Annotated in this window: 55 protein-coding genes and 1 pseudogene (1 of these 56 only partly in view); 35 read left to right on the plus strand and 21 right to left on the minus strand. The window is 66.2% G+C overall.

Annotation, left to right across the window (positions count from 1 at the left end; genetic code table 11):
- The 8 genes from ACVBEQ_RS07520 to ACVBEQ_RS07555 all read left to right on the plus strand — a co-directional run.
- Window positions 1-582, plus strand: a 582-nt coding sequence (locus ACVBEQ_RS07520) for a dihydrofolate reductase family protein (RefSeq protein ID WP_447152704.1), incomplete at its 5' end; no start/stop codon positions are given.
- A 646-nt stretch (window positions 583-1,228) separates the two neighbouring features.
- The gene (locus ACVBEQ_RS07525; RefSeq protein ID WP_447152705.1) at window positions 1,229-2,137 is read left to right on the plus strand and encodes a CapA family protein; all 909 of its coding nucleotides are present in this window, start codon (window positions 1,229-1,231) and stop codon (window positions 2,135-2,137) included.
- Window positions 2,138-2,847: 710 nt separating this feature from the next.
- Window positions 2,848-3,414, plus strand: coding sequence for a hypothetical protein (locus ACVBEQ_RS07530; RefSeq protein ID WP_447152706.1), 567 nt, complete (start codon window positions 2,848-2,850; stop codon window positions 3,412-3,414).
- Window positions 3,415-3,738: 324 nt separating this feature from the next.
- A complete protein-coding gene (locus ACVBEQ_RS07535; RefSeq protein WP_447152875.1) occupies window positions 3,739-4,119 on the plus strand; it encodes a transposase family protein in 381 nt (126 codons plus the stop codon).
- Window positions 4,116-4,547 (plus strand): transposase, encoded by a 432-nt coding sequence (locus ACVBEQ_RS07540; protein ID WP_447152707.1) that lies wholly within the window; start codon window positions 4,116-4,118, stop codon window positions 4,545-4,547. The genes ACVBEQ_RS07535 and ACVBEQ_RS07540 overlap by 4 nt, the downstream gene beginning before the upstream one ends.
- Before the next feature lie 301 nt (window positions 4,548-4,848).
- On the plus strand, window positions 4,849-5,985 hold the full coding sequence (locus ACVBEQ_RS07545; RefSeq protein ID WP_447152708.1) for a patatin-like phospholipase family protein: 1,137 nt from the start codon (window positions 4,849-4,851) through the stop codon (window positions 5,983-5,985).
- A gap of 93 nt (window positions 5,986-6,078) precedes the next feature.
- Complete coding sequence (locus ACVBEQ_RS07550; protein ID WP_447152709.1) at window positions 6,079-8,877, plus strand: M6 family metalloprotease domain-containing protein; 2,799 nt, start codon at window positions 6,079-6,081, stop codon at window positions 8,875-8,877.
- A 72-nt stretch (window positions 8,878-8,949) separates the two neighbouring features.
- The gene (locus ACVBEQ_RS07555) at window positions 8,950-9,453 is read left to right on the plus strand and encodes a hypothetical protein (RefSeq protein ID WP_447152710.1); all 504 of its coding nucleotides are present in this window, start codon (window positions 8,950-8,952) and stop codon (window positions 9,451-9,453) included.
- A 273-nt stretch (window positions 9,454-9,726) separates the two neighbouring features.
- Here ACVBEQ_RS07555 and ACVBEQ_RS07560 read toward each other — a convergent pair whose 3' ends face one another.
- Together ACVBEQ_RS07560 and ACVBEQ_RS07565 are read right to left on the minus strand one after the other, a co-directional pair.
- A complete protein-coding gene (locus tag ACVBEQ_RS07560; protein WP_447152711.1) occupies window positions 9,727-9,960 on the minus strand; it encodes a hypothetical protein in 234 nt (77 codons plus the stop codon).
- Window positions 9,961-10,216: 256 nt separating this feature from the next.
- Window positions 10,217-10,966: a GntR family transcriptional regulator gene (locus tag ACVBEQ_RS07565; RefSeq protein WP_447152712.1), complete on the minus strand. Its 750-nt coding sequence runs from the start codon at window positions 10,964-10,966 to the stop codon at window positions 10,217-10,219.
- Window positions 10,967-11,134: 168 nt separating this feature from the next.
- On the opposite strand from ACVBEQ_RS07565, the gene murQ reads away from it, so the two are divergent.
- From murQ to ACVBEQ_RS07585, 4 genes are all read left to right on the plus strand, one after another.
- Window positions 11,135-12,064, plus strand: coding sequence for an N-acetylmuramic acid 6-phosphate etherase (murQ, locus tag ACVBEQ_RS07570; protein ID WP_447152876.1), 930 nt, complete (start codon window positions 11,135-11,137; stop codon window positions 12,062-12,064).
- A 54-nt stretch (window positions 12,065-12,118) separates the two neighbouring features.
- On the plus strand, window positions 12,119-13,450 hold the full coding sequence (locus ACVBEQ_RS07575) for an MFS transporter (protein WP_447152713.1): 1,332 nt from the start codon (window positions 12,119-12,121) through the stop codon (window positions 13,448-13,450).
- 55 nt (window positions 13,451-13,505) lie between these two features.
- Window positions 13,506-14,672: an anhydro-N-acetylmuramic acid kinase gene (locus ACVBEQ_RS07580; protein ID WP_447152714.1), complete on the plus strand. Its 1,167-nt coding sequence runs from the start codon at window positions 13,506-13,508 to the stop codon at window positions 14,670-14,672.
- A gap of 139 nt (window positions 14,673-14,811) precedes the next feature.
- A complete protein-coding gene (locus tag ACVBEQ_RS07585; protein ID WP_473163167.1) occupies window positions 14,812-15,969 on the plus strand; it encodes an MFS transporter in 1,158 nt (385 codons plus the stop codon).
- A gap of 419 nt (window positions 15,970-16,388) precedes the next feature.
- On the opposite strand, the gene ACVBEQ_RS07590 is transcribed toward ACVBEQ_RS07585, so the two are convergent.
- Window positions 16,389-17,438: a S66 family peptidase gene (locus ACVBEQ_RS07590; protein ID WP_447152716.1), complete on the minus strand. Its 1,050-nt coding sequence runs from the start codon at window positions 17,436-17,438 to the stop codon at window positions 16,389-16,391.
- A gap of 277 nt (window positions 17,439-17,715) precedes the next feature.
- On the opposite strand from ACVBEQ_RS07590, the gene ACVBEQ_RS07595 reads away from it, so the two are divergent.
- The 4 genes from ACVBEQ_RS07595 to ACVBEQ_RS07610 all read left to right on the plus strand — a co-directional run bounded on the left by ACVBEQ_RS07595 (window position 17,716) and on the right by ACVBEQ_RS07610 (window position 20,281).
- Window positions 17,716-18,024 carry a hypothetical protein gene (locus ACVBEQ_RS07595; protein WP_447152717.1) on the plus strand — a complete coding sequence of 103 codons (309 nt, stop codon included), beginning with the start codon at window positions 17,716-17,718 and terminating at the stop codon, window positions 18,022-18,024.
- 147 nt (window positions 18,025-18,171) lie between these two features.
- On the plus strand, window positions 18,172-19,350 hold the full coding sequence (locus ACVBEQ_RS07600) for a glycosyltransferase (protein WP_447152718.1): 1,179 nt from the start codon (window positions 18,172-18,174) through the stop codon (window positions 19,348-19,350).
- A gap of 128 nt (window positions 19,351-19,478) precedes the next feature.
- Window positions 19,479-19,643: a hypothetical protein gene (locus ACVBEQ_RS07605; RefSeq protein ID WP_447152719.1), complete on the plus strand. Its 165-nt coding sequence runs from the start codon at window positions 19,479-19,481 to the stop codon at window positions 19,641-19,643.
- Window positions 19,640-20,281, plus strand: a complete 642-nt coding sequence (locus ACVBEQ_RS07610) for a class I SAM-dependent methyltransferase (protein ID WP_447152720.1) — start codon at window positions 19,640-19,642, stop codon at window positions 20,279-20,281. Before ACVBEQ_RS07605 ends, ACVBEQ_RS07610 begins: the two co-directional genes overlap by 4 nt.
- A 664-nt stretch (window positions 20,282-20,945) precedes the next feature.
- Here the strand turns inward: ACVBEQ_RS07610 and ACVBEQ_RS07615 are convergent.
- From ACVBEQ_RS07615 to ACVBEQ_RS07625, 3 genes are all read right to left on the minus strand, one after another.
- Window positions 20,946-21,824, minus strand: coding sequence for an NmrA family NAD(P)-binding protein (locus ACVBEQ_RS07615; RefSeq protein ID WP_447152721.1), 879 nt, complete (start codon window positions 21,822-21,824; stop codon window positions 20,946-20,948).
- Between the two features lie 88 nt (window positions 21,825-21,912).
- A complete protein-coding gene (locus tag ACVBEQ_RS07620) occupies window positions 21,913-22,653 on the minus strand; it encodes a class I SAM-dependent methyltransferase (RefSeq protein WP_447152877.1) in 741 nt (246 codons plus the stop codon).
- Window positions 22,654-22,787: 134 nt separating this feature from the next.
- Entirely contained in the window at window positions 22,788-23,273 is a 486-nt protein-coding gene (locus tag ACVBEQ_RS07625) for a cupin domain-containing protein (protein ID WP_447152722.1), read from the minus strand.
- 89 nt (window positions 23,274-23,362) lie between these two features.
- Here ACVBEQ_RS07625 and ACVBEQ_RS07630 point away from each other — a divergent pair, with 89 nt between their 5' ends.
- Entirely contained in the window at window positions 23,363-23,764 is a 402-nt protein-coding gene (locus tag ACVBEQ_RS07630) for a MarR family winged helix-turn-helix transcriptional regulator (protein WP_447152723.1), read from the plus strand.
- Between the two features lie 252 nt (window positions 23,765-24,016).
- Here the strand turns inward: ACVBEQ_RS07630 and ACVBEQ_RS07635 are convergent, their stop codons facing one another.
- Both ACVBEQ_RS07635 and ACVBEQ_RS07640 read right to left on the minus strand, forming a co-directional pair.
- Complete coding sequence (locus ACVBEQ_RS07635) at window positions 24,017-24,682, minus strand: response regulator transcription factor (protein ID WP_447152724.1); 666 nt, start codon at window positions 24,680-24,682, stop codon at window positions 24,017-24,019.
- A 1-nt stretch (window position 24,683) separates the two neighbouring features.
- Window positions 24,684-25,856 (minus strand): sensor histidine kinase, encoded by a 1,173-nt coding sequence (locus ACVBEQ_RS07640; RefSeq protein WP_447152725.1) that lies wholly within the window; start codon window positions 25,854-25,856, stop codon window positions 24,684-24,686.
- 107 nt (window positions 25,857-25,963) lie between these two features.
- Here ACVBEQ_RS07640 and ACVBEQ_RS07645 point away from each other — a divergent pair, with 107 nt between their 5' ends.
- The 5 genes from ACVBEQ_RS07645 (at window position 25,964) to ACVBEQ_RS07665 (ending at window position 29,276) form a co-directional block, all read left to right on the plus strand.
- Window positions 25,964-26,905: an ATP-binding cassette domain-containing protein gene (locus tag ACVBEQ_RS07645; RefSeq protein WP_447152726.1), complete on the plus strand. Its 942-nt coding sequence runs from the start codon at window positions 25,964-25,966 to the stop codon at window positions 26,903-26,905.
- Window positions 26,906-26,908: 3 nt separating this feature from the next.
- Window positions 26,909-27,646 carry an ABC transporter permease gene (locus ACVBEQ_RS07650; RefSeq protein WP_447152727.1) on the plus strand — a complete coding sequence of 246 codons (738 nt, stop codon included), beginning with the start codon at window positions 26,909-26,911 and terminating at the stop codon, window positions 27,644-27,646.
- Window positions 27,647-27,788: 142 nt separating this feature from the next.
- Window positions 27,789-27,962 (plus strand): hypothetical protein, encoded by a 174-nt coding sequence (locus ACVBEQ_RS07655; RefSeq protein ID WP_447152728.1) that lies wholly within the window; start codon window positions 27,789-27,791, stop codon window positions 27,960-27,962.
- 364 nt (window positions 27,963-28,326) lie between these two features.
- On the plus strand, window positions 28,327-28,752 hold the full coding sequence (locus ACVBEQ_RS07660) for a GNAT family N-acetyltransferase (RefSeq protein ID WP_447152729.1): 426 nt from the start codon (window positions 28,327-28,329) through the stop codon (window positions 28,750-28,752).
- A gap of 323 nt (window positions 28,753-29,075) precedes the next feature.
- Complete coding sequence (locus ACVBEQ_RS07665; protein WP_447152730.1) at window positions 29,076-29,276, plus strand: LLM class flavin-dependent oxidoreductase; 201 nt, start codon at window positions 29,076-29,078, stop codon at window positions 29,274-29,276.
- 161 nt (window positions 29,277-29,437) lie between these two features.
- Here ACVBEQ_RS07665 and ACVBEQ_RS07670 read toward each other — a convergent pair whose 3' ends face one another.
- Window positions 29,438-30,247 carry an alpha/beta fold hydrolase gene (locus ACVBEQ_RS07670; protein WP_447152731.1) on the minus strand — a complete coding sequence of 270 codons (810 nt, stop codon included), beginning with the start codon at window positions 30,245-30,247 and terminating at the stop codon, window positions 29,438-29,440.
- Window positions 30,248-30,621: 374 nt separating this feature from the next.
- On the opposite strand from ACVBEQ_RS07670, the gene ACVBEQ_RS07675 reads away from it, so the two are divergent.
- Both ACVBEQ_RS07675 and ACVBEQ_RS07680 read left to right on the plus strand, forming a co-directional pair.
- Window positions 30,622-30,948: an HNH endonuclease gene (locus ACVBEQ_RS07675; protein WP_447152878.1), complete on the plus strand. Its 327-nt coding sequence runs from the start codon at window positions 30,622-30,624 to the stop codon at window positions 30,946-30,948.
- Between the two features lie 237 nt (window positions 30,949-31,185).
- Complete coding sequence (locus tag ACVBEQ_RS07680; RefSeq protein WP_447152732.1) at window positions 31,186-31,536, plus strand: hypothetical protein; 351 nt, start codon at window positions 31,186-31,188, stop codon at window positions 31,534-31,536.
- Between the two features lie 248 nt (window positions 31,537-31,784).
- On the opposite strand, the gene ACVBEQ_RS07685 is transcribed toward ACVBEQ_RS07680, so the two are convergent.
- On the minus strand, window positions 31,785-31,958 hold the full coding sequence (locus ACVBEQ_RS07685; protein ID WP_447152733.1) for a hypothetical protein: 174 nt from the start codon (window positions 31,956-31,958) through the stop codon (window positions 31,785-31,787).
- A gap of 145 nt (window positions 31,959-32,103) precedes the next feature.
- On the opposite strand from ACVBEQ_RS07685, the gene ACVBEQ_RS07690 reads away from it, so the two are divergent.
- Complete coding sequence (locus ACVBEQ_RS07690) at window positions 32,104-33,282, plus strand: LacI family DNA-binding transcriptional regulator (RefSeq protein WP_447152734.1); 1,179 nt, start codon at window positions 32,104-32,106, stop codon at window positions 33,280-33,282.
- A gap of 927 nt (window positions 33,283-34,209) precedes the next feature.
- Here the strand turns inward: ACVBEQ_RS07690 and ACVBEQ_RS07695 are convergent.
- Window positions 34,210-35,211 carry a CapA family protein gene (locus ACVBEQ_RS07695; RefSeq protein WP_447152735.1) on the minus strand — a complete coding sequence of 334 codons (1,002 nt, stop codon included), beginning with the start codon at window positions 35,209-35,211 and terminating at the stop codon, window positions 34,210-34,212.
- A gap of 604 nt (window positions 35,212-35,815) precedes the next feature.
- On the opposite strand from ACVBEQ_RS07695, the gene ACVBEQ_RS07700 reads away from it, so the two are divergent.
- Window positions 35,816-35,989, plus strand: coding sequence for a hypothetical protein (locus ACVBEQ_RS07700; RefSeq protein WP_447152736.1), 174 nt, complete (start codon window positions 35,816-35,818; stop codon window positions 35,987-35,989).
- Between the two features lie 132 nt (window positions 35,990-36,121).
- On the opposite strand, the gene ACVBEQ_RS07705 is transcribed toward ACVBEQ_RS07700, so the two are convergent.
- Window positions 36,122-36,409: a hypothetical protein gene (locus ACVBEQ_RS07705; RefSeq protein ID WP_447152737.1), complete on the minus strand. Its 288-nt coding sequence runs from the start codon at window positions 36,407-36,409 to the stop codon at window positions 36,122-36,124.
- On the opposite strand from ACVBEQ_RS07705, the pseudogene ACVBEQ_RS07710 reads away from it, so the two are divergent.
- Window positions 36,408-37,707: pseudogene (locus ACVBEQ_RS07710) on the plus strand (aspartate aminotransferase family protein). The gene ACVBEQ_RS07705 and the pseudogene ACVBEQ_RS07710 sit on opposite strands and share 2 nt — an antisense overlap.
- A 122-nt stretch (window positions 37,708-37,829) precedes the next feature.
- Here ACVBEQ_RS07710 and ACVBEQ_RS07715 read toward each other — a convergent pair.
- The 4 genes from ACVBEQ_RS07715 to ACVBEQ_RS07730 form a co-directional block, all read right to left on the minus strand.
- Window positions 37,830-38,219: a VOC family protein gene (locus tag ACVBEQ_RS07715; RefSeq protein WP_447152738.1), complete on the minus strand. Its 390-nt coding sequence runs from the start codon at window positions 38,217-38,219 to the stop codon at window positions 37,830-37,832.
- 341 nt (window positions 38,220-38,560) lie between these two features.
- A complete protein-coding gene (locus tag ACVBEQ_RS07720; RefSeq protein ID WP_447152739.1) occupies window positions 38,561-39,736 on the minus strand; it encodes a VOC family protein in 1,176 nt (391 codons plus the stop codon).
- 103 nt (window positions 39,737-39,839) lie between these two features.
- Complete coding sequence (locus tag ACVBEQ_RS07725) at window positions 39,840-40,787, minus strand: HEAT repeat domain-containing protein (RefSeq protein ID WP_447152740.1); 948 nt, start codon at window positions 40,785-40,787, stop codon at window positions 39,840-39,842.
- Window positions 40,788-40,818: 31 nt separating this feature from the next.
- The gene (locus ACVBEQ_RS07730; protein ID WP_447152741.1) at window positions 40,819-41,385 is read right to left on the minus strand and encodes a HEAT repeat domain-containing protein; all 567 of its coding nucleotides are present in this window, start codon (window positions 41,383-41,385) and stop codon (window positions 40,819-40,821) included.
- 293 nt (window positions 41,386-41,678) lie between these two features.
- Between ACVBEQ_RS07730 and ACVBEQ_RS07735 the strand changes: the two genes are divergently transcribed.
- Both ACVBEQ_RS07735 and ACVBEQ_RS07740 read left to right on the plus strand, forming a co-directional pair.
- A complete protein-coding gene (locus ACVBEQ_RS07735) occupies window positions 41,679-44,294 on the plus strand; it encodes a helix-turn-helix transcriptional regulator (RefSeq protein WP_473163168.1) in 2,616 nt (871 codons plus the stop codon).
- Between the two features lie 65 nt (window positions 44,295-44,359).
- Window positions 44,360-45,022, plus strand: a complete 663-nt coding sequence (locus ACVBEQ_RS07740) for a hypothetical protein (protein WP_447152743.1) — start codon at window positions 44,360-44,362, stop codon at window positions 45,020-45,022.
- 115 nt (window positions 45,023-45,137) lie between these two features.
- Here the strand turns inward: ACVBEQ_RS07740 and ACVBEQ_RS07745 are convergent, their stop codons facing one another.
- Window positions 45,138-45,767 carry a TetR/AcrR family transcriptional regulator gene (locus ACVBEQ_RS07745; RefSeq protein ID WP_447152744.1) on the minus strand — a complete coding sequence of 210 codons (630 nt, stop codon included), beginning with the start codon at window positions 45,765-45,767 and terminating at the stop codon, window positions 45,138-45,140.
- Window positions 45,768-45,902: 135 nt separating this feature from the next.
- On the opposite strand from ACVBEQ_RS07745, the gene ACVBEQ_RS07750 reads away from it, so the two are divergent.
- The 3 genes from ACVBEQ_RS07750 (at window position 45,903) to ACVBEQ_RS07760 (ending at window position 48,340) form a co-directional block, all read left to right on the plus strand.
- Complete coding sequence (locus tag ACVBEQ_RS07750) at window positions 45,903-46,319, plus strand: hypothetical protein (RefSeq protein ID WP_447152745.1); 417 nt, start codon at window positions 45,903-45,905, stop codon at window positions 46,317-46,319.
- A gap of 31 nt (window positions 46,320-46,350) precedes the next feature.
- Window positions 46,351-47,268: an alpha/beta hydrolase gene (locus tag ACVBEQ_RS07755; protein WP_447152746.1), complete on the plus strand. Its 918-nt coding sequence runs from the start codon at window positions 46,351-46,353 to the stop codon at window positions 47,266-47,268.
- A gap of 154 nt (window positions 47,269-47,422) precedes the next feature.
- Complete coding sequence (locus tag ACVBEQ_RS07760) at window positions 47,423-48,340, plus strand: S41 family peptidase (RefSeq protein WP_447152747.1); 918 nt, start codon at window positions 47,423-47,425, stop codon at window positions 48,338-48,340.
- Window positions 48,341-48,786: 446 nt separating this feature from the next.
- Here the strand turns inward: ACVBEQ_RS07760 and ACVBEQ_RS07765 are convergent, their stop codons facing one another.
- The 3 genes from ACVBEQ_RS07765 to ACVBEQ_RS07775 form a co-directional block, all read right to left on the minus strand.
- Window positions 48,787-48,939 carry a hypothetical protein gene (locus ACVBEQ_RS07765; RefSeq protein WP_447152748.1) on the minus strand — a complete coding sequence of 51 codons (153 nt, stop codon included), beginning with the start codon at window positions 48,937-48,939 and terminating at the stop codon, window positions 48,787-48,789.
- Between the two features lie 164 nt (window positions 48,940-49,103).
- Window positions 49,104-49,433 (minus strand): hypothetical protein, encoded by a 330-nt coding sequence (locus tag ACVBEQ_RS07770; protein WP_447152749.1) that lies wholly within the window; start codon window positions 49,431-49,433, stop codon window positions 49,104-49,106.
- Between the two features lie 244 nt (window positions 49,434-49,677).
- The gene (locus ACVBEQ_RS07775; protein WP_447152750.1) at window positions 49,678-52,254 is read right to left on the minus strand and encodes an ATP-binding protein; all 2,577 of its coding nucleotides are present in this window, start codon (window positions 52,252-52,254) and stop codon (window positions 49,678-49,680) included.
- Between the two features lie 200 nt (window positions 52,255-52,454).
- Between ACVBEQ_RS07775 and ACVBEQ_RS07780 the strand changes: the two genes are divergently transcribed.
- Both ACVBEQ_RS07780 and ACVBEQ_RS07785 read left to right on the plus strand, forming a co-directional pair.
- The gene (locus ACVBEQ_RS07780) at window positions 52,455-53,282 is read left to right on the plus strand and encodes a class I SAM-dependent methyltransferase (RefSeq protein ID WP_447152751.1); all 828 of its coding nucleotides are present in this window, start codon (window positions 52,455-52,457) and stop codon (window positions 53,280-53,282) included.
- Window positions 53,283-53,600: 318 nt separating this feature from the next.
- On the plus strand, window positions 53,601-54,161 hold the full coding sequence (locus ACVBEQ_RS07785) for a hypothetical protein (protein ID WP_447152752.1): 561 nt from the start codon (window positions 53,601-53,603) through the stop codon (window positions 54,159-54,161).
- A gap of 393 nt (window positions 54,162-54,554) precedes the next feature.
- On the opposite strand, the gene ACVBEQ_RS07790 is transcribed toward ACVBEQ_RS07785, so the two are convergent.
- Window positions 54,555-55,367: an alpha/beta fold hydrolase gene (locus ACVBEQ_RS07790; RefSeq protein ID WP_447152753.1), complete on the minus strand. Its 813-nt coding sequence runs from the start codon at window positions 55,365-55,367 to the stop codon at window positions 54,555-54,557.
- Window positions 55,368-55,418: 51 nt separating this feature from the next.
- Here ACVBEQ_RS07790 and ACVBEQ_RS07795 point away from each other — a divergent pair, with 51 nt between their 5' ends.
- Window positions 55,419-55,975, plus strand: the 5' portion of a protein-coding gene (locus ACVBEQ_RS07795; RefSeq protein WP_447152754.1) for a TetR/AcrR family transcriptional regulator. 163 nt of this gene lie beyond the right edge of the window; the window shows 557 of its 720 coding nt (coding positions 1-557); it begins with the start codon at window positions 55,419-55,421; the stop codon falls past the right edge of the window.

Below are 55,975 nucleotides of genomic sequence, written 5' to 3' on the forward strand. Positions count from 1 at the left end.
CTGGATGGGTCGACAGTCGGATTCCCGGTGGACATCGACCGTTTCTATTCCCTGGCCGGAACCTGGCACGAGGACGTGACCCTGGCAGGAGGCGACACCATCCTGGTGCAGGAGTCGGCGCTCAGCCACGCGCCGCAACCGGGGCCGAATGCCGCCGGGCCGCTGCTCGCGGTGGTGGACGGGCGCGGGCGGGTCACGGTGTGGCAGGCGCTGCTCAACGCGGGCTATTGGTCCGGCGTGGTCGTGCTCCGTGCCGGCGTGAGCCGTCCGCACGGCGGCACGGCGGCTGAGGAGATCGTCACCGGCGCACACCATGTCGACCTGGCCGCGGTACTTGCAGAATTCAAACGCCGGGGTGCGCATATCGTGCGGGTGGACAGCGGCGGCGGACTGACAGGAGCCCTTCTGACCGCACATTTGGTGGACGAGGTCAGTCTGCTGATCCATCCCGTCGTCGCCGGCAACGACCACCGCTGGCACGGCGCCGCAGTACTGCCGCACACCCGGCTCGAGCTGCGCGACTGCCAGCGCTTGGATGGGGACGACGGCCTTGCGTGGCTGCGCTACGACGTGGAGCACTGACGCCGACAAGGCTGCGGCCATCGCATGTTTTTTGCCACGGAATGTGGTTCTTGGCACACATTGCGTGATGTGGCCCGTGGCTGATTCGGGGTGGTGAGCGTTCCGCCATGCAGTGACCGCCTGGCCAGCTCACGACAGCGTCGGGTCCGGCCGCCGGATCGGCAGAACAGTCGACTTCGACCCCCTGTGGACGACAGAAGGACGCCGTACTGGCGTCATACCCATTGCGACTGTGGACGATGACACTTCCGGGACGCCGCCACTGGCAACCGTTAGCGTCGGTACGCTGCTCCGCATGGGGAGGGGACAAGCAGGCACCGGGTTGCTGGTTGCCCTACTGCTGTGCGCTTCCTGCACGGGCGGAACGTTGGGCACCTCCGCTTCGAAGACGCCGTCATCGGTTCCGAGCGCAACAACCCCGGCGACGGTGACAACGGCCGACCCGCCGGTGCCGGCGACGACACCCCGATAGTCCGTGGAGTCGGTGCGTCCCTCGTCTCAACGAGCACCGGCCAGCGCCACACCCGGTGTGAGCACGATCGTCCCGTCGTCGCGTGTGGTGGCCGTGACACCACGAGCTGATCGGCTGGTTCCGGCTCCGGTCGCCGGGCCGGTGGAGAACCCGCCGTGCCGTGGGGTGCGGTGCGTGACGATCGCGGTGTCCGGTGACGTGTTGCTGCACACCCAGCTCATCGAGCAGGCCCGGCAGGACGCCGCAGGCAATGCCAGCAGCACGGTGGACGGGATGGACTTCTTCCCGATGCTGGCCGACCAGCAGCGGTATGGGCAGAGCGCGGACATCGGGATCTGTCACCTGGAGACACCGCTGGCCGATCCGGGCGGGCCGTTCGAGAACTACCCGGAATTCTCCGTCTCACCGCAAGTGCTCCCGGCGTTGACCAAGACCGAGTACGACGCGTGTTCCACGGCCAGCAACCACACCATCGATCAGGGCACGGACGGGTTGGACCGGACCCTGGACGACCTGGACGCGGCCGGCCTTATCCACGACGGCTCGTACCGCACGCGGGCGGGTTCGAAGGTGCCGGTGGTGATCAACACCGAGAACGGGCGGGTCGGTTTCATCTCGGTGGCGTACGGGTTCAACGGCAACGAACCCGACGAGCCGTGGCAGGTGAACACGATTGACGTCGACGCGATCAAGGCCAAGGCGAGGTCGGCCCGGCTGGCCGACCCGGACATCGACTTGGTGTACGGGCACCACGCGCATGTCGTGCAGCCGATGGAGAAAATCAACGGCGGGTGGGCGATCTACGGGTTGGGCAACAACATCGCCGCGCAGCTGGGCAGCGCACCGGGAATGCAACAGGGCCTGCTGGTCCGGGTCCAATTTAGTCAGGACACAAAGGGGGAATGGACGACCACCGACGTGGCGTGGGTGGCGTCCTACCAGGACGTCGGCGCCCCGTACCGGTGGTGCGCACTCACTCCGACCGACACCTGCGGCACCGGAGACGGCACAGCCCTCGCGGAAACCACCGCGGTGGTCAACCAGTGGGGAGCGGACACCGACGGCGCCCACCGCATCAACTAAGCCTCGTTGCTCTGACTCCCCGCCCCAGTGGTGTCAGTGGTCGCAGTCGTTGGTCTGGCACACATTCCGGGATGCTCTCGTAGTCGTCCTCAGGTGGGTGAGTGGTCCGCCATGCTGGGCTGCTCCGGGTGGACCCGCTGACGTCTCGATCTCGTACCGGCCTGTTCCCGCGGCGGGTCTCGCTGATCCCCAGCAGGCGCACCGGCGGTGGCCGGTCGGGCAGCACTTGGTCGGCGTGCGCGACGAACGCATCGTCCGCGATACTAGCCTTCGGGCCGCATTCCACCTTTGCGGACCGGGCTCCTAGTCGGCAAGCAGTTGCCATGCCTGACCAAGCCCCGAACCATTGCGCGGCAATTGGCGTCTGCGCATTCGCGGCTAGGCCAAGTGCGGCTGCACGCTCCATCGTGGCCGCCAATGGGATGACACGCTGGCATGTCCAGCCCGTTGACTGGCGCGAAGAAAGTTACTGCGACTTCCGGAGCCGTTGCCGGTGAACCCATCTCGCGGCAAGCACCCGGGGTCGACACACAGGCCGGCCGGCAGCAAGAATCAGGGTGCATGCAAACAGGTACTATTTGGACGACCACCCCGTATAGGACTAAATGTCCTACGGCAGCGGTGCCGGAGGTCGCTATACCCAGGTCAGGCGGGGAGTTCGGCATCCCGCCGAGCCCGTCTTTCCTACCGGCCGGGGAAAAGGGGACATCATGTTTGATCCTCGATCTACTCATTCCTGCGGTCCGCTGCGGGCGGTCCTGGCATTGGCATTGGCGCTGGCCGCGCCCGGCACGGCGGCGGCGAGCACGGACATCTACCACTACAGGATCTCCGGGCCCAGCGTCTCCGGCTTCACCAACACTTGGGATGGCTGCATTGAAACCGGAACCCAGCTCTCCGCTAGCAGCGTCAACAAAGGGGAAACCTGGGCCACCTATTACCACTACGCCTACAACTACTGCATCGGCGAAGGCACGTCCGTGTACGGCTCCGCGACCCCCACGACCTTCACCGTCGCCGGGAACCTCTCGTCCGCCCATCTCGTCGCAGACATCGGCCTGAGTCACAACACCACCATGGCCATCGATGAGACATTCGCCGCGGTCGGCCCCGCTGCCACCCGGAAGTACTCCAGCTCGTTCACCGCCCCGGACTACCGCTACAGCTACCGTTCCCTGGCCCGCACCCGGGCGGCGGTCGGCACCGGAACCATCTCTCTGGAAAGCGGTTCCATTCAGATGGCCACCTCGGGGACGTTCCAACTGACCCACCTGTAACGCCGACCCGAGCGACAGATACCGTCCAGATCAGAGCGCACCAAGTGGGCATCCCTGAAAACCGTGGAAACTCTGATTGATGTGATGTCGTGATCGGAAGCGAGCGCCGCACGGGGGGCAGGCCATTTTTTTGGCCTGCCCTTGGTGTGTCGTTGGTCGCGGTAAATGGTTCTGGCACACATTCCGTGATGCCGGCCCGGGCTGGCCTGACGCCCGTGTACGTGGTGCTCTGGGTCGGTGGGTCCTCGAGATTGCTGCCGTGTTCTGCTTCCGCATCTGTCGCCGGTGGTGATCGACAGCCTCGGCCGTGTCGACGACGCGGTGGTGGTCGCGGCGCATGGACGGTCGCGAGCGTCGCGTTGCCGGGGGTGCGGTCGGGTATCGACCCGGGTGCACAGCCGCTATCGACGGCGGGTGACTGGTCTCCCTGTTGCGGGGCAGCCAGTCGTGCTGTGCTTGACGGTGCGACGGTTCTTCTGCGACCAGGTCGACTGCCCTGCAGGCACGTTCGTCGAGCAGGTACCAGGGTTGACCGAGAAAAACGGCCGCCGCAGCATTGGCCTGCACGGCGCGTTGGCAGCAATCGAGTTGGCGCTTGCAGGTCGGGCCGGCTCCCGGCTGGCCGGAAGAATGGGTATAGCGATGAGCCGGTCGACGCTGCTCCGCGTGATCCGCGGGCTGCCGGACCCCCAGGTCGGCCGGTGAAAGTGCTCGGTGTCGATGAGTTCGCGCTGCGCCGCCGGCATCACTACGGCACGGTGCTGGTCGATTTGGCCGACGGTCACCGGCCGGTGGATGTGCTCACCGGTCGGGAAGCCGCGGACTTCGCCGACTGGTTGCGCGCCCACCCTGGTGTCGAGGTGATCTGCCGAGATCGGACCGGTGCCCACGCGGACGGCCAGGTACAGCACCTTCAGCATGCCTGTCCGGCTCGCCGGGTGCAGGTCGCGTTGGAAAATGATTGGATCGAGGTCCGGCACGACCGGACACTCGTGGCCCGGCAGACCCGGTCCCTGCACAAGGGCACCGAGGCTGGTGCTGGACTCGTGTTCCGCCGGCTCACCGTACGGCCCACGACGTTGCCCCTAAAGCCAGGATCTCATTTGATAACCGACCTCACGTCGCCTCGGTGAGGATTAGATCGAGATAAGGGTAATCCGGTAATTGAAGGATCAACAATTGATCCCGGTAAGAAATCGGCAACGGAGCGGCCACTCCGGATGGAGATTGGGCGCAGCGTCAGAACTTTTTCAGTGAGCCATTGAGGTAAATTCTACGAGCCGGGACTTTTGGCCCTGTTTTGTCCCAATCAACGGGGAGTGAGATGACGGTAACGGTCTGCACGTAGACCGTCCCGGGGGGCTTCTGCTGTCACGCGCGGCGGCAACCCTCCGACGCCTGCTGTTCCGGCATGCGAGATCGGGAGGTTCTGCCGTGACTACGCGGAAGCAAACAGTCCACACCGCGATCGTCCTGCAAGGCGGTGGTGCGCTCGGGGCTTACGAGTACGGGGTGCTGAAGGCGCTGTACGAAACCCGAGACCAGTTCACACCGGTTGCGGTGACGGGTATCTCGATCGGCGCGGTCACCGCGGCGGTGCTCGGTGGGTCGAAGGGCGATCCGATCGATGCGTTGGACCGATTGTGGCGCGACAAGCTGACGGTGTCTGCGGTGATGCCGCTGCCCCAGCTGATCGACCGGTCACTCGCGGTCCTTGGTGATCGAGGCATGTACCGGTTAGACCGCTGGCAGTTGATGGAAAAGGTCCTCGCGCCGTGGAATCTGACCAGCATCTACGACACCGGGCCACTACGTACAACGCTCGCGGAACTGGTCGACCTCGAGAAACTGAACGGTGAACGTCCGCGGGTTGTCGTCGGCGCCACCGACGTGGAGACAGCTCAGATCAAGTTCTTCGACAGGACCTATGCCGGTGGGCTGACATTTGAACACGTCGCCGCCAGCGGGAGCCTGCCTCCAGGGTTCCCGATGACCGAGATCGACGGTCGGCATTACTGGGACGGCGGGTTGTTCTCCAACACGCCGTTGAGCCCGGCAATCGACGCCCTGGAGGACGTCGACGGCGGCCGAAGAGAGGCGATCCGGGAATTGATCGTCATCGAGTTGTTCCCGATGAACGCCCCCGTGCCTACTAACATGGTCGACGTCATCGAGCGGATGATCCAACTGCAGTACACGAGCAGGCTCAAGCTGGACAAGCACTTCTTCGACAAGGTCGACCGTTTCGTCGATCTCATCGAGACGATCGAGAAGACACTGCCGGCGGACAGCACCATCCGCAACGACCCGCAGTACAAGCAGATGCTCGGCTACCGGAAGATCAACCACTTCAACGTGGTGACCTCCACCATTCCGTTCACCCTCAGCGCGGCCGGCGACTTCTCCCGGGCGTCCATCGATGCCCGCATCAAGGCCGGATACGAGGACGCCATCAAGCAGGGCATCGGTGACGTCAACTCCCCGGGGCTCCGTTTCGACGTCACCGGGTCAACCGACACGGCAGCCGCGATCGATGTCCAACCGCCCGGGACTGCAACCGCAGAGCACTGAGCATCCCCGTAGCGCACTGCCGGCGGGTCTGATCGAGGCGTGAGGCGATCGGCGCAGTCCGCCGGACCATTGCAGGCTCTTTGGAGGCTGGCGATGCCTGTTCCATTCCATGGCGAGGAGTTCACCCTCCACAACCCGGAAGGTTCGGAGGTCCGTGTCCGGGGGTGGGGGAACCAGTTCCATGCTGTCTTCGAGACCCCGGACGGATACACGGTGGTGAAGGACCCGGCATCCGGTTTCTTCCACTACGCGCGACTGTCCGACGACGGCGGCCAGTTGTTGCCGACGGGCGCCCGCGCTGGCACGGACCCCGGCGCTCTCGGCGTACCACCGCACCTGCGGGTCAGCGCGCAGGCAGCGAAACGGTCCGCGGCGACCGCCCGCGACCGGCTGCCCGGAAAGCCGCGCTGGGAGGTCCGCCGTGAGCAGCGCAAGGCGCTGAAGCGTGCCGCAGCGGATTCCGACGCCACCCCCGAAGGCCCGGCGGACCTCCACGCGGGCGGCGCCTTGGGCACCTCGACCGGTCTGTGCCTGCTGATCTTCTTCCCTGACGTACCGGTCACGATCAGCCAGGCCGAGATCCAGAACTTCTGCAACCAAACGGGGTACACCGGTTTCGGGAACAACGGGTCGGTGTCCGACTACTTCTCCAACGTATCCGGCGGAAAGCTGAAGTACACCAACATCGTCACCGCCTACTACAAGAGCAAGCACACCCGCGGCTACTACACCGACCCCGCCATTCCATACGGGACGCGGGCGCAGGAACTCATCACCGAAGCGCTGACCGACCTGAAGGGCAAGGGCTTCGATTTCAGCCGGCTGTCGGTCGACCCGGGCGGCTACGTCTACGCGTTGAACGTGTTGTACGCGGGGCAGGCGGTGAACAACTGGTCCGAAGGACTGTGGCCGCATTCCTGGAGCCTGGGTAACCCGTTCGTCGTCAGCGCCACCAGGACGTTCTTCGATTACCAGATCACCAATATCGGCGACGCGCTGACCCTGCGGACCTTCTGCCACGAGAACGGGCACATGGTGTGCGACTTCCCCGATCTGTACGACTACGGGTACGAATCCTACGGCGTCGGGGACTTCTGCCTGATGTGTTACGGCGGGTCCGACACCAATCCCACCGAGCCGTGCGCGTACCTGAAGTACCGGGCGGGCTGGGCGGCCAAGGTCACCACCCTGACCGCCGGTGTGAAGGCAACACTGACCACCGGCGTCAACGATTTTCTGCTGCACAGACGGAACACCAACGAGTACTTCATCCTGGAGAACCGGCAACAGACCGGGCGCGACGCGTCGCTTCCGGACAGGGGGTTGGCGATCTGGCACGTCGACAAATTCGGCAGCAACAACAACGAGCAGATGACGCCCGCCGCGCACTACGAATGCTCGTTGGAGCAGGCCGACAACCGGTTCGACATCGAGCACGGGTTCAACCTCGGCGACACCGACGACCTGTTCGGTGCACCGACAAGAACCGCGTTCGGTGTCGGCACGTCCCCGGCCAGTAAATGGTGGGACGCGACCGCGTCCGGTTTGGAAATCGTCCAGGTGTCGGCACCTGCCGAGACCATGACGGTGACGACGAAGGGCAAGGGGGGCCAGATCGCGATGGTCAATCAGGTGCACATCAAGACCGCCAACCGCTACTACCTGCAGGCGGTGAACGGCGGAGGTGGGGACGTCACCGCCAAGGGCCCATGGCCCCGCGAGTGGGAGACGTTCGACGTCGTCCCGGTCGCCGGTGACTGGGCCGACGCCACCTCGGGTTCCACCGTGAACCTGCGTACCTGGGATGGCCACCTGGTCAGCATCACCGGGCCGGCCGGGGCGGTCACCGCGACTGGGACCGACGGCACCATCCCGGAGACGCGTTTCGTCCTGGTGTTCCCTGCGGGGGAGCCGGGGCTGCTGGGGCACTACGGTCGTTTCGGGTTACGCGCGGCCAACGGCAAATTTGTCTGCGCGGAAGGCGGCGGTAATGGGGTGTTGGTCGCCAACCGGGCAGCGATGGGCCCGTGGGAGACGTTCGAGGCGATCCGACACCCCGAACCGGCGGACAGTGTTCTCACCACGAGTATCCGGACGGTCTCGAAAGTCGACTTCCTGCAGGCCGTTGGTGGTGGCGGCGCCGACCTCTCCGCCGACAGTCCGTCGCCGGTGGACTGGGCAACGTTCGACATCCTCGCCGCGGACCGCGCTTCCCGCGGCCTGCGGGACGGCGCCCGGGTCAACGTGCGCACCGAGTGCGGGCACTACCTGCAGGCAGAAGGCGGTGGCGGTGGCAAGGTCACGGCCGCCGGCATCTGGCCACGAGAATGGGAAACCTTCACCCTCGTCGTTCCAGGGAAGCGCCTGTGGCTCCGCCCGAACGGACCATTCGGGCTCCGCACTGCCAAAGGCAACTACGTCGAAGCCGACCACGGAGGCGGCGGGATCGTGCTCGCCACCGCCACCACCCTCACACCGGCCGCCACCTTCACGGCAACCAACCAGGCAGAACCGACCAACGCAGCCGTGAACGGAACGGCAACCGCCGGAACAGCCGAGACAGCCACCAACAGCACCCAATTCATCAGACTCGCCGGAGGGGTCGGCAGCTTCCGCACCACCTACCCCGCCACCCTGATCAAGGCGCTGCTGGTGACCGAAGCCCGCGTCGGAACCCCCGGAGCACGGCTCGAGGTCCGCATCGTCGTCGACGGGCAGCCCATGCAACCCGGCGTCGCCGTCCTCACCGACTCCACCACCTATAGCAGCCACACCCACAGCGGCTGGCTCAACGTGCAACCCGGATACCACAACATCGACGTCGAATGGCGAACAACAACAGGCACCGCATACTTCCGCAACAGAACCCTCACCGTGCAGACGCACAGGTGACAGCGGTGCGGGGAAACCGCCTAGCTGCGCTTACCAGCGTTATGAACATTTCGTACGGAAAGGAGCATCAAAATGTCCGCGAACCCGTCCACAATCACCATGCCTCCTGTCAGCAAGGAGCGCTTGAGGAACTGCATTGCCAGCGCCACATTTTGGGCAAGCGAAGAGGCCCTTCTCGCCTTTGCGCATAGGATGCAACGCCGAGCTGATCAGTTGGCTCTTGTAACGGCGGTGCTGGGCGCTGTCACGAGCCTCGCTATCTGGACCACTCTCTCCGGCGATCCTAGCTGGCAGGCCCAGCTTGTGGTATCCGTCGTAGCGCTGGGAACAGCTGCCGCAGCAGCATTCTCGCGGATACGTAACTATGGAGAAGCGGCCGGTAAGGCCAGGGAACTGTCTGGTCAGTACGGAAAAATCCTTGGGGAGCTAGGAGACGCGGAAGCCGTCCAAAACGATCCGCAATGGAAAGACGCCGTACGTAGCCGTGTCGCCGACTTCGAATCCATCAAATCCCGCAAGGATCTACTTGTCCCGTACCCGATGAAGGAGCAAAAAGTAAGAAATCAGCAGAGATAGCGGTTCACCTCTGGGTCACCCGTTGGATGATGCTCCTATTGAACGCGCCGGGTGAACCGAGCTACGATGCGTCGTCTATAGCTGAGCTGACGCCTAACCGGACAACCAAAGAGTTTGAACGCAAGCCGCCGTTCGGGGCCGGGCGGCGGCCCGTTTTGGTCATCCGCAGTCGCTCATCGAGACGTCGCCGCTATCGAGCCTCGATATTGAACCGGACTCGGACTGGGTGGCGTACCAGCATTGGATGACCTGCGGGGGCGCTGCAGTGGTCGCCTAGAGGCCGCGGCCGCGGGGGACGACGCCGTCGGGGTCGGGTGCGTCGTCGGGGTCGCGGTGCGCGGAGAGCCAGTCGCCCCGGACGTTTTGCCATGCAGCATCCGGGAGTTTGACCTTGAGGTCACCGGCGCCGGGGATGGTGTCCAGCATCTTGGCGGACAGTTCATGGATGCCCAGGGCGAGGCTGACGCCGGCGGAGCGGCCCGCCCGGGCGATCTTGACTGCGGGCACTCCGATCTCGATGCGGACGTGGTTCGTGCTCGGCGCTGAGCTGTTTCCGCCAGGCGACCTCGGCGTGGGCGCCGCGAAGCAGCGCGGTGGCCTCGGGCGCAGTGGAGGCGAAACCGTGGCAGCGGTCGCGGGCGCACTGGTGGTCGGCGCCGCTCTTCACCGGGTCGAGGACGTACACCTGCCAGCCTCGGACCAGCGCCCTGTAGACCGGCTGCGAACCGGCGAGGGCAGGTGGCGACTCTGTCACCGGCGGCTGTCAACTGCGAGCGGTATCAAAGGTGACTCGGAGTTGGTACCTATCGCCGCGATACACGGACGTTGCGTACTCGATTGGCGCTCCGGCGGCGAAGGAGAGGCGCTCGAAGCACAACGCGGCCGAGCCCTTGGCTACGCCAAGGAGTTTGGCCGCCGCGGGGCTGGCCGGGTTGGCGCTGATCGTCTGCTCGCCTTCATCCACGACGAGTCCGTAGCGCTGTTCGAGTAGCGCGTAGAGGGACCCGCCGATGAGTTGCTGGTTCAAGAATTCAGGTGTGCGGAACGCCGGCAGATGTGTGCACTCGACCGCGATGGGTTCTCCGTCGGCGAGCCGCAACCGCTCCAGTACATGGACGGGGTCTCCGACCTTCACTGAGAGCTTCTCGGCGAGAAGTGAGTCTGCCGGAAGAACGGCGCGGTTCAGTTCCTGTGAGTCGGGACGCATTCCGCGGGAGCTGATGTCCTCGCTGAAGGACTTCAGCGCGACCGGCATCATCAGCCGCGGCCGGGCAACATACGCGCCGCGTCCCGCGACTCGGTACGCCCGGCCCTCGCTCACCAGTCGGTCGATGGTTTTCCTTGCGGTCATCCGGGCAACGCCGTACCGCTGAGACAGATCACGTTCGGACGGCAACGGGTCATCGAAATGAAGGTCTCGCTCGATCGTGGTCCGCAGGTCCTGGTAGATCTGCGAGTAGACCGGCACCGGCCCGCCGCGGTGCACTCGATCAGACGTCGTTTCAGTTGCCACGGACTGCCTCACCCTTCCCCTTCGATCGCGTCCGTTCCCGACTTCACGTGACCCGAGATGCCGTCGCAGGGCTTGACAGCAACTGGTCTATACCAGACTATACCAACTACGCCGAGAATGTCAGTCACCCGAACCGGACGATCCTCGCCTTCGTGCAGATCTGTTGGGATGGAGGAACTTGTGGTCGATCTGGACCGGCTCACGACAGAGGCGAGCAACGTCAAGTCAGACGACTTGGACATCTTGCCGGTGAGCGCACTGCTGCGGCTGATGAACGACGAAGATCACCGGGTCGCCGGTGCAGTGGCGGCAGCGCTCAACCAGATCGAAGCCGCGGTCGTGCTGGTGGCGGATGCCTTTCGCCGCGGAGGGCGACTGGTTTACATCGGCGCGGGCACCAGTGGGCGGCTCGGGATGTTGGACGCCGTGGAGTGTCCGCCAACGTTCGATACAGACCCGGGTCAGGTTGTCGCGCTGATCGCGGGCGGTGCAAACGCATTCGCAAGGGCGGTTGAAGGAGCGGAGGATTCCCCCGAGCTGGCGCGGCACGACCTGCAGGCTGTTGCGCTCGGATCCGTCGATGTTGTCGTCGGTATTGCCGCATCAGGTCGTACGCCATATGTGATCGGTGGATTGGACTACGCCAGATCCGTTGATGCGGCAACAATTTCAGTTGCGTGCAACCCTGCTGCGCCCATCAGTGCGCACGCCGATGTCGCGATTGAGATCGACAACGGTCCGGAGATCCTCACGGGCTCAACCCGGCTCAAGGCAGGCACCAGCCAGAAGATGGTGTTGAACATGATCAGCACCGCGGCGATGGTGCAGACCGGAAAGGTCTACCGCAATCTGATGGTGGATCTCCGGCCGACGAACGCGAAGTTGGTCACCCGCGCGAAGCGGATCGTGATGACCGCGACAGGCTGCGATGAACACACGGCCGAGGCCGCCTACACCGCCGCCGACGGAAACGCCAAGACAGCGATCGTGATGATCATCGCCGACTGCACCCAGGGCGAAGCCGCCGAGAGACTTCGTCGATCCGGCGGATTTGTCCGCGGCGCAGTCACCGCCGGTGAGACGACTCAGCGACCGTAACCGGATCAAACCTCCGCCACATCTGTGAACCGACTCGTGAGAAAGGCGCCATCTATGTCCGCGACGCACCAGAACATGACCACCGTGGATCCGGCCCAACGGCGCCGAGCGCTGGTCGCCGGTTCTGTCGGTAATTTCATCGAATGGTACGAGTTCGGTGTTTACGGGTTCTTCGCGACCATCATCGCCGCCAATTTCTTCACCGCCGACGGCGGTAGCAGCCTGGAAAGCCTCATCAAGACCTACGCGTCATTCGCGTTGGCGTTCTTCTTCCGGCCCGTTGGTGCGGCACTGTTCGGCCGGCTCGGTGATCGCATCGGTCGCCGCCCGACGCTGATCCTGGTGCTGCTCCTGATGTCCGGTGCCACCGCCTTGATCGGAGTCCTACCGACTTACGCCACGATCGGCGCCGCAGCCCCCATCCTGCTGACGCTGGTCCGGATCCTGCAGGGCCTGTCCGCCGGCGGGGAATTCGGCGGGGCCGTCTCGGTGATGACCGAATTCGCCCCCAAGGGCCGACGCGGATTCTTCGGGTCGTGGCAGTCGTTCACCGTCGCGTTGGGACTGCTGGCCGGAGCAGGCATCGCGGCCATTCTCGGTGGTCTCCTGACCGCGGAGCAATTGAACAGCTGGGGTTGGCGTATCCCGTTCCTGCTCGCGCTGCCAATGGGCCTGGTCGCGCTGTGGCTGCGGCTCAAGCTGGAGGAGACGCCGTCGTTTCAGCGCGTCGAGAAGGACGCCGGGTCCTCCCCGAGCGCGCGACCCGTTGTTGTCACCAAGCCGGGCGCCGGAGAAGTCGGCAGGGCGATCCTGCTCGGAATCGGGCGGTTGATGGGCTGGTCGGCCGCCGGCTACACATTCCTCGTCGTCATGCCGTCATATCTACAGACATCATTGAACGCCACTTTCCAGCAGGCACTGATCGCAACAGTGCTGGCGAACGTCGGGTTCGCTGCCACCATCCTGCCCGCGGGCGTGCTCAGCGACCGGTACGGGCGGCGCCCGGTCATGCTGACCGGCACACTGCTGATCCTTGTTCTTGCGTTACCGCTGTTGAATTTGCTGCAGGACCCGGACGGCAGTCTCACCGTGAAGGGCATCGCGGTATTCGCCGCCGGCGCGGCCGTAGGTCTGATCGCCGGTCCGGGCCCAGCAATGCTGTCGGAGATGTTCCCCACCACCGTCCGCTACACCGGCCTCGGTCTGGCGTACTCATTGTCGAACGCCGTCTTCTCCGGCTCCGCGGGATTGATCATCACCGCACTGATCAACAGCACCGCCAACCTCGACATCCCGGCCTTCTACGTGATGATCACCTGCGCGATCAGCGCCGTCGCGATCGCCACCCTGCGCAAGGATGATCACCTACGAGATCTCAAGGATTGATGACCTCGAGCCGAATCTGATCGTCAGGCAGCCAGTCCCACGGAAGGGTTATCCCATGCGGGTTATCGGCATGATGTCCGGCACCTCACATGACGCTATCGACGCGGTGGCGGCCGATCTCACCGCGGAAGGCGACACTCTGGTTCTGTCACCGCTGGGCATGCTCAGCGAGCCGTACCGGCCGGAGCTGCGGTCCGCGATCGTGGACGCTCTGCCACCCCGTGCGACGACCATGGAGGCGGTCTGCCGTCTGGACACCGAGATTGGCCAGGCGTTCGCCGCACTGGCAGAACGAGCGAATACGGAGCTGTGCGAGGACCGGGCCGAAGTCATCGTGTCGCACGGCCAGACAACGTTCCATTGGGTGCAGGACCATGTTGTTCGCGGAACCCTGCAGTTGGGACAGCCGGCGTGGATAGCAGAACGCACAGGGTGCACGGTCGTCTCGGACCTCCGGTCCCGCGACGTCGCCGCCGGCGGGCACGGCGCGCCGATGGTCAGCGCTTTCGACGTCCTGTGGTTGGGTGCTCGGCCCGGGACGTCGGTGGCCCTCAACCTGGGCGGCATCGCGAACATCACCGTTGTCGGCGGTCAGGAACCCATTGCGTATGACACCGGCCCGGCCAACGCCCTCATCGATGCCGCCGTCAAGCAGCTCACCGGGGGTGAGCAATCGTTCGATCGAGGCGGCGCAATGGCGCGACGCGGGAACCTGGACGAATCACTGCTGCAAGCATTACTTGCCGACCCGTACTATGGCCTTCCGGCACCCAAAAGCACTGGTAAGGAACTGTTTCACGACCAGTATCTGCAGCGGCACCTCGCCGGATTCGGCGAGATCTCGCCGGACGATCTCATCGCAACCCTCACTGAGCTCACCGCACGGACCGTTGCCGATGCCATCACGAAGGCCGGGGCCACCGAAGTCATCGCCTCGGGTGGGGGCACCATGAACCCCGCGCTGATGTCGGCCCTGGAAAACCGCATTGCTCCAGTTCCGCTCTTGACCGCAGAAGACCTGGGCTTATCCAGCTCGAGCAAGGAGGCCTACGCCTTCGCGGTCCTCGGCTACCACACCATGATCGGGCTACCCGCCACGGTGCCAAGTTGCACCGGCGCCCGGCACGCCAGCATCCTGGGAACCATCACCCCCGGGCGGCGCGGTGTCCAGCGGCCCGATGGGCCCCAGCGCACCCTGACCGCGTTGAACATCCGAGGATGAGCAGTCGTCGGGGTTCTCGAGGCGCCGTCACCGACGTACCGCGCGCACGACTGGATGGTGACGCCAGGTTGATCACAGTGACCTACCAGAGGTTCGTTGTAGCGGGCGATACCAAACCGGATGGCACGATTTGTCCTCATTGACAACAGGTTTGCGGCGTATCAACACCAGCGTGGGCTGGTATTTCGCCGGGCTGGGTGCCACCGCCGCGGTGATCCCCGCTGTGCTCCCAGGTGTCGCAGCAGCATTCGTCGTCCCCGTGGAGTCCGTGCTCCCGGCGGTGCCCGCACTGTTCCTGGGGCTGTTCGTGGGTGTCGTCTGCGCCCCGGCACTCGCCCTGCGGGCCACTCTGACCAGCGCGCTCGGCTGCGGGGGAGCGGGCCAGGCCGTCGGTTTGACGCTGGCGGGCGTGGCCGCCAACCCGGCGTGGTTCATCGTCGCGGCGGGAATTGCCGGTGCCGGTTTCGGCGTCGTGGAAAGCGCAGCCACCGCCGTCACCCGGCTGATCAACCATGCCGGCACACCGCGCCGGTTAACCCTCCTGACGGTCATTGTCGGCGTGACCGCCACCATCACGCCCATTGCAGTTGTCCTGCTCGGAGGAATCGGGCTGACCCGCCTCGCGTTGCCCGTCGCCGCCGCGGTCCACGTCATTGCCCTGATCAGGTCCCGCGGCGCGGCACTGCCTCCGCCCGCACGGTCGGCTTCGCCTGCGGCGCCTGCGATTCCGACACCGCGCACAACCCGCGCTGTGGCGATGCTCGGCGCTGCCCTGTTCTTCTACGTGGGCGCGGAAAGCGTCTTAGCTGGCTGGTCCGCGGCAACGATCACCGCCACGCTCGGCACCGACCCGAACATGGCAGCCCTGGGCACCAGCGGCTTCTGGCTGCTGATCACAGTCGGACGTCTCTTGGGCACCCGACTGAACAAACATCTCAGGGCATCCACTGCCACACTGGCGTGCTCCCTGGTGGCCGGGTCCGCGCTGGCACTGAGCGCCGTCCTGGCAGACCGCAGCACTGCCGCCTCGCTGAGCTTGATCGGCATCGCGATCATTTCCTGTGGACCCTGCTACGCGCTGATTCTCGGCGTCGCGGTCACCACGACGTCCCACCGCGTCGCGGTGACAACAGCATCAGCACTGGTCGCTGTCGGCGCTGCAGGCGGGGCCGCGGTTCCACTGCTCACCTTGACGGCCTTCGACGCGCGATCTCCCATCGCCATTGCCGCGATGTCCATGGCCGCAGTTCTGGTCCTGCTCGCTCTTGCCACTCAACGACCACGCCTATTGCAATGATCCGGGGCGACCCCGGTTTGACATTGGGTGCCGTGTCTTCAGTGGCACCGTCGCATTCTTCGCCTCGACCGTAGGGTTGTGACTGAATGAGGGTGCATTCCCAACCCAGAATTATGCTGACCGGACCGCCTGAGTTCATGGGCGGCCCGATTCATCAATCCAGCAGCCGGAAGACGCGCGCGGCATTGCCGCCGAGGATCAGTGCCCGGTCCGGCTGCGAGACGCCCGAGCGTTTACCTTGGCCAGCTCGTAGGTAGCGTTGTAGAACGCCTCGCCTACGCAGAACCCTCCGCGTTGGCGCAAGTGCGAACGCGGCGGAACGCCGCGGTGCCGAGGTGCCCGCACGGCGGCGGCTGGGCGGTTCGGGCACGACGTGGCCGGTGCGGGCGGCGCGATTTGGTGTGCAACTGTCCCTCAGCTCAGGAGTACTGCGCAGAAATCCGTCGCTCGGAGCCGTCGACGGTGATGATGCCGCCGTGCGGGAGGATCCATTGGGGTCGGGTGTGGCCGAACGGAACGCCAACGCAGATCACCGCGTCGGGGTTGTACTGGGAGATGACGCCAACCACGACGTCTCGCTGCTCCGCTCGCAGCCGAGCCCGCTCGTCACGGGACGGGCGGCGGGTGAAGTCGGACACCGGTGGCCGGCCCAGCAGCACCGCGTCGACTGCAGTCAGGATGCCGCGTTCACCCAGTGCTCGGACGATCCAACCCACATTCCGGGCGGGCGACAACTTTTCGGAGGTCTCGAGGAGCAGCACCCCGCCGTCCAGGACCGATGCCTCGAATGGAAACCGACCGGCGGTGAGTATCCATTCGATCACTTCAAGGCAACCGCCCCAGGTGGGTCCGGCGACCGAACGGGACGGCCCGAACCAGGACCACTGCTCCGTTGGTTCACGGTCGCCGAACAACTTCAGGGCGCGCGGGTCATCCCAGTTCAACCCGACGTCCTCTGATTCGCCAGGATCGGTGATCTCGAGGATTTCACCGGTGAGAAGGGCGGCACGCAGGGAGCGGGCGTGGACGTCATCCACCGCTGATCCGGGCCCCAGGTGGACCTGCGAGGAGCCGCCGTAGAAGCTGGCGACCCCGATGGACCACAACCAGTGATGCAGATTGGTGTTGTCGCTGGTGCCGAGGAAAGGTTTGGGATCTTCACGGGGCAGAGTGTTGTCAAGGTGCGGGATGACGGTGATTTGATCGTCACCGCCGACGACGGCCAGAATCGCGCGGATCGACGGATCGGCGAACGCAGCGTTGATGTCCGCCGCCCTGGCCACGGGTGAGGCACCGACTTGACGGATCGTGGGGTACTCCACCGGGACCAGGCCAGTCAGTTCGACGAGTCGGCGCATCGCCTGCTCGTGAACAGCGGGGAATGCCCCCGCCGCGGCGAACGACGGCGACAGGACGGCGATCTGGTCTCCTGCCCGAGCCTTCGGCGGCTGGATAACCACCTGTTTCATGTCGGCCAACCTAAGGGAACAAGACTCTGACCCGCACCGGCGATGACGCTGCGCGCGCAGGCGGCGCCGCTGTCGGCCTCGAGCGCGCTCAGGAAGATGCGTCACGACACCGCCTGTTCACGAGCGACCTTCACGGACGATCCGACGTCACGGCGTCGTCACCGCGGCCGGAATGGCTCGTACGGCGGTAGTGCCCGGGCCGGGGACGGCCGAGGATGAAATGCACCATTCGACCGCTGAACAGCGGCCGGCCGCCCAAGCCAGAGGAGCGTTGTCGATGACCTACAACATCATTTTCGACGTGCCGGCGCCGATCGAGATGTACGACGCCACCCACGCATCCGTCATGGAGGTCGTCGGTGAGGACGACGTCGGGCTGGTAGCGCACATCGCCCGGGCGACCGATGCCGGGTTCGAGATCGTGGAGATCTGGCGGTCGAAGGAAGCGTTCGACCACTTCAACACCGAGATCTGGCCGAAGGTGGCGGCCAAGATCCCCGGGGCCGAGGGGATGGACGCGCCGAAAGGTCGCGAATTCGATGTGCGCGGGTTGATCGTCGCGCACAACGACGACCTCAAGGTCTGATCGCACGGCCGACTCCGACACGCGGTCGCGGGTCAACCCTGACGGCGGCCGCGGTGCCGGCCCATTCTGCGGCCGCGTGTGCAGGGCTGTGGAAAGGCGGACCATTTCAATCGTTTGTTGCTGCACTCTCGCCTAAACTCCCCGGTCATGAAGATTCTGTTCGCGTCGACCGGGGGTGCGGGGCATTTCACGCCTTTGGTGCCGTGGATTGACGAGAGTCTTCGACGCGGTCACGACGTGCTGGTGGTCGGCCCGCCCGGGCTCGCAGCAACGGTCGACCAGCGGAACCTGCCCCTGCGGGTCGGGGCTTCCCCACCGGAGCAACAGGTCGGGAAGATCTGGGCGCAGGTCGCCACCATGACGCACGACGACGCCGAGAGCTTTGTGATCGGCGAGATCTTCTGCCGGTTGAATGCTGGAGCACTGCTACCGGTGATGCGCGCGACGTTTATGGATTGGATGCCGGATCTGGTGCTCCGGGATCCGACCGAGTTTGCGTCCGCTGCAGCGGCCGACGAGCAAGGAATTCCCCATCTCCGTGTCGGCCACGGGCTAGCCTCCAGCGAAGCGGGCTCCTTACGAATAGCCGCAGAGGCGTTGCAGGACTTCCAGCCTGCCCTGCACCAGCGGATCGCTGGGTCGACGTACCTCACGCTGTTCCCCGAGGTGCTGGACCAGTCACCGTTCCCCGACACCCGCCGTTACCGGCTACCGCCCCGCACGCAACCAGCTTCGAGTGGCCTACCGGGCTGGTGGCCCGGGAACTCAGCTCCGCTCGTTTACGTCACCTTCGGCACTGTCGCGCCCACAATCCCCAGTATGGTGCCGCTGTACCGGGCAGTGCTGGACGCTGTCACGGGCATGCCAGTGAGGGTGCTGCTGACAGTCGGTCGGGAACTCGACATCGCAAGGCTTGGAGTTCCGCCGAGCAACGTCCGAATCGAGCAATGGGTGGATCAGGCCGACGTCATGGCCCACGCGGACCTGGTGGTCTGTCATGGCGGAGCGGGCACCACCCTGGGCGCGCTGGCGGCCGGAGTCCCTTCGGTGGTATTCCCGCTGTTCGCCGACCAAGCAGCCAACGCCGCCTGCGTCGCCCACGCCGGGGCAGGAGTGGCCCTACCCGCAGGCGGCGCAGTCGCAGCGCAACGGAGCATCGAGAACGATGACGCCGCCTCCCTCCGCAGCGCGATTCTCCAGGTTCTCGGCGAACCCAGTTACGCGAGTGCAAGCTCCAGGATTCGGGCCGGGCTCAACGACCTGCCCCTCTTCGAAGACGTCTATACCGAACTAATCCCCGGGACGCCCCAGAAAATAAAAGCGTGATGGTCATTATCCAACCTGCACTTTGATTCCGTTTGGTCTTCATCTCATACTCGTTGCGCGACGGCGCACATCACCGCGCACCAGTGGCGGCACACCTACGCATCGTCCACCGGCATAGGGTCGAGCCTGTGGACGATAACCCGCTGGCGACCGACCTCGTGGGAAAGGCGGGCAGACTGGCAGTCCGGATGCTCGACGCCGGGATCGATACTTACTTGAAGACCTCGATTCTCGACGTCGTCGTCCCGACGGCCGACCACGCGGCCGCTGTGGCGGCAGCGACGGCGCTATGAGCGCCGAGGCGTTCCCGCCTGGCTTCTTTGCTCGCGAGGACGAGCGGCCGGATGCGGCGTTCTACGGGCCGCCCCGCCTGGTCACCCACATCGACGCGGGCGCCACCGCGGCCGTCTCCGACCTCTACGCCGAGCTTGGCGTAGACGGGTCGGCGGGGGAGCCGCGACGGGTCCTGGACCTGATGTCGTCCTGGGTGTCGCACCTACGGACCGCGCCTGCTGAGCTGGTGGCGCTGGGCATGAACCGCGCCGAGCTCGACGCCAACCCGATGGCGACCGAGCGGATCGTGCAGGACCTCAATGCCGAGCCGGCGCTGCCCTTCGCCGACGCGACATTCGACGCGGTGCTGTGCTGCGTGTCCGTCGACTACCTGGTCCGCCCTGTCGAGGTTCTGCGCGAGGCCGCCCGGGTGCTGCGACCTGGCGCGCCCGTCGTGTTGACGTTCTCCAACCGTCTCTTTCCCAGCAAGGCGGTGGCCGGCTGGCTTTACGCCGACGAGCCGACGCGTTGCGCGATCGCTGCGGCGTACGTTCGCCTCACCGGTGGGTTCGGCGAACCGCAGGTGTCACTCCGCACCCCGGAGCACGGTTACCGTGGCGACCCGCTCTACGCGGTGGTGGCCCGGCGCTTCGTCTGATCGGCCGAGGCGCGCGCCCACGATCCCGCCGTCGACGTAGATCGAGCTGGGAGGGGACAAAGCCGCCCTCGTCCGACACGACGAACCGCACCGCGTACGGGAAACGTTCGGGGTCGGGCCACAGTTCGTACAGGCCGGCCATTGCGAGCAGGTCTTCGCCGGCGTTGAGGTAGTAGCGCTGTTTGCCGTCCGGGTGGTTTCTCATTCGTGGTGGCCGTCGGCGGGGACCAGGCAGCGGCGGTCCGCAGCGGCCGCCTGAAAGGCAGGTTCCCCGTGATGGTTTCGGGCCTTCGACCAACGTGTAGCAGCTTCGGCATACCCGGGTTGTCGGCTGGAGCGGGGCCGAGGTCAGGCATTCGCGCCGAAATGTGTGTTGATCGTCGGCTACCAAGGGCCGATGTGGCCGGGCGACGGCAGAGGGGGTCATAGCAGACCTTGGCGTTGAGCCATGATGATTAGTTCGTCCCGCTGCCGCGTGCTCGCCGCTGCGATCATCCTTTCCATGCCCGCACGTCGGCGATGGTCGCGGGCGCGTTTGCGGATTTTGGTGAACACGGTGGTGCCTTTCGCTCGTTGTGGTGGTGCCTGTGTGCAACGCTGACCCGGTCGGGGCCGTGGTCTGTGGTGCCGGCCAGTCCGGGAGTGATAACCATCGAGGTGCCGTTCACCGATTCGCCAACTCGCTGAAGGCCGCCGCGTGCTGGCGGACGAAGTGGGTGAGCGTCGAGGCGGGCCGGCCGGTCAGGCGGGGGACTTCATCGGTGACGGTCGCGTATTCGCCGCGTCGTAACCCGGCGAAGATCTCCAGGATCTGCGTCACTGCGGGCTCGGAGATCCCACTTGTGCGCATCTGCTGGGCGGCGTCGTCAGGAGGGACATCGATGTAGCTGATGGGGCGACAGGTGACATCGGAGAGCTGCTGGGCGACCTGGGAGTAGGTGAGTGCCTCCGGACCGGTCAGGTGCAAGACACCAGCGGGCACCGTGTCGTCCAACAGGGCCCGGGCTGCCACGGCAGCGATGTCGGCGGGGTCGATCATGGCGATCGGTGCAGTGCCGGCCGCTGCCGGTAGCGCGTTGAAGTGGCGCACCGGTTCGGCTGCTGCCAGCAGGTTGGACATGTAGAACGAGGGTCGCAGGATCACAGCTGACAGATCGGTAGCGGTGAGGTGTTCCTCGACGGCCGCGTGTCCACGCCATACCGCAGCTTTGGCGGTACGGCCGGCGCCGCGTGCCGACAGTTTCACCACCCGACGTACGGATGTAGATGTGGCGGCGTCGATGGCCGCACATTCGAGGTCAATCTGTTGGGGGACGTTGCCGCACGCGAGGAACAACGCGTCCGCCCCGGTGAGGGCATCTCGCAGAGCATCCCGGTCGGCGAGATCGCCGACGATGATGTCTGCGTGGGCACCGAGCAGTGTTCTTGCCTTGTCGGCGTTGCGGACGAAGGCGCGGGCCCGGACGCCGGAACCGGCGAGGGCATGGACGAGCAGGGTCCCCACGGTGCCGGTGGCACCGGTGATGAGGGCGGTTCTGGGCATGGGCTGTGCTCCAGTTCGAGTGGTTTTGTTTTGGGGAGTTCGGTTGGGCTTGTTGCTGACTGCGGGAGTGTTCGGTCGCTCCCGAGGGCTACACGCGTTGCGCGGTGATCAGCCACGCGGTGGATCCAAATCGGATCCCGTCCGCGGTTTCGTGGGTTTCCAGGATGTTGCGAAGCGCGGCGACCGACTTCGCGCGTGTCCGCTGGTCTTGGCCGTCGAGCATCCAGCCGAGAACGCCCAGGAGGAAGTCGTGTGCCTCTTCGACCGTTCGTCCGTATGTCGTTGTTTCGGTGGCAGAAATGAGTTCGACGTCTTTGAATCCGGTCGTGTGCAGCAGCGCTTGCACTCGATCGGGATCGCTGAGGGAGAAGGGGCCGGAGCGGTCTGTTGGGGGTACCGGTGGTGTACAGCCGGTGAGGGCTTGGGCGAAGGCGCCGACCCATTCCTGGCGGTCGGGCGACTGCCAGGTCAGGAGAGCCAGCCGACCCCCCGGTGCCAGGCTGCGCCGCAGGTTGGCGAAGGCAACGTCCGGGCGGCCGAAGAACATTGCTCCGGTGCGGCTGATGACGCGGTCGAACGTCCCGGTTCCGAAAGGGTGGACTTGGGCGTCGGCTCGGACGAAATCGATGTTGAGCAGTCCGGCCTGTACGGCGAGGCGACGCGCGACATTGATCATCTGGTGGGAAAGGTCGACGCCCAGCGCGTGCCCTTTGTGCGCGGCCATGGCAGCCGCACGCGTGGAGACGCCAGTGCCACAACCGATGTCGAGCACCCGATGATGAGGACTGATGGCTGCGGCCGCGAGGAACGCGGGCTGGTAACGCGCCAGCGAGGCCTCGAAGAGCTCGTGGTGCGCGGCCCAGTAGACGCCGTCGTCACCATCCCAGGCACTCTCCTGGTCCCGGTGGTGGCATCAACGGCCGTGGTGCCAGTGGGCATCTCCAATTTCTCCTTCAGCAACCGTCAGTTCGGTGCGACGTCAGGTATCGGCCCCAGCAGTTCGATGCCGTTGCGCTCGGCGATCGCGAGGACTTCCTCGATGGTCGGCGTATGGTCGGCTGCCAGTTCCGCGGCGCTGCGGATGAATCCCTCCATCGGTCCGCCGGGCGCGTGCACCTGGAAGGCGACCGCATCCTCCAGGGATTCATTGCGGACGGTGTGCGGAGTGTTCCCGGCCAGGGTGACCGTCTCGCCCGCGCGTGCCACGCGGCGGGTGGTGGCGCCGTCGGACTCGGTGAGATAGAAGGTGAACTCTCCCGACAGGACTCGGTAGATTTCGCTCGGTGCGTGGCGGTGCATGACGGGTGGTCCGCCGCCCGGGGGCATCCGCAGTTCGACGGCGAAGAGGTCTCCGTTGGTCTCGTGGGTGGTGGCGAGCACGGTGGCTAGTTCGGAGCCCACTCGGAGCACCTCGGTCGCATTGGTCTTTTCGACAGGTAGCATGTCCATATCTATGAGACTAGACAGGAGACTTGTCGATGTCAACGCGAATTCCGATGACTTTCGGGCGCCCCCGGCCCGCCAACCTGGCCGTTCTGATGAGAGAGGCGTTCATCGCACTCAACGACTTGGTCTTTGTTCGGCTCGCCGAACGGGGTTATGAGGTCATTCGTCCAGCCCATGGGGCGGTCTTTCAATACCTCGATGACGACGGAACGACAGTTGCGCTTCTCGCGGAGCGCGCCCAGATGACCAAGCAGGCAATGGCGGAGTTGGTGGGATATCTGGAGACACACGGGTTCGTGGCCCGGGTCCCCGACCCCCGCGACCGGCGGGCGAAGCTGGCTGTCCCGACCGACCGGGGGCGTGACGTCATCGCTGTCGCACAGGATCTCGTGCCCGAGATTGAGCAGCGGCTGGCCGCGATCCTCGGTGCAGACCGCGTGCGCGCACTTCGTGATGATCTGGAGGCCATCAGTCAGGCGGTCCCCGACTGGTAGCCGCTGCCTCCGCCGCGGACCGTTACTGAGCTGATCCCTTACAGGGTCTCCCGGGTCGTGCTACCAGACCTTCGTCACCTCGGCCCGGGATCGACTTGAGCCGCCGGACCGAGTGGTAACCCCCGCTCGCTGATGACGGACCCGCACACCAAGTCGGCGACGCGATGGTCAAGATCCCGCCGGCACTCCACCGTCAATCGGCGAAGCACCGCATCAGGCCGTCCGGCGGGACCGCACGGTTGATGTTGTGTCTCAATCATCAGCTGGTGCGACGAAGCCCGATTCATAGGCGGCGATCACCGCCTGCGTTCGATCCCGGGCACTCAGCTTGCCCAGCACCGAGCTGACATGGGACTTAACCGTCTCGCTACTGATCATCAACTGCGCGGCGATGTCGGCGTTGGACAGTCCGCGGGCCATCAGCCGCAAGACGGCCGCCTCGCGTGCGGTGAGAGCCGCTCGATCCACTCTCTGCCTGGCGGACCTGTTGCCGTACTCGGCTGCGAGTCGACGCAGTGCGCTGGGAAAGAGCAGGGAGTCCCCAACCATCACCAGCCGCACGGCATGAACTATCTCAGCGGGCCGAGCTCGTTTGAGGAGGAAGCCGTTTGCGCCGACCCGCAACGCTTGGTAGACGTACTCGTCGTTCTCGAATGTGGTGATGACCAGGATCTTCGGCGGGTTCTCCAGGGTTCGCACAACGGCGCGAGTCGCCTCGATGCCATTCAGCAGCGGCATTCGCACATCCATCGCAACGACGTCGGGACGCAGTTGACGAACGAGTGGGACGACAGCCGCTCCATCGGCGGCCTCGCCGACCACTTCGATGTCCGGTTCTGACTCCAGGATGGCCCGCAGACCAGCGCGGACCAGCGGCTCGTCGTCCACGAGCAGAACGGTGATGGGCCTTGCTGTCACGTCAGCTGCTGCCCTGATGCAACGGGAGTGTGGCGGATACCGTCCATTTCCCGCCCTGCTGACCCGTCACCGCGTGACCACCCAGAAGGGCGGCGCGTTCACGTATGCCACGCAGACCGGTTGCATTGTGGTCCTCGAGGATGGTCGGCCCCGTCAGTGAATTCGACACTTCCATGTCGAGTTGCCCGTCAGCGACAATGATCCTGACGTAGACCGGCACCGGTCCGGAATGTCGAAGCGCATTGGTCAGCGCTTCCTGCAGGATTCGATATCCCTCCTGTGAAACCACAGCTGGGATTCGCTCGAGCCCGTCGGAGACGTCAGCATCGATCTGTGCACCGGACGTGCGGGCGGAGTCCAGCAGCCGACCGGCTTCGGCCAGGGTGGGCCGCTGCGACGCCAACTCCGCTGAGTCCCGCAGCACTCGGAGCACCCGATCCAGCTCTTCCAACGCAGCCCGGCCGGTTTCCTCGATGGCACACAGCGCGCGATCTGTGAAAGCCGCATCATCTGCGGCCCGAGCGGCACCGGCCTGCATCACGGCGATGGTGAGCGCATGCCCGATCGAGTCGTGCAACTCCCGGGCGATGCGGGTGCGCTCGAGCAACTGTTCATTGCGTTCCTCCAGGGCAGCGAGCCGCTGCGCCGGGGATGGACCGAGGAACAACCGTGCCAGGGTGGTGACGAGCTGACCAAGGGCGACAACGCCGGCGACAACGATGAGGACGCAAACCGGGACCAGCAGTCCGAACCACCAATGCGGCTCGACATCGCGAAGGAAGTTGACGGCCCGGTTCCCGGTCGCGAGGGCGACCAGGTCAACGGTCAGCATCGGTAGCCAGATGGTCACCACGAGTGTCGCTCCGGCCAACAGGAGTCTCAGTTCCAGCCATGCAACGGTGCGCCACCGGTCCGCCCAGCTGGCGGCCGGAGCAGCGACAATGGACTTGTCGGGTCCACCACGCTTGTCCGGTGTCAGCAGGAATTGTGCCTGCAGGCCCTCAGCCGTACGCACCGCCGGAATGAGGCCGACCGGGAAAATCAGTATGGCCAGCAGATATGGCCCATCTCGATCGATGAACAGCCAGATCGCAACAATGGCGAGCGGGATGCACAGGTGCAACCACCTGGTATAGGTGACTGCGCGGGTCAGCGGGCGCAGCAACCGGGGCACCACGACATCGTGCCAGCCTGCGGTCCTGCAACGGCTCCCCCGCGCGGGGGATACCGAACCCACGCGAGGGGGATGAAATGGCCGCGAGGGACCGCGACAGTGACGTCATGACCACGATCGAGATCCGAGAACTGACGAAGCAGTACGGTCGCACCAGAGCGGTGGACCACTTGACATTCGCGGTGCACCCCGGTCGGGTCACCGGCTTCCTCGGCCCGAACGGTGCCGGAAAGTCCACCACCATGCGGTTGATACTCGGCCTGGACCGTCCCACCTCAGGGTCAGCAATGATTGACGGCCGACCGTTCGCCTCCTTCAGCAAGCCGCTCCGGGAGGTCGGCGCATTGCTCGATCCACAGGCCGCGCACGGTGGCCGCACCGCCCGCAACCATCTACGAGCTCTCGCGGTCACCAACGACATTCCCCGAGGCCGGGTGGACGAGGTACTCGACCAGTCCGGGATCGGCGCGGCCGGGAAACGACGAATCAAGACGTTCTCCCTCGGAATGCGGCAGCGACTGGGAATCGCAGCGGCACTGCTCGGCGATCCGGCCGTATTGATGTTCGACGAGCCGACCAATGGGCTCGATCCGGAGGGCATCAGCTGGATGCGCGAAACGCTACGTGAACTCGCCACAGCCGGTCGGACGGTCTTGGTGTCCAGTCATCTGATGACTGAGACAGCCCTGACCGTCGGTCATTTGGTGATTGTGGCAAAGGGTCGATTACTGGTTGACATGTCGATGCAACAGTTCATCGAGTCCCGCGGAGCCTCCCGAGTGCGGGTTCGCAGTGCAGAACCAGAACGCCTGAGAGCAGCGCTGGCCGATCGGGGGATTGACCTGAAGGACGGTTCCGCAAGTGACGACCGAAGCCAGACAGTGGCGGGGGTCCAGGCCGAAGCAGTGGGCGCGATTGCCACCATCGAAGGCATACCGCTCCTCGAGCTCGTCGATGAACACATGTCGCTGGAGCAGGCGTACCTGGATCTCACGACCGACCAGACGGAATTCGCAGCAGGGTCACCGACCGTTGAGAAGCGGGGTTGACCCATGACGACTCTTGCAGTCGTCCGTTCGGAGTGGATCAAGACGCGGTCCCTCCGTGCCATCGTCGGAGCGTTGGTTGCCATCTTTGTTGTCACCGTCGGATTCGGCGCACTTGGCTGCATCCTGGTCAACGATCCCAAGGTCCAGTCCCCGGACTTCGACCCGCTGGAGCTCTCCTTCTACGGACTGACATTCGGTCAGATTGCGGCCATCAGCTTTGGCACAGTGGTGATGTCGCAGGAGTTTCACCACAGCGCGCTTCGCGTCTCGCTGTCCGCAGTCCCTCAGCGAGGTCTGTTCTACGTCAGCAAGATAGCCATGACAGGAAGCGTCGCCCTCGCCGTCGGTCTGCTGTCCGGATTCACCACGCTGCTGCTCGGCCAGGCCCTGCTCGGCGACGCCGGCATCGGCATCGCCGATGACGGCGCACTTCGGGCCGCGGTCGGCGGTGGCATCTGTCTCGCGTTGATGGCCCTGTTCGCCGCCGGCCTGACCGCCCTGTTGCGCAGCGGTGTGGCGGTGCTGAGCCTGCTGATCCCGTTGCTGCTCCTCGTTCCGTTCATCTTCACCGATTTCGTGTCCGGTATCGGCAGCTTTCTGCCGAACCAAGCGGGCCGGCTCGTGATCCAGCAATACCCGGACGGCCCGATTGGGCCGTTGACCGGATTGGGTGTGACCGCCGTATGGACCTGCGCCGCGCTGTTGGCGGGCTGGATCGCCATCAGCCGCCGGGACGCGTGACCCCGCCGCCGCTTTCAGGGCAGAGCGTTCGAGCTGGTGGGGTAGCCAAGATTGGATTGCTCTGCAGCGTGCGGAAGGACCGGACAGCGTGCGCCAACGGGTGGACGGACAACGCGCGGCCTAGGTATCGAAGGAGCTGTTCATGCTGGTGGGGATCTTGGTGCTGGCAGTCTCTGTGGCAGTCCTTGGCGGACTGGCCATGCGCGGGGCCGACAGCCTGTCCAGACCGGTCTCGGCGGCGGTGTGTTTTGTGGTGCTTCCGCTGATCGCGTCGGCCGGCTTCATCACCCTCGCCAGTCTGTCCGGCGGCGGCTGAGCAGCCAGCAGCGTCAAGCAGTCTTGACGACAATGTGCCAGCCCTCGGATGAACTGCGGCGGACCATAGCCATCCTCGGCAGGGCGAGGCCCAATGTCACGTGACGTAACGCCTCCCTTCTGAAGCGGTTCCCCTCCGGTAGGCCGGTTCATCCAGCGGACGAACCTCTTGGGCACCCAGCGCTCTATCGTCTTACTCGCATGATGATCGAATTATCGGCGGCCGGATGTCAGCGGGTGGAAGTGACCCGCTGCGGGTCGGCGGTGCTCCGCAAGATCTTTGCCGGCCCGTCCTACCGTGGATGCGGTGCAGCCGAGCAGCGGCGACACGTTGGCTGACCGGGGGTGCACAGGTGTTGAACGCCGTGCCTGAGGGGTTTGCTCTGGTGCCGGGTCCGCCGCGGCTGGTCGAGTACCAGCGGATGCGGGCGGACGCCGGGCTGCCCGCGAAGAACGACGCGCAGGCGGTGGGGGCGCTGCGCGGGAGCTGGGCGTTCGGCCACATCCGCACCGGTGACCGGGCGGTGGCGATGGGTCGGGTGATCGGTGACGGGGGCTGGTACTTCACCCTCGCCGACCTGGCCACCGCCCCGGATTACCAGGGCCGGGGCCTGGGCAGTTGGGTGCTGGAGTGGTTGCTGAGCCAGATTGATGCCCGGGCGCCGGCGGACCCGTATGTCACGTTGCTGGCGGATCCACCGGCCCGAGACCTGTGTGAGCGGGCCGGTTTCAGGGTCCTCGGCCGCCACGGCAGCGCAGTGCACATGGTGCTGGACCCGGATCCGACGTGACGCCCTCCCGGGCCGCGCAGCAGTCCCGGCATCCGACGCGCCGCTGAGCGACGCCGATGTCGTGATTGAGGAAGGGGTTCTGCTGCCTCCCTCAGGAGCAGTTGGTGCTTGGTGTTGATGGCCCCGCTGAACCCGTGCGCGGCGCCGCCGGAACGGCGGTTTGGCTCAACCCGAGCCCGAAGTCGGCGACGGAACTGTGCGAGTGGACCGGGTCGGGTCGGCGCCTGGCACTGGCGGCAACGATCTTGGTGATGTCCGCCTCGTCGCTGGCCTGACGGTATCTGACGGCATAACCCATTCTTCAGCACGCTTTCGGACACGGCATGCATGCTCGGCGGATAGCGGACTGGACGGCGTCGGCTGAAACCGCCGGCTGGGACGGCTTCTTCCTGTGGGACCAGGTCTTCGCATTCGGGCCCGGCCCGATCGATGTCGTGGCCCCGTGGGTGGCGCTGACGGCGGCGGCCCTGGCGACATCCACCATATGGCTCGTGACGCTCGTGACGCCGCTGCCACGCGCGTAATGCCCGGATAACTGCGGCGTGCCCGGTGAGTTTGACACTCACCATGGCCTCTACTCGAACGTAGAGCCTCATTCGGCGTTGCGAGAACGTCGGCGACCGGCCACATACCGCCGCCAGCGTTGAAACGACGCGCGCCGTCAGAGATTTCGTCTGTGACTAGGTCAGGCAGCGATGTCGAGCCGTTTTGCGCGGGCGGCGGCTGACCCGACCAGTTCGAGGATCGTCTGGGGGGTGTCGGACTGGGGGGCGTGTCCGGCTCCGGGAAGGAGGACGAACCGAGCCCCCGGAATCAGCGGCGTGTACCGCGGGGTCTGCCCGGAGCTGACGACGTCCAACACGCCCTGGGCCACGATGACCGGACAGCTGATCCGGTGCAGACCGGTAGGAACGTCGACCACGATGGCGTTCCACAAGGTCGTCCAGAAACCGGTCTGGTCGGCGAACCCGCTCTTCATCGTGAGCGCTTCGGCGGGGGAGGCCTGCCACGGCAGCGCCCGCATCCCGGCCAGCAGGGCTGAGCGACCGGCAGGTGACCGGGCGAGTACCTCCAGCCACGGGTAGCGAGCCCGGTTGATCATCCTGCTGGTGATCATCATCGCTCCCTGGTGGGCCCGTTCGAGCGGAACGCCGAGCCCGCTCGGAGAGATCGCCACAACAGACAGGGCTCGATCGCGCCGGGCAAGTTCGATCGCCACCCGGCCGCCAAGGGAATTGCCCAGCACATGCACGCGACCCAGGCCGTGCGCATCCAGGTCCGCCTCCACCGCGTCAGTCAGGGCGGCGACCGACGGCCGCTCCGCGATCATCGGCGAGCTGCCGTGACCGGGAAGGTCGATGGCGAGAACCTCGAAGTCCTCGGCGAGATCGCCAACCAGTGCTGCAAAGTCATCGCGGGTGCTGCCGAAACCGTGCAACAGCACGAGCGGTTCGCCCGCGCCGTAGCGGTCGTATCCAAGGATGGGTCTGCTCATCGCTCCATGCTCTCGCGCTTCCGATCGCAACAGAGTCGAACCGGTGATGATTGTTCCCACAGGCAAGCCTGTTTCGCCGGGTCAAATGCGTTCCGCGGAGACCCTCGCCACATCACACCCGCGGTCTTGGGCTGCACATCCTCCAGTGCGAGTACGGGCCTCCTCGTTTGCGGGATCCGTGGCGGCATGCCGGGCGGGTGCACGAAGTTGGCTCTTGCGTCGCCCGTCGCGCCGCAGGCCGTGGCCTTCCGGGTGGCCGGTTGACGGCGATCCGTGGTGAGCCTGCCGGGAACACAGCTCCCCGGTTCTACGGTGAGTCAATGGCCGTCAACCGAAGCCGCGCAACGCGGGCCGCCCGCAGACGCAAGCGGCGGATGGCGCTGGTCGAGCACGACCTGATCGCCGAGCAGTGGACGGCGCTGATCCAGGCGTGGGGCGGCTGTGCGTACTGCGGCGCCACCGGGACCTCCCTGCAACGGGACTGCGTGCAGCCGCTGTCCCGCGGCGGGCGGTACACGCTGGGCAACATCGCGCCGGCGTGCGGGTCCTGCAATGCCAGCAAGTGCAACGACGAGGTCACCGGCTGGCTGCGCCGCAAACGGCTCGACGAACGCGAGTTCCTGCGGCGTCACCTCGAGATCGCCGCGGCCATGGCGGTTCGCTTCCCCGCGGCGCAGCTCCCTCCCGCGGCGGAGGGCTGAGCCCGGACCCGTGACGTGTGCTTCGGGCGCGCCCTTTTGAACGGTTAACAACCCAGTACAGCGATCGTTTCGCCGCCGGAGCCGCCTGCCCGTAACGAACACGATGTCCCTGCGGTGCTGTGTGGGCGACCCAATTGCCGTCGGTGTGGATTTCGCCTCGACATCAACCAGCGCTCGATGAGAAAGGAGCGCAACGAAGAGGTGTCGGCGCACGCGTGACCGGGAACTGAGTGGGGCATGACCAACCATCCCTACGACGAGCAGCCCGTCCGTCCCAACGACGAGCAGTCCGTGTCCGATCGACGGGCGACCGCACCCGATGGCAACCGTCAGCAGCAACTGTCCCGGCTGGACGAGCTCGAGCGGCAGATCGCGGTGGAGCGAGAGCGGTTGAGTCGGCCGGACCCTGAGCCGGGTGACGTCGGCCGTAATCAGCACCTCGACAGCGTTCGGGAAGTGCAGCTGCCGGACCTTGAAGCGAAGGTGACAGAGAGCCAACGCGAGGCATGGACGTTGGGTTACCAGGCAGGGCTGTCGGACGCCCAGAACGGCGGCCAGACCAGCAACCCCTTCCACCCGCTGCGGTAGAACGCCTTCTGACCGGTCGACCGCCCGGCCACCCGTTGGTGGAGTCACACGACGGTTGATCGGCGACATTGCGCTGGGTGGGTCGAGCGGCATGACACCGCCTCGAAGGCGTCCCCACGACGGCATCGGCGCCAGTCGGCGCGGCGCCGATGTCGCGGCCAACGCCGACCGGCGAATCCAGCACCCGGGCACCGGTATGCATTCGGCCGCGGCCAGCCAGGCGTGCAACAGGTGCACAGGCCTCTGGATCAGACAGCCGGACGTAACCGCAGGACCAGGAACCGCAGCGATCGCCGAACGGGGGTGACGCGGGCGGTGTGCTGGCTGGCGGGTGCGGTCGTCGGACCGTCGAGGCGGGCGGAGCTGAGCAGGTTCTGCTGGGCAGTGTCGGCGAGGATCAGGGCGGTGGGGGTGAACAGCATGGTGGAGCTCCTTGACTGGTGTACCGGTAAAACGCTTGGTATACCGGTACACTAACCGAGGCTGGTGTACCGGTCAACTAGCCGTCGTGTTGAATGGCTGTGACGTGCGCCATCGAGAGCGTGCGCAGCGAGGGAGCCGACCACGATGACCCGGGTGACACTGCAGACGATCGCTGACGCGGTGGGGGTCAGTCGGATGACAGTCTCGAACGCCTTTTCCCGCCCGGGCAAGCTGTCACCGGAGCTGCGGGACCGGATCCTCTCCGTCGCAGAGGATCTCGGCTACGTCGGCCCGGACCCGGCGGCTCGTGCGCTGGCCCGCGGAGCGACAGGTGTGGTGGGGGTTCTGTTCAGCACCATGCTGCGAAATGTGTTCGCGGAGGAGGTGACCACCGAGTTCCTCGGCGCCGTCGCGGACGGCTTGGTCGGGTCGGGGCTGTCCCTGGCACTGTTGACGACCGACGACGCGGGCGGGTGGATACCGGTGCGGGACGTGCCGATGGACGCCACACTCGTGTTCACCGGGAGGTTCGACGCGCCGGCGATGGAATGGCTACGCAAACGTGGTCTGCCGCTGGTTCTGGTGGACCAGGAACCCGTCCCGCGTGTCGCAGCGGTCAACGTCGACGATCACGGGGGTGCCCGGCTCGCCGCGGAACATCTGCTGGCACTGGGTCATCGGCGGATCGGGGTCGTCACGGTGGGCACGGCCGAGCCGTACGGGGTGCAAGAAGCAGGCACTGCCGTCGACCCGCTCACCCCGGAGTCCTACATCGCCCGGGAAAGGATCCGCGGTTGGCTGGGCACCCTGGGCAGCGCGGGCGTCACCCCGGTCGTGGTGAAACACCCGAAGGTGCCCTACCGGCCGGAGATCGACGGGTACGCCGCCCTGTCGATGCTGCTCGAGGCCGACCCCGAGATCACCGGTGTGCTGTGCTTCTCCGACCGGTTCGCCGCCGGTGTGCTCGCCGCCGCCCTGGATCGCGGACTGGCCGTGCCGGGTGACCTGTCGATTGTCGGGTTCGACGACAGCCCGTTGGCGTCGAACTCCCGGCCCGCGCTGACCACGGTTCGCCAAGACCTCGCCGAGAAAGGTCATGCCGCGGCAGAGAGGCTCATCGCTGCTGTACGCGCGAAGGCCGGCACCAACACCGAGTCAACACACGAAACACCCGTTGCAGCAGGACATGTGGTTCTGCCCGTCGAACTCATCGTCCGGGACAGCACCGGTCCTTCGGCGGCCGGCGCACCGCGACGATCGAAAAAGCGGGACCGGAAGATTCAGGCCGCCCCTCGCCGCCGGGCAGGTTCCCACCGGGAGTAGACCTGAGGGTCTTCCCCTGGGCCGGGCCACATCCGGTCGAGTTCCAGCAGTGTCCTCGTCCGACTGCACCGACAACGCAGCCAGGTCGGCATGCAGTTCGTCGATTGGCAACGCCCCGACGATCGTGGAGGACACCACCGAACTCCCCGCAGAGAACGGGCTGGTTGACCAGGCCATCGCCGATGAGGCGGCGACCGATCGCGCGTGCAGGAGCCACCAGCGCCGGTGCGAGACTAGGTTCCGGGCGGGCGGTCAGTCCTGCGTGCTTCAGGCGGCGGTCGAGGTGCCGGTGTGACCCCGAGGAGCTGGGCGATGCGGAGCCGGCTGAGCTGGTCCTCGGTCGGGTTCAGTGCCCTGGTGGCATCGTGCAGCTGAAGTGGGCTCAGCGGGGTTTGCCTACCGCGGCCTCGTACTTGCCGGACGCGGTTGGTGACAGTTGCCGGGGCGATCCGGTGCCGGTTGGCGACCTCGGTGATGGGTGCGGCGGGCCGGCCGAGCAGCCCGGCCCAGTCCAGCACCGATCCGCCCGGCCGGGGCGAGCGGTCCCGAAGGTGCGCCAAATGAGGCTCGCGACCAGGGTCGACGCGGTCTGCCCGGATACCGGGAAGCCGTTCCGGCCCATCGCGTCCGGGCGGGCGGGAACGGTCGCCGGCCCGCCCCACAGGGGTGGGCCGCTGTAGCACCGGATGTGGGGTCAGTCCAACCCCCAGGGCCAGCAGGGCGTGATCGGCCACCATGCCGCACCGACCCAGACCCTGGCCAGCTACTCGAAGCGGGCCGAACGGTCACCGTCACGTGATGGAATCCGTCCCACTTCCGACGTCGCCGGGGGCGCGTCGGTGTGGCGTCCCCGGGACGATGCCGTCAGTTGCGGCCCCTTCGGGCGGCATCGCCGAGATCGCATCATGGTTTCACCGGTGCACGCGTTCAGGGGTGTGTCATCGGATGGGCCCCGTTGGTGTCGGCGCCGTACAGGTTGACGGCCTCGGCGGTGGCGGCGAGCGCGGCAGCGTCGGCCTCGCGGGAATGGCAGATGGTGCCGGTGGCCAGTGGGCACCACCGGTGCGGCGGGTCGGGGTCCTGCAGGGACGCCACCCAGCCGACGTCGCCGGCCGTCCACCGGCCGGTGCTGTCCTGACTGAAGGTGACCGTGACGAGAAGGCCGCGGCGGGTGCCGTCGACAGGGGTCTGTTGGGCGGCGATGTTGTTGCCCAGCCCGTGGATCGCCCATTTGCCGTTGATTTTCTGCAACGGTTGCACGACGTGCGCATGGTGCCCGTACACCAGGTCCACATCGGGACTGGCCAGCAGGGTGCGGGCGACATCCTGCTGCTCGGCGTTGGGTTCGGTGTCGTATTCGGTGCCGGCGTGCACGGCCACCACGACCAGGTCTGCACCGGCCGACCGGGCGGCGCGGGCTTCGGCCAGCACCGCGTCGGTGTCCAGCGTGCTGACCTGCCACGGCTCCTCCGGTTCCCCGGTGTTCAGTCCGTAGGTGACCGAGACCAGCCCGACCTTGGCGTCGCCGGTGGTCAGGATCGTCGGGGTCGCCGCCTCCGCCGGTGTCCGAGCGGACCCGTCATGGCCCAGGCCCGCGGCGTCCAACTCGTCCAGCGTGCGCTTCAGCCCCGTGGTGCCCTGGTCCAGGGTGTGGTTACTGGCAGTGCTGCACGCGTCATACCCAGTCGCGATGAGCGCGGACAACACCTGCGGCGGGACGGAGAATGCCGGGTACCCGGCAAACGGGCCGTCCGCGGGGGCCAGCGGAGTTTCCAGGTGACAGATGCCAAGGTCCGCCGCGTGGATGAACGGTGCCTGCGCGGACAGCATCGGCCGGAAGTCCATGCCGTCTCCGCCTGCCGAGTCTGCTTTCGCCTGCTCGACCAGCGGCGGGTGCAGCAGCACATCACCGGTGACCGCGATCGACACGCATCGCAGTCCCGGACAGCGTCCGGTCGGCGACTCCGGTGGCGCAGCAGATTCCGTTGACGGACCGGAGGGCGCTGGACTGTGATCGCCCGACGACGATGTCAGAGAAGACGCCTGCGCTTCGACGGGGGGAGTCGCCGTCGCGCTGTGCACGGGCGCCGGATCCGCCGCCTCAGGAGCGCTGCTCGGTGCAGTTGCCGGAGGGCCGGGCGTGGAGCACCCCACGACGCCGACGAGTAGCAGGACCGACAACGCCCATGCAGGACCGAGCCTCGACCCGGTAGCCCGCGGGCGGTGACGTAGGTTGTTCGGCACCTCACCAGTCTGGCGTGTCACCGGGCCGATCGCATCGAACTCGGCCGGACGGTCATCGAAGGCGGTAACCGACAATGTTTCCGGCGCCGACCATGCCCGACTCGCTCCCGCTCAACTCACATGATGGTGGATGGCTGCGGAATCCACGGTGCCTGCACCGTCGGGTGGTCAGCAACGGCATCGCGGCGACCGCTCGGAACGGTGTCCGGCGCCAGGACGGGCGCGTCGGCGGACGGGGTTCGGGCGATTGGCGGTTGAACGCCGGTCGCTGAAGGACGGTCGGGTGAGGATGAGTTTCCACCTGGCAGCGGAGCCGTCGCTCGCGGTTCCTCGTTCTGCGGGACACCTGCTCGGCAACCTGCTGTGCGCGATCGCTGGACTGCTCGACGGCGCCTCGCCGATCGGCGGCATCCTCAACGGAATCGCCGCGTTGTTCAACCGGCTGTTGGCCATCCTGGGCTGATGCCCCAGTAAGCTGAAAACGACTGGTGCACAACGAAATAGCGGTCCGGCACCCACCCTGGTGCGGTGCCGGACCGTTATCCGACCGCTCTCTCCGCGCGGTGACCGTAATCTGCTCGTTGTCGTACGGCAGTCACCGGAGTACTGAGCCGATGGTGAGCGCTTCGCACAATGCGATGCCTTCGCCCAACTGGCCAGAGATGTGGGCCATCGCGTCCTCACGGGTCTCGGCGCCCCACCACATCGTCGCCGTTCGGATGACGTCGTACCACGGACTGTGTAGCTTTCGTTCATCGAGCGTGACGGCAAGCGACTCCATCTGATCGACCAGTTTCAAAGCGTCCTGGGCATGGGGTTCACTCAGTGCCAGGTATTCCTCCGCTAATGAGGTCAGCAGTGCGCCCGCTAGCCTCTGCGCCATGACCGATGCGACATTCTGGGCCGCCGCCGATCGCCACCTCATCCGTTACGGGACCACTTTCAGCCCGCGGGTCATCGCCCGGGCGGAAGGGTCCTATGTCTACGACGAGCAGGGCCGGGCCATCCTGGACTTCACCTCCGGTCAGATGAGCGCCGTTCTCGGTCACGGTCACCCCGACATCGTCGCGACTGTCAGTGCTTCCGTCCGATCGCTGGACCATCTGTACAGCGGCATGCTGAGTCGCCCGGTGGTCGACACCGCCACGTCGCTGGCCGCCACGCTCCCGAAATCGTTGAGCAAGGTGCTGCTGCTGTCCACTGGAGCCGAGTCGAACGAGGCCGCTCTCAAAATGGCCAAGCTCTGCACGGGGAACTTCGAAGTGGTGTCCTTCGACCGGTCCTGGCACGGCATGACGTCGGGAGCGTCGGGGGCCACTTACAGTTCCGGTCGACGCGGCTACGGACCGGCCATCCCCGGCAACCTGAGCCTGCCCACACCCAGCGCCTACCGATCGCCTTTTCGGCTCCCGGACGGCGGCTACGACTGGCGGGCGGAACTCGACTACGGATTCGCCATGGTGGACGCCCAGTCAGTCGGGTCGCTGGCAGCCTGCATCGTCGAACCCATCCTGTCCAGCGGCGGGATCATCGACCTACCGCTCGGGTACCTCGCGGCGTTGCGGGACAAATGCGCCGAACGCGGGATGCTGCTCATCCTCGACGAGGCACAAACCGGCCTGGGCAGGACCGGAACCATGTACGCGTTCGAGCGGGACGGCGTCACACCGGACATCCTCACGCTGTCGAAGACCCTTGGCGCAGGTTTGCCCGTCGCCGCCGTGGTGACCAGCGGCGAAATCGAAGAGCGTTGCCACGCCCATGGTTTTCCTCTTCTTCACGACCCACGTCTCCGACCCTCTGGCGGCCGCGGTTGCCGGCACGGTGTTGCGGGTGATCCAGCGGGACGGGTTGGTCGAGCGTGCCGATCTGCTGGGTCGACGACTGCGAAACGGGTTGCTGGAATTGCAGTCCAGGTTCGAGGTGATCGGTGACGTTCGAGGACGCGGCCTGATGCAGGGCCTCGAACTGGTCACCGACCGCGCCAGCAAGGAGCCGGCCGACAAACTCGGTCAGGCGGTCACCGAATCCTGCCTGACGTACGGCCTGCACATGAACATCGTTCAGTTGCCGGGAATGGGCGGCATCTTCCGTATCGCCCCGCCGCTGACCGTCAGCGAGAGCGAACTTGATTCCGGTTTGGCGATTCTCGAAACCGCGCTCGCCGACAATGCCGCGTGACTGCTCGTCGGTTCAAGGTTCGTGTCAAAGCGAAACAGCAGGCGAGCACCGGCCTCGAGGCCGGTGTATGAGCCTCTCGAGCACGTTGGTCGGTGGCGGTTGACGCTCTGACAATCAGACCGTCAGCGAATTGCTTGGAACAGTTCGATCGGGTTGCCCGCAGGGTCGTCGAGGAGGATCTGCTTGCCGCCGACCCCGGTGACGATGTCGTTGCGGAACCGAGTCCCGGCGTTCCGCAGCCGGTCGACATCCGACTCGAGGTCCTCGACGGGCAGCGAGATGCGGTTCCAGCCGCCGGGTCGGGGTCGGGTTCCGTCGGGCATGGCCTGTCCGCCACCGCCCGGCCCAGTGGGCGCCGACAGCGCCAGTCGCAGCGCGCCGCGGGCGAGCAGCGCGAAGGAGGGCGCGGGGTGGGCGACCACGTCGAACCCCAGGTGGCTGGTGTAGAAGTCCAGGGCCGAGTCGACGTCATCGACGATGTAGCGGACGAGCACTGTATCGCTGTCGGTCATGGGGGTTGCCTCTCTCATCGTGGGGATGGTCCTGCCGGCTCCCCGCTGTCCGCAGGGGCAGTCACGGTTTCGTTCCTGGTGAATCCGGCGGCTCGTCGAAGATGGTCAGCGGCCCGCCTTTGTCTGCGACGCAACAGCGGGCGGATACGTGGTGCCGGGAGAAATCGAATATCCATGCCGCGATGCAGCACGTGCACCGGTACCACTCCCCGGAGAAATTCTCGCCGCAGACCCATGTCGAACAACCACATCGCTCTGCGAGATGGCGGTCGTTGTTCATGCAGGATGCCCGAAGTGGGTGCGCCCAACAAGGGCGGGCCGCACCCGGAACTGTCCACTGCTCATACCCCGCTGACGATCACCAGCTCGTTGCCTTCGGGGTCGGCGACCTGCCAGCGATCCCGCGATTCGTCGAGGAGCCGGCCACCGGCCGCGACGGTCGCGGTGAGGCGCGTCTGCGCCTGCTCCGAGGGAACGGTGAGCTCGACGTGCATCCGGTTGCGCTGCCGCCGCCGCGCCGCGTCAGAGGCGTCGAGTTCCTGGAACACCAGCACCGGGTTCAGTCCACGAGGATCGTGGATGTCGCTGAGCCCGGCTCGCCGGTCGTGGGTGTATCCGAGCGCGGCGATCCAGAACGCGCGGACCGCGGCGACGTCGGCCGCGTCGAGGAAGAGCTGAACAAAGCGCGGCAGCGCCGGATCCGCGGTGGCCCCGATGTCGCGGGCAGCGGTCTGGAGTTGTGCGGCGAGGTCGGTGAAGTCGAGATCGAGGCCGTGGGCGTCGTTCTCCCACTGGTCCTTGCCGCTGTCGATGATCACCAGCCCGGGGCGCAGGTCGATCAGCAACGGGAAGCCGGTGTCGTCGGCCAGCGCTGCCGCTGCCGCGGCCAGGTCGCGCTGCTGGATGGGCGAGGTGATGCGGTAGCAGGCAATCGCGCTGAACACCGCTTGCCAGTCAACTGTCCCGGTCGTCTCGCCGAGAACGGCGCCCGGCACCAGGTCGACCTCATTGCCGTCGGGGTCGGTGTGGTTGACCCCGTAGGGTCCCGATGCGTCACCGAGATTCGCCTGCTCGACCGCCGCGGCCGGTCGCACCACGTCCAGGTGGATCCGGTTCCGCAACGGCCGTGACTCGGTGGACGGGCGGATCCGCAGTGCGGGGTCGCGCCGCAACGGATCCTCCAAACCTCCGTCATCCCCGGGCGTGTAATCCAGCGCGCGTTGCCAGAAACGGCTCACCCCTGAGGGTGTCGCGGATTCGAGCACGACGCTCAGCTGCTGCAGCACGGCAGGGTCCGCGGCCAGCCCGAGAGCCCGCGCGGCCGCCGACACCGCCCCGGCGTGCCCGTTCGAGTAGAGGCGCACCCGCACGCCTGTCGGCCGCAGGTCGACCACGATGCCGGGCGACAGTTCCAGGATGCGCCCGGTCAGCGCAGCGCCTTCGACCAGCGAAGGCGCGTCGAACCATGCCGTCGCAGCGCCATCGAGCACCCGCCAGTCCGTTTCGATCTCTGTCATGTGTTTCTCCTATGCCAAGCCGCCGCCAGTGGCAAGTCGGCTTGACCGTGCTGTCACTCTTTGGAGGTGGTTGACGACGGTGCTGGGCCAGGCTGCTTCGCGACTATGGTCGTCGGGTCACGATGTATCGCGCCGTGATGGAGACGGTCACGTCGGCGTCGCGGGCCAATTCGGCGAGCGCGAGATCGGCTTTTGTCCCGGGTATCTCGGCCAACGCCTGGGTGAGCCGTGAGCGCGACCCGGGGACTTCCTCCGCACGCGCAAGTCTGCCGACAATGTGCTCGGTGATGTGGTCGCCAAGGTCATGTTGACCCGCCACTCGGCCCAGTAAGTCCGCGGCCTCCACGTCGTCAGCGCCCCTCACGATCATGTCGATCAGTTCGGGAACCGCATCCTTGTCGCCCCGGCCGCCCAGCGCTGACGCGGCGCGTTCGCGCACCACGTGATCCGGATTCAACAGTGCTTGTCTCAGAACATCTTTCAGATCGTCGGGCTGCACCTTGATGATGGTGACAATGGCGCGGCGGCGGGTCTGCGGGTCTGGTGATTCCAAGGCAGCGACCAGTTGCGGCAAGGCGGCGTGGATCGACCGGGCCAGGTTCCATTGCAGCGCGCCGGCCACGTTGGGGTCGTCTTCGTTCAGGAGGGTGTCGACGAGGGCGTCTGCCGGAAGGTTCTGCGGGGCCGACAGTGCGGCGCTCTGTCGACGCGACGGGTCGGGTGACACCAGGTATTGCATCAGGGCGACCAACTCCAGGACCTCATCCCAGGAAGTCGCTTGACTGTCCCGAACGCTGATCAAACGCCTGAGTAGCGCTTGCTCACGTTCGATGCGTGCCTGGGTGCTGGCGATGAGCTCGCCGAAGAGTTCACTGGGCGGAAAATCCTCCCCGGTCATTGTCTGCTGAATGGCGTTGAGTGACAGCCCGAGGGTCCTCAGGCTTTCCACGCGGAACAACCGTGCAATGTCCGCATGCGTGTACTCCCGGTAGCCGTTGCTCAGAGTCCTGGTGGGGGACACCAGCCCGATGGCGTCGTAGTGCCGCAGCATCCTCGCGCTGATTCCGGCCAACCGGGACAACTCACCGATCTGCATGGGACCGGTCGACCAGGGGTGAGCGGGTCAGCGCGAGGAAGCGTTGCGCCTCATGCACTGCGACGTCGAAGCTTTCCTCGGGATGATCAAGAAGCCGCAGCGTGGCGACTGCGTGTGCTCGACCGCCGGCGTTCCCCACGCGCGCCGCTTCCTCCAGCGCGGGCCGTGCTGCTTCACCGAGCGCGGCGATTGCCCGGCTCAAGCTGAGTTGCAGGTCCCGCTGACCACGACCGAGTTGCGAAGCAAGCTCCTGCGCCAGCGTGCCCTCGCTACCCTGCGGAACCAGGGCGACAGCGGCTCGCCACGCACTTCGAGCCACATCCGGATCCTGGTCACGGAGGAGCTCCGTGGTGATCGCCGACCACGCCTCCTGGTCGCCGATTTTGGAAAGCGTGTGCAACGCCTGGCTTCGAGCCTGCGCCGCATCAGCACCCAGTTCTTGATGGAGCCTCGGCAGAGTGAGAGTGGTCGGGTGCCGCGTCACAGCCCAGGTCAACATGTCCCGAACAAAGAAATCCGGCTCGACTTCACAACGCTCGACCAGCACTTCCACATATGACCGATGTGGGTTCGTGCCGGCCGATAGTGCGGCACGCAGTCGCACTGAGGACCGTGGATCGGCCAGATCCCTCCGCAGGCTTGTCGCAGGGCTCGGCTCATTGTCCGTGTTCATCATGGTCACCTCCCTCAGGTCCCACTCAAGACCTTGACACTGTGTCAATGTCAACCGCCCAGTTCGCAAGGGGTAGTTCACCGCGAAATCACGGAGAACGGTGGCGTGACTCGTCCTAGAATCGTCGAAACGACAACAATCTGACACTCCCGACCCGTCAGGTCAGGTGGGAGATGCCTGGAATGGTCCCGCAGATCCTGGAGAGGGCCGTTGCGCTCCAGCAGTTGCACACCGCCGCCCGGGAGGCGGTCGACGGACATGGATCGGTCGTCGCGGTCAACGGCGAGGCCGGGATCGGCAAGACATCGTTGCTCCGCGCGTTCCTCGCCGAACTCCCCGCCGGCTGCCAGGTCCTCACCGGCGCTTCGGATGACCTGATGACAGCGCGCCCGCTGGGACCGCTGCGTGACGCCGCGGCCGGGATCGGCGGTCCGCTCGAGGCTGCGCTCACCGCTGGTCGAACCGAGGACGTGTACGGCTCGCTGGTCACCGAACTGGAGCGACTGGCTCCGGTTGTGCTGGTGCTGGAGGATCTGCACTGGGCCGATGACGCCACGCTTGACGTCGTCGCTTACCTCGTTCGGCGTATCGAGACCTTGCCGGTTGCCGTGATTCTCACGATGCGCAATGACGGCTCCGCGGGGGAGCACCCGCTGTTCGGCCTGCTCGGCGCCCTCGCCGGATACCGCGTGCACCGACTGCCGCTGTCGCCACTTTCCCCGGCCGCCGTCGAGCAGCTCGCACAGGGTTCGGCATGGGCGGGTCCCACGCTGCACGCATTGACCGGTGGCAATCCGTTCTACGTCACCGAGACCCTGGCTGCTCCACGGTCGGCGGAAGTTCCTGAGACGGTCGCGCAATCGGTGGTCGCCCGGGTCCGCCGGCTCAGTCCACGCTGCCGGCATGCCCTGGAACAGCTGAGCATCGTGCCTCGGCTCGTCGAGTTCGACATCGCCGAGAACCTTCTGGGTGACGAACTCGGGGCGCTGGACGAGGCGGAGGAGCGCGGGGTCATCGAGGTCCGCGCCGACGGCATCGCCTTCCGGCATGAGCTGGCCCGCCGAGCGGTGCAGGTCAGCGTGCCCAGGCTGCGCCGGCGCCAGATGCACGGTGCGGTTGCCAGGGCGTTGATGGCCCGCCGGGAGCCGAACCTTGCCGCGATCGTCCACCACGCGCTCCAGGCCGGTGATGTCAAGGCGGTGTGCCGGTATGCGCCCGAGGCCGGCCGGGAGGCTGCTGGGGCGGGCTCGCATCGGCAGGCGCTGGCCCACTTCGAATCCGCGCTGCGCTTCGCCGATCATCTGCCGCCGATCGACGAGGCCAAGGTGCTCGTCGACTACTCGTGGGAGCTGTACAACGCGCATCGCTTCGCCGCAGCCATCACCGCCTGTGGACGGGCCGTCGACCTCTTCGCGTCGGGCCAGGACCGAGCCGGGATGGGTGAGGCCCTGGTCCGGCTGTCCCGGTATCAGTTCATGCAGGGTGACATCGATCAGTCGCTGACGACCGCCGGGAGGGCGGTTGATGTTCTGGACGCTGCCGGGTCGTCAGCGGCGCGGGCCACCGCCGCCACCTACCGGGCGTCGCTGTTGGCCCTTGCCGGCGATCCCGCCGAGGCCAGCAGCGCGCTGCTCGGTGCGGAAACGCTCGCGGTCGAAGCGGAGCGACGGGATCTGGTGTGCCTGTGCCGGAACTACGAGAGCCTGGCCCGCGCAGATCTGGATCCAGCGGGTCGCATCGAGGTGCTCACGGAGAGCCTGCAGATGGCACTGGATCAGGGCCACCACGAGTACGTCGCCCGCGGCTACACCAATCTCGCGGAAATGCTGTACCGCTACGGACGTTTCGATGAACTGCGACGCTGCGTGCAACAGGGGCTCGCCTACACCGCCGATCACGGGTTCACGTCGCACGCGTACAACCTGGAAGTGCATCGTGCGCTGCTGTTGATGCGGTCGGGCGACCTGCCCCAGTCCGAGGACGTCCTGCGGGCACTCGTGGCCGGGCGTGCCGATCCGGGAATGCTGGAGGTCTACAGCGCACCGTCTTTGATCCGGGTGCAGATGCGGCGAGGAGCGTCCGGCACGCGGGACGTCCTGACGGGTGCGTGGAACACCGCACGCGCGCACCGCTTCCTGACCGGATTGGCGTTCGCCGGGACCGCGCTGGCCGAATGGTCCTTCCTGAACGGTCGGCCGGATGTCGCGGGACAGATCCTGCAGCAGTGGTGGAAGCATGCAGACCGTCCCACTGCCGGGCCGGTGACCGCCGAGCTCCTGCTGTACTGCCGCCGCGCTGGGTTGGACGTCACCGAGGACCTGCCGCCGGACTGCCCGATCGCGATTGCCGCCGCGTTGCAGGGGGATTGGCGGGGCGCGGCTCGGGCATGGGCCGCCATGGGCGACTTCTATGAGATGGCCGTCGAACTCGGCGGGTCGGCACAGGTCGAGGAAACACTTGAAGCGATCGGCGTGCTGGACCGGCTCGGCGCGACCGCAGCAGCCACCCTGCTCCGCCGCCGGCTGAAGGACCTGGGGGTGCGAACCGTTCCCCGCGGACCGATTGCCCGGACCCGCGCCAACCCGGCAGGCCTGACGCCCCGCCAACGGGATGTTCTGGAACTGTTGTCGGCTGATATGACGAACGCCCAGATCGCCACCGAGTTGTTCCTGTCGGTCCGCACGGTCGATCATCATGTGTCGGCGATCCTGACCAAACTCGGCGTTGACTCGCGGGGCAACGCCAAGTCGGCGGCCGAATCGCTCGGGCTCGTCGTCGGCGATCATTGAATCGTCACTGAATTAGGCATCCGTTGCCTATGCGTCGCCAAGGGGCCGGGGCATACAACGGTGTGGTGAACAACTGGCCGGGGTATACGGGCAGGCGATGCGCCGGCGAGACCGCGGCCGACCTGACCGAACACCGGGTCGTACACCGCGGGATCGGCGTCGACCTGCGCCGATTGGCTGCCGTCGCGAACGCAATTGCGTCAGTCCCTGCCACCCAGCGCGACACGCGGTGGCGAGCATTCGAGGAGTACCTCACGGCGCTGGCGGTCGTGACCACGACCCATCTGCGTGTCGATACTTGTTGTCTGCCGCGACTTCTCAGGGACGTGATGGGTGTGCCACCACGGCCGGCAGGCGATGCGACATCGCGGCTGCGGAAATTGCTCGACCAGGCGCAGGAGATCGTCGGCGACCACGTCGGGCAGGCCGGAACATCTTTATCGGCCGTTCTGGGCGAGGCAGCCCAGGTGGCCGGCCGGCTGTTCGACCAGCAGGAACGGGAGTTGTTCCCGCTGATCCTCAAGTATGTGCGGGCGGTGGACTACCACCGCGTGCAGGAGCAGTTCCGTGCCGAGTTGCCGCCGGGAATGCTGGCGTTCGTTGTTCCCTGGACGATGAGACATGCCACCGCGCAGGAACTACCCGCCTTGACCGACCCGGCTCTGTGTGTGACTGCCCGCATCTTCACGCGGCGATTCGCCGGCATCGAGGCGCTCGTGTTCGGGTAACCGTCGGCAGTCTCGGCGGTTGGCCGTAACGCCCGGCATCACCAGGTTCCAGGCCTCGAATCTGACGCAACTGGCATACCTTCGGGGACCCTGCAAGATTGCCCGGGAGACTTCTTCACGTCAGGGCGGCGCGGAGGGAGTGGCGTAACCACGCCTGGTAGTCGTCGTCGTCCATGCCGGCGGACTGGCGGAGCAGCAGGTAGGTCTCGGGTGAGTTCAGCACCCAGAGCAGGTCGGCGACGGTGCCCTCGTCGAGACCGGGCCGGACGAACTTGCGGGCCACCACATGGGCGGCGAAAGCCCGGGCACCGATCCGGCGTTCATCCGCGGCGGTCCGGGCGAGCACGTCCAGGTCGGGTTCTACGGCTCGTGTGCCGTAGATCAGGGCAAGCAGGGGGCTCAACCGCGCCGCCATTTTTCCGGCGAGCGCGGTGTTTTCCTCGAGGAGTTCATCCATGTCCGCCGCTGCGGCCATCCGCAGGAACTCCGCCCGCTGGGCCATCGGCACGTCTTGGTCGTCGCCGGCCAGCGTGATGTCGTAGACGCCCTTCAGCACAGCCGCCTTGCCGCCGAACTGCGCATAGACGGTCTGCGGCGATACGTCGGCTGAGCGGGCAATCGCAGCGATGGTGGTTAACGCGTAGCCATTCTCGATGAACAGGCTGCGGGCAGCGGTCAGTACGCGCCGCCGGGTGGAACGCGCAGCCTGCTCCCGGTTGTGGTTGTCGTAAATGCGTTGCGACACGACGCCCCCTTTCAATAAAACGCACTCTACTCAATAGAGTCCGATGCATGGAAAAGACAGATCATGGCATCTCCTCATCCCACCCTCTCGCGTTCGCGCCCTACCGGCGCCTTCGACGGTCGCGCGGCGGCCTTGATGTGTGTCACGGCCGCGCTCATCTTCTTCGGCGCCGGCGCCGGGATGCTCGAAGGCCACGCCATCTACCCGTCGTGGCGAGACCTGGCAGAGTTCCCCCAGTTCGCCGCCTACCACGCCGACTACGGTCGAGCACTGCTGCCGTGGTTGCCGCTGCCCCTGCTGCTCGCGACCATCGGGAACGCCTGGCTGCTGCGCCGTCGACCCGACGGAGTGCCGCGCGGACTCGTGGTGGCCACCCTGCTCGGACAGCTGATTGTCATCGTCGTGACGGTGACCCTCGCGCTCCCTATCCAGGCGGAGTTGGCAACGGCCGGCCACACAGCGGACGAGATCGTCGCGCTGGTCGACCGGCTGACTGTTGTCGGGTATTCCGGGAGATACCCGGCCTGGCCGTGGCCGGCGGATTCATCGTGATGCTGTACCGCGCGATCCGCGGATCGCAATGATGAGTCAGCGTCCTGGCCCGCTCGCCCTTCGCGCATCGTTCACCGCAACCAGCAGAGTGACTCCGCGCCGAGCCGCTCGGCGGCCAGCCGACCTGTGGTTCACAGTCCCCGCCCGACCCATCCCGCCATCACCCGCCGACCCGCCCGGCGGACACAGCCGGATCCTGACAGGCGAGAACGGTCCGCTCACAACATGGTTCTGGGGGACCGGACCGGTCATTTGTTTCGTCCACGGCTGGGCAGGCAGAGGTCATCAGGTCAATGCTCTCGTGGAGCCGCTGCTGGACCGTGGCTTCCAGGTCGTGACCTTCGATGCCCCCGGGCACGGCGCATCGGCCATTGGCGGTCGCGAGCACAGCAACGCGGTTCAAACCGCACGGGCGCTGGTCGCGGTGACCGCCGAATACGGCCCCTTCCACGCGGTCGTCGCCCACTCGCTGGGTGCGGTGGCAACCATGATCGCGACCCGACGAAACTGGATCGATGCACGGCAATTCGCGTTGATCGCACCGGTCACCGAGGTCCGCAGCCAACTCGACAGCTTCACCAAGGCACTGGGGCTCGGTTCGCGCGCTCGCTGCCACCTCGACGACAGGGTCGGCCGGCACACCGGCCTCGGCATCGACGACTTCAGCTACTCCGGGCAGGACGCTAGCCTCCAGGGGACACCGCTGCTCGCGGTCCACGATCTGCAGGACCGCTTCGTTCACCACCACCGCACCGCCGGACTGGTCGCCACCTGGCCGGAAGCCAGGTTGATCAGCACCGAGGGACTCGGCCACGTCCGGATCCTCAACGATCCGCGAGTTGCCGGGGAGTTGGCGGAATGGATCAGCTCGGGGCTACCGGTGTCAGGGGCCGTCCGTCCCGGCCACGGGCCCGGTCAGCCGAGGCACCGAGATCCGACTCGACGCTGACAGCGCTTTCCGCACCGACCCGGGGAGGCGTTCCCATCTATTCGACAGATGGAACATGGTCGGTGGGTATCGTTCCCGTCGTGGCATTCCATGCGGATGGAACTTCGCGCCGATGTCCTGGCAGACACCACGTAGCGGAGGATCCCGAGCTCACATGAACCTCCCTGAAATGGACAGCGATGCCCGGGAGAGCCGGGCAACGCTGATCGCCGGCATCGTCCGGTGGGTGCAACGACTTGTCCCGGACGGCGATCGTGCGGACCGATTGGCGCAGGACCTGCAGTCCGCGACATGGGACGCCGATGATCACGGTGATCGGAGCCCGATCACGGAACAGACGGTGCGTGCCGTCGAGGCGGTCTGTCACCGGACGGCCCGTCATCTGACTCTGGAGCTGACCGCCCCGGGGCGGCCTGACGTCGAGGCCGCTGGGTGGCCCCCGGTGCCGCCACAGGTTGTCCAGCGTCGGGCAGGTTTTGTCAGTCGGGTCGAGCGCTACCCGAGCGGCTGCGGATTGCTCCGCATCGACGGTTTTGACGACATCACCGTGGCTGCCGACTATTTGCACGGCGCATTCGCGGTTCTCCGCGGTGTTGACGGGTTGATCCTGGACCTGCGCGGCAACGGGGGAGGGGCACCGTCGAGCCTCGCCGCCGTCGCCGAGTTCGTGCTGGGCAACGGGATCGAACTGCTGTCAACGGTCCGGTATCGGGACCGTCCGGACCGGCAGTGGTGGACGTCAGGGTCGCTGGGTTCGTCGCATCTGCCGACCGCGGCGCCCGTCGCCGTCCTGGTCGGCTCCGGCACGTATTCCAGCGGTGAGGCGCTGGCTTATCACCTGCAAACCCGAAGCCGCGTCAGGCTGTTCGGGCAGCGGACACCGGGCGCCGCCGACCATGTGACACCGATCAGGGTCACCCCATCGGTCGTTGCCCTGATCCCGGAGGGAACACCATTCGATGCTGTCAGCGGCAGCAACTGGGAGGGAACCGGTGTGGTGCCCGACGTGACCTGTCCGTCCGAGCGAGCCGAAGAAATTGCAATGGCGTGGCTCACCACCCAGCTCGCCTGACCCTGCTCAGCCCTTCGGGAAGCAGGATCCACCGATCGAGATGGCGATTCCGGCTGCTCAACGCGCCGAAAAAGGTGCGTTTTCGCCATCTCGATCGGGCGTTGGAGGGGAAGCTCCGCCGGATCGCAGCGCCGGGAAATCGTGACCGGTGCTGGGTTAGCGCTGGCGTTGGACCAGCATCAGCAAATCGTGACGCTGCCGAGGGTCTGCGTGAACCAGGGCCCTGCGCACTGCGGTATCGGCGCGATACTTCCGCGCGCGGTCGCGAAGAGAGCGGATCATGTCAATCACTCCGAGGTGAATGGTCTGGCGGACGGCTGAGCGAAAACTGCGGGCCGCAGATGATGTCGGGCGTCGACTCACCTGCGGCGGTCCTGCGTCGGTCTCGGATTCGCTTGTCGACCGGGCGTCGGTCGCGAGTCGTCGGCCGTGCGTGCTGAGCGATCTCAGGTGTCAGCCGAGCGCCTCTTCCATTCGCGCAGGAGCCCGCGTTGCTGCTTCGGTGCCCGCCTGCGGCTGCGTTCCAGGATGCGGTTCGTCTCCGCTGCATGGTTTCTCAGGTGTTGGTCGGCGTTGATCGGGTGCGGCGTGGTGAACATGGTGGCGTCCTCGGGTGGGTGGTCGGATTCGGACCGCTTCAGCATCGCTCCGACCGGCCTCACCCCACATCGGTGGGACCTACCCATCTGCGACATCCCGATGCCCACTTTGGGCGCACCCCCCGCGCGACGCCCAGCCAGCAGATGGACCGGCTGTCCGATCATCAACGCGCGGTGTACGCGCCGCTGTCAGCGTCGGCGGCCGTTACCCACTCGTCAGGTTCGACAATGGGGCGGCGCCCGGCGTACCGCAGGTGCCAGCCCAGCATGAGCAGGGTGCATCCCATGTTGAAAGCGTGCAGGAACCAGATCGGTCCGATGGGCAGGCTGAAGACGTACAGCGAGTTGACGGCGTTGCCGACGGTCGCCAGCACGAGCTGGCCGCGACTGTACGAATCAAGGTCTCGAGTGCGCGCCGCCTTGACGAGCATGGGCAGGTAGCTGCACACGAAAAGGGCGGTCGAGAAGGAACCGGCCAGCACGGCGGTGTCCATCACCCCACCTTCCCGAGTGCGGTCCTCGCCGACATCCACTAAGCATTAATGGATCTGGGTGGCCGCCGACGTCGGTGAGAGCACGAGCGGATGTCGGATGGCGGTATTGTGTGGTGGGTTTTCATGCCACGAAACTAAAAACTGGGGCGCAGTCGGCGCGTCGGGCGTCGCCCCCCAATTTTGCGCGGTTGGGTACCCCCAGGTCGGCTGGTAGGTACCAGGCCCGGCGAGAATGAATACCGCCTCAGGCCAGACCGAGCTCGGAGGCAGCCTGGACAACCGCGCGGCGGTTGGGAAGCCCCAGCTTGCTGAGCACGGCGGACACGTGGTGTTCGGCCGTCTTCTGCGAAATGAAGACCTCCGTGGCGATCTCACTGTTGGTCAACCCGCGCGCGAGCAGCCGGGCGACATCAAGTTGACGGTTGGTGAGACCACCGGGGTTGGCCCGGGTGGTCTCGGTCGGTCGCTGCGGGATACTCACGACGCCGTCCAACCGCAGTTGCCTTCGAAGCCGGTCGGCGGTTCCGTTCGCACTGAGCCGGTCCAGGATGGTCACTGCTCGTACCCGGTCATCAGGCTCGGGGGAGTCGGCCAGGGCCATGGCCTGGTTGAACGGGCTGCCGGCCGCCTGCCACCAGGTCGCAGCATCACAGTGCCGGCCGTCCAGGCTCGACCGGAACGGTTCCGGTACGTCGGCAGGCTCGGTGAACGAAACCCCGAGGCGTCGCAGCCAAACTGCCAGATTCCCTGCCGGCCAACGGGTGTCGGGTAGTCCACCGAGCTGCTCGATGCGTGCTGCGGCGTCGATGACCCGCTGATCACGGCGCCCGGTCAGCCACATCGACTCGGCCAGCACCACGTACGCCTCGATCAAGCGCATGGGTTCGTCGAGGCCCCGCGCGGCCGCCACCGTGTTCTCTGCGTGGTGTTCGAAGTCGGCGGCCCCACGGCGCATGCGGACAGTGGCGACGACGAGGTCGGGGTGGATGCATCCGGGCAACCTGGCGCCGGCCAGCACCGACTCCGCGTCCTCTATGGCGGCGTCCCACCGCCCGGCGAGCATGTGCAACGTGGCGCGGGCCGCGACGATCCACAGCCGGGCGACCGGCAGATCGCGTTTGTCGGCGTGGGCGAGGGCGGTGTCGACAACCTCTTGGAGGCCACGCAGATTGCCCTGTTCGACATCCACGAAGGCCACGGTGTCGTACGCCCGTGATGCCAGTTCGTCCCACCCCCTTTCGCGGGCAACGTCCGCCAACTCCAGGACTCTGGCCCGCGCCGCACGGTCACCGCTCATGCATGCGACCAGCTCGTTGATCATCTGTCCGGCTGTCGCGTACTCGGCGATGCCGGCGTCCGCAGCCAGGGCACTCGTCCGCCTGGCCCCGTCGAGGGCACGGGTCCGGTCGCTCGTCAGCATGACCAGGAAGGTCTCGTTGAAGACGGCTCGGACGAGGGTCTCGGGGACGCCGGCCTCCTCTGCCATCGTGACGGCCCGGGCCATATAGAGGTCGATGTTGCGGCGGCGTGCGCTGTGGTACTCGAGCACCGCCATCACTGAGTACGCCTCCGCCACCATCGTCAGCTGACCCGCAGCCTCCGACAGCGGAATACTGGCCCGCGCACTGGCGATCGCGTCCGCGATCCGGCCGGTGAGGTAGTGCTGCAGACTCAGCTGGAGGAGGAGCCCGGCGCGCTCGGCGGGTTCGGTTGTGCCGGGCAAGTGGCTCAGAGCGATCTCGAGGAATGACGCAGCCTGTGTGTTCGAGGCGGTCGCGGTGGCCTCAGCCGCTGCGGCACGTGCGTAACGCGCCGCGCGGGCCGAGTCCCGCGCCGCCAATGCATGGTGGGTCAGCACCGCCGGGTCTCGCAGGTCGAGTTCTTCCAACGCCTCGAGCAGGCGCTGATGCAACGTCACCGCACCGCCGGGCGGGATCGTGCTCTCCACGGCGAGGCGGGCCAGCTCGTGTCGGTAGGCGAGGCCATGCTCGTCCTGCGCAAGCAGGGCGGTCTCGTCCAGGCGCCGCAGGGTGTCCAGGTCCACGTTCACCAGCCGGAGCAGCCGGGCATCGAGACGGTCTGGAGCGCAGGCGATGAGCTGAAGGACCTCGAGATCGGGAAGATCGACATCTGCGACCCGAGCGAGCACCGCGTCACGCACCGAGGTCGGCAGCGGGCGCTCGGGCTCCCTGACGACCTGGGCGACGAAGAACGGGTTCCCCCCGGTGACGGCGTGGACACGGCGGGGGTCCAGCCCGGTGCCCTCGACCGCGGCGGCGACACCATCCACGCTCAACGGAGCCAACGGGATCCTGCTCAACCCGTCCTGGACGGCGAAGTCTCCCAGCAAGGCACGTGCCGGGTGACGCGCCCCTATCTCCGTGTCGCGGTAGCTCAGCACCAGAACCAGGCGCGCAGCCTCGACGCGCCGCGCCAGAAAACGCAGAAGCTCGATCGACGCTTCGTCGGCCCAGTGCAGATCCTCGACCACCAGTGCCGTCGGCTCGGAACCCAGTTCCAGGTAGAGGCGCTCACCGACCTCGGCCGGCCGGGCGTCATCCGCGCCCACGACGGCATCGACCCCGGGCAGCCCGAGTTCACGGAACGGGCCGAGCGGGCGAGGGGTCTGCAACGGCTCACACTGACCGCGTAGGACGCGGAACCCGTGCAGCCCATCCAGTGCCGCGGCGATCAAGGTGCTCTTTCCGGCGCCGCTCTCGCCGCTCACCGCGATCCCCGCACCCTGCCCGTCGGCAGCGGCCTTGAACGCCCGACGAAGGCGTTCGAGTTCGCCGTCACGCTCCAGCAGGTGCGTCGTCATGGCATCACCGTGCTAGCTGCTCGGGCGATCCGCAAACCGTTTCCCGCGCGGATGGGGGATGGCGGCTGAGGAAGTAGGGGTGTTGCCCAGAAGCAGGTGGGTGAAAACGGCGAGAGACGGGTGCTCGTCACCGATGTGCTGACGGCTGCGCTGCCGGAATCTATGGACATCCCATCCACACCTCATCGAGGAGGAACTACATGACCAGCAGCATCCAGGCGACCACACCGCTCGAGGAGCTCAAGGCCAAGCAACACCAGATCTGGAGCAACGGCGACTACGGCAAGATTGCCTGGGTAACCGTCCCGCTCGCCGAGCGTTTGTGCGACGCTGTGGAACTGCGTCCTGGGTCCTCAGTTCTTGACGTCGCCTGCGGAACGGGCCATGTCGCCATCCAGGCCGCCCGCACATTCTGCAACGTCACGGGCATCGACTACGTCGCCGAACTCATCGACACCGCGCGTCGCCGAGCCGGGGCGGAGGGCCTCACCGTCGGTTTCGAGGTGGCCGACGCCGAGGCCCTGCCCTTCGAGGAGTCGTCGTTCGACTACGTCGTCTCCGCCATCGGCGTCATGTTCACCGCCGACCACGACCGGGCGGCCAGTGAGCTGGTCCGCGTCTGCAAGCCAGGCGGGACCATCGGCCTGGCCAACTGGACGGCCGAGGGCTTCATCGGCCGATTGCTGAAGACCGTCGGCGCGCACGTGCCGCCCCCGTCGGTGGCACTGCCCCCGACGCGGTGGGGCAATGAGGATGTCGTCCGCGAGCTGCTCGGAGATGCCGTCACGGAGGTCAGCTCCCAGACGCACCTCGTGCGGCAGCGCTTCCTGTCGGCGGAGGCCTTCGCCGACTTCATGCTCACCTACTACGGGCCCACCTATACCGCCGCTCAGAAGCTCGACGAACAGCGCCGAGCAACGTTCCGGGCCGCCATCGTCGCGTTGGCGAAGGACACGAATCGCGCCACCGACGGGACGTTCGTGGCTGACTGGGAATACCGGGTGATCACAGCGGTGAAGGCGAGCTGACAGACGGCGGCGGCGCCAAGATCGGCCCTGCGCGCCGCCGCCGAACCGACGAAGGCCGGGGGCGCCGGCCGGGCCGGCGTCCCCCGGTCGACCGTCGAGGTCGACGTGCCTGTTCGAACCACCGGTGTTGCGTCGGCACCAGGTGGGAAGTAGCCCGGATGGTGATCGGTGCAACGAGAGTCCAAGAAATAGGCAACAGGTCGCGGAAACATCCGTGTTCGGTCACCGATGTGCGTCGACCGGACTCCGAGGAAGGTCGACGGGACGACGTTGAGGCGCGCAAGGGGCGGCCCGTCGGCTGACCGAAGGGATGAAGACATGACAACCTCCACCGACCGAATCCAGGACGTCCTCGCGGCGCCGGACTCGAACACGATTCGGGTGCTGCAGGAGCAGGGCCTCTTGCCCGTGTCGACAACGGAGCGGGTCTGGACGCGCGAAGACGCTCAACAGCAGCCGGCGGTCGGCCTTCTGGCGGTGATCGACCCGAAACACACCTTCGCAGCAGGAAAGATGAGCCTGTCGGTGTCCAATCCCGATTCGTTCTACACCAATGACGTCGGCGGGGATGTCGTGCTGCGCAGTCGGGTCGGCACGTTCACGAGTTTGTTCCTCGCCTTCAACGGGCTGGGATCGAACCGAAAGCTACTGGCCTGGTTCGACGTCCGGGTATTCGGCCCCGGCAGCACGTCGTTGACCATCGGCGGTACAGGGAATCCATCGACCACCGTGGTCACCAACCAGGCGACGGGCGGCCAACGTGTGACGATCCCGTTCGGCATGACGGCCACGTCTGACGGTCGGGCCTACGCCTACGTCGTGCCGACGCTCACCGGCCACGCCGGGTCCTGGTACGGGACCAGCGTCTACGGTTTCTGAGTTCGAATAACGCCTGTGGATTAGGTGCATCTGGCCGGGCGTGGCCGGCGTCGTTGGGGGTGTGCCAGTGGCATCAGCCGAGCAATCAGGCGACGGTTACGATGAGCTTCGGCAGGATGATCGGTCTGTTCGGTCACCTGATTGGACCGTGTTTGCGAGAGAGCAGCTTGGCCGCTGCAAACACCTACGACGTCTTCAGCACTCTTGACGGCTTTGGCTCGTACAACGGTCGACGGTGGAGTCCGATGTTCCCATCTTCCTCGGCGCGGCGAATTCGATCTTGAATTGGTTGGCAACCGCACCCTGGACGGCCATACCGTCGAGCTGATGTACCGGCCCGCCCTGCGACCGATTTCGGGCTTCACCGCTGCGAGCTCGTGATGTGGTGGCGGGTCAGTCGGCGAAGAACGTGGCGAACGGCTTGACGAAGCCTTTCCTGGCAATGTTGGCAGCGTTGTGGGATGACCGCGGGATGACGACACAACGGCCGTGGGGAATCGCTCTCGCCAATGCCTCGCAATTCTCGGTGAAGTAACGGGGGCTCCGTGAACCAGCGGCGAGCAGCACGGTTGCGGTGATCGGGGAGTAGTCACTCGCCGGACCGTCATGGTCGTGAATCCGTCTGATCTCCGGCGGCGCCGTGGGCAGCAGTTCGGCAAGCCTCCGACCTACCGGGGTGACCAGAAGTGCGCGGCTCATCAGCTGTGCGACGCCGAGCGGGAGCTTCGCGCTCACATCGTCCGGATAGACGGCGCGGCCCATGACGGTCATCGCTTGCACATAGGCACCTGCTCGCACATCTCGTTCGAAGGAATCGAGGAACTCGAACGACGGCCGCCCGAGGATCGACAGTGCCGGGTCGTATACGGCTATATGCTCGAGGGGCAGGCTCAGGCCCGCGCGTAACGCGACGAATCCACCGCCGCTGTGTCCGAAGACGTTGCGGGCGCCAGTCTGCTCCAGCACAGCGGCGAGGTCGGCGATATCCGTTGCGGCGGTTTCACTGCCGGTCAGGGGCGCTGAGTCGAAGCGTCCCCGACGGTTGTACAGGTGGACCGTGAATCTGTCGGCGAGGGCGGTGGCCAGTCGCCGGTACTCCCGCTCGGCCAAGGCCCCGCCATGGAGGACCACGATGCCCGGCCCGCTGCCGATGGACCGTACGACAACGCTGGCACCATCGCTGGAGCTGACCCGGGCAACCCTCATCGAAGTCCTCCCAGTAACTGTGAACACCGTTCGCAGATTACACTGACCTTCGTGTCCGACGCCACCCCTGATGAGTCGACGGTTGCCCCTGACGCGCCATCTATCTGGAGCCGGCCCGATCGGGGAACCCGGGGTCCGCAGCCCGAACACACCCGCGCCGAAATCGCGGCCGCCGCTGCGGCGCTGGCAGATGCCGGAGGGCTACCGACCGTTTCGATGCGGGCGGTGGCAGGTGCCCTCGGCACGACAGCAGGTGCCCTTTATCGCTATCTGTTCTCGCGGGCGGAGCTACTGGACCTGATGGTGGACTCCGTGCTCGGCGAACTGCACCTCGACAGGCTGCCCGGGGTGTCCTGGCTCGACGACCTCATCGCGCTCGCCGGCGAACAACGTGACCTGTACCAACGACACCCGTGGCTGTTGGAGGCGAGCATGCGTGGAACCGCCGGTCCCAATGCCACGAACTACTTCGAACGTTGTTTGGAGATTCTCGCTCCACTGACCTGCGCACCCAGCACCAAGATGGAAGCGATAGCGATGATGACAGGTGTGGTGTCGCTGTTCGCCCGGGCAGCCACCGATGCGGCGAGTTCGCCGACGAATCCATT

Source organism: Nakamurella sp. GG22 (assembly GCF_052976845.2).

Excerpts from the sequence above, each read along its gene's own strand:
- ACVBEQ_RS07530 (WP_447152706.1), top strand. The coding sequence starts at position 2,848 with ATGTTTGATCCTCGATCTACTCATTCCTGCGGTCCGCTGCGGGCGGTC.
- ACVBEQ_RS07550 (WP_447152709.1), top strand. The coding sequence starts at position 6,079 with ATGCCTGTTCCATTCCATGGCGAGGAGTTCACCCTCCACAACCCGGAA.
- ACVBEQ_RS07555 (WP_447152710.1), top strand. The coding sequence starts at position 8,950 with ATGTCCGCGAACCCGTCCACAATCACCATGCCTCCTGTCAGCAAGGAG.
- murQ (WP_447152876.1), top strand. The coding sequence starts at position 11,135 with ATGGAGGAACTTGTGGTCGATCTGGACCGGCTCACGACAGAGGCGAGC.
- ACVBEQ_RS07575 (WP_447152713.1), top strand. The coding sequence starts at position 12,119 with ATGTCCGCGACGCACCAGAACATGACCACCGTGGATCCGGCCCAACGG.
- ACVBEQ_RS07580 (WP_447152714.1), top strand. The coding sequence starts at position 13,506 with ATGCGGGTTATCGGCATGATGTCCGGCACCTCACATGACGCTATCGAC.
- ACVBEQ_RS07590 (WP_447152716.1), bottom strand. The coding sequence starts at position 17,438 with ATGAAACAGGTGGTTATCCAGCCGCCGAAGGCTCGGGCAGGAGACCAG.
- ACVBEQ_RS07595 (WP_447152717.1), top strand. The coding sequence starts at position 17,716 with ATGACCTACAACATCATTTTCGACGTGCCGGCGCCGATCGAGATGTAC.
- ACVBEQ_RS07600 (WP_447152718.1), top strand. The coding sequence starts at position 18,172 with ATGAAGATTCTGTTCGCGTCGACCGGGGGTGCGGGGCATTTCACGCCT.
- ACVBEQ_RS07610 (WP_447152720.1), top strand. The coding sequence starts at position 19,640 with ATGAGCGCCGAGGCGTTCCCGCCTGGCTTCTTTGCTCGCGAGGACGAG.
- ACVBEQ_RS07615 (WP_447152721.1), bottom strand. The coding sequence starts at position 21,824 with ATGCCCAGAACCGCCCTCATCACCGGTGCCACCGGCACCGTGGGGACC.
- ACVBEQ_RS07625 (WP_447152722.1), bottom strand. The coding sequence starts at position 23,273 with ATGGACATGCTACCTGTCGAAAAGACCAATGCGACCGAGGTGCTCCGA.
- ACVBEQ_RS07630 (WP_447152723.1), top strand. The coding sequence starts at position 23,363 with ATGAGAGAGGCGTTCATCGCACTCAACGACTTGGTCTTTGTTCGGCTC.
- ACVBEQ_RS07645 (WP_447152726.1), top strand. The coding sequence starts at position 25,964 with ATGACCACGATCGAGATCCGAGAACTGACGAAGCAGTACGGTCGCACC.
- ACVBEQ_RS07650 (WP_447152727.1), top strand. The coding sequence starts at position 26,909 with ATGACGACTCTTGCAGTCGTCCGTTCGGAGTGGATCAAGACGCGGTCC.
- ACVBEQ_RS07655 (WP_447152728.1), top strand. The coding sequence starts at position 27,789 with ATGCTGGTGGGGATCTTGGTGCTGGCAGTCTCTGTGGCAGTCCTTGGC.
- ACVBEQ_RS07665 (WP_447152730.1), top strand. The coding sequence starts at position 29,076 with ATGCATGCTCGGCGGATAGCGGACTGGACGGCGTCGGCTGAAACCGCC.
- ACVBEQ_RS07670 (WP_447152731.1), bottom strand. The coding sequence starts at position 30,247 with ATGAGCAGACCCATCCTTGGATACGACCGCTACGGCGCGGGCGAACCG.
- ACVBEQ_RS07675 (WP_447152878.1), top strand. The coding sequence starts at position 30,622 with ATGGCGCTGGTCGAGCACGACCTGATCGCCGAGCAGTGGACGGCGCTG.
- ACVBEQ_RS07680 (WP_447152732.1), top strand. The coding sequence starts at position 31,186 with ATGACCAACCATCCCTACGACGAGCAGCCCGTCCGTCCCAACGACGAG.
- ACVBEQ_RS07685 (WP_447152733.1), bottom strand. The coding sequence starts at position 31,958 with ATGCTGTTCACCCCCACCGCCCTGATCCTCGCCGACACTGCCCAGCAG.
- ACVBEQ_RS07690 (WP_447152734.1), top strand. The coding sequence starts at position 32,104 with ATGACCCGGGTGACACTGCAGACGATCGCTGACGCGGTGGGGGTCAGT.
- ACVBEQ_RS07700 (WP_447152736.1), top strand. The coding sequence starts at position 35,816 with ATGAGTTTCCACCTGGCAGCGGAGCCGTCGCTCGCGGTTCCTCGTTCT.
- ACVBEQ_RS07705 (WP_447152737.1), bottom strand. The coding sequence starts at position 36,409 with ATGGCGCAGAGGCTAGCGGGCGCACTGCTGACCTCATTAGCGGAGGAA.
- ACVBEQ_RS07715 (WP_447152738.1), bottom strand. The coding sequence starts at position 38,219 with ATGACCGACAGCGATACAGTGCTCGTCCGCTACATCGTCGATGACGTC.
- ACVBEQ_RS07720 (WP_447152739.1), bottom strand. The coding sequence starts at position 39,736 with ATGACAGAGATCGAAACGGACTGGCGGGTGCTCGATGGCGCTGCGACG.
- ACVBEQ_RS07725 (WP_447152740.1), bottom strand. The coding sequence starts at position 40,787 with ATGCTGCGGCACTACGACGCCATCGGGCTGGTGTCCCCCACCAGGACT.
- ACVBEQ_RS07735 (WP_473163168.1), top strand. The coding sequence starts at position 41,679 with ATGCCTGGAATGGTCCCGCAGATCCTGGAGAGGGCCGTTGCGCTCCAG.
- ACVBEQ_RS07750 (WP_447152745.1), top strand. The coding sequence starts at position 45,903 with ATGTGTGTCACGGCCGCGCTCATCTTCTTCGGCGCCGGCGCCGGGATG.
- ACVBEQ_RS07755 (WP_447152746.1), top strand. The coding sequence starts at position 46,351 with ATGAGTCAGCGTCCTGGCCCGCTCGCCCTTCGCGCATCGTTCACCGCA.
- ACVBEQ_RS07760 (WP_447152747.1), top strand. The coding sequence starts at position 47,423 with ATGAACCTCCCTGAAATGGACAGCGATGCCCGGGAGAGCCGGGCAACG.
- ACVBEQ_RS07765 (WP_447152748.1), bottom strand. The coding sequence starts at position 48,939 with ATGTTCACCACGCCGCACCCGATCAACGCCGACCAACACCTGAGAAAC.
- ACVBEQ_RS07770 (WP_447152749.1), bottom strand. The coding sequence starts at position 49,433 with ATGGACACCGCCGTGCTGGCCGGTTCCTTCTCGACCGCCCTTTTCGTG.
- ACVBEQ_RS07775 (WP_447152750.1), bottom strand. The coding sequence starts at position 52,254 with ATGACGACGCACCTGCTGGAGCGTGACGGCGAACTCGAACGCCTTCGT.
- ACVBEQ_RS07780 (WP_447152751.1), top strand. The coding sequence starts at position 52,455 with ATGACCAGCAGCATCCAGGCGACCACACCGCTCGAGGAGCTCAAGGCC.
- ACVBEQ_RS07785 (WP_447152752.1), top strand. The coding sequence starts at position 53,601 with ATGACAACCTCCACCGACCGAATCCAGGACGTCCTCGCGGCGCCGGAC.
- ACVBEQ_RS07790 (WP_447152753.1), bottom strand. The coding sequence starts at position 55,367 with ATGAGGGTTGCCCGGGTCAGCTCCAGCGATGGTGCCAGCGTTGTCGTA.